63 protein-coding genes and 1 pseudogene (1 of these 64 only partly in view) are annotated in these 53571 nt (G+C 61.6%); 23 read left to right on the top strand and 41 right to left on the bottom strand.

Features of this window, described 5'->3' with window-relative positions:
* The 19 genes from MESS4_RS14415 to MESS4_RS14315 all read right to left on the bottom strand — a co-directional run.
* Positions 1-1895: the 5' portion of an AAA family ATPase gene (locus tag MESS4_RS14415; RefSeq protein ID WP_157385582.1), read on the bottom strand. Its footprint begins 154 nt before the window's first position; only the first 1895 of its 2049 coding nucleotides appear in the window; the start codon lies at positions 1893-1895; its stop codon lies beyond the left edge, outside the window.
* Positions 1888-2079, bottom strand: a complete 192-nt coding sequence (locus MESS4_RS33500) for a hypothetical protein (RefSeq protein ID WP_157385581.1) — start codon at positions 2077-2079, stop codon at positions 1888-1890. The genes MESS4_RS14415 and MESS4_RS33500 overlap by 8 nt, the downstream gene beginning before the upstream one ends.
* Before the next feature lie 37 nt (positions 2080-2116).
* Complete coding sequence (locus MESS4_RS14410) at positions 2117-3064, bottom strand: metallophosphoesterase (protein WP_006331942.1); 948 nt, start codon at positions 3062-3064, stop codon at positions 2117-2119.
* A gap of 550 nt (positions 3065-3614) precedes the next feature.
* On the bottom strand, positions 3615-3995 hold the full coding sequence (locus tag MESS4_RS14400) for a hypothetical protein (RefSeq protein WP_006331940.1): 381 nt from the start codon (positions 3993-3995) through the stop codon (positions 3615-3617).
* A complete protein-coding gene (locus MESS4_RS14395) occupies positions 3992-4552 on the bottom strand; it encodes a 3'-5' exoribonuclease (RefSeq protein ID WP_157385579.1) in 561 nt (186 codons plus the stop codon). Before MESS4_RS14395 ends, MESS4_RS14400 begins: the two co-directional genes overlap by 4 nt.
* Positions 4552-5061, bottom strand: a complete 510-nt coding sequence (locus MESS4_RS32235) for an NUMOD4 domain-containing protein (RefSeq protein ID WP_006331938.1) — start codon at positions 5059-5061, stop codon at positions 4552-4554. The genes MESS4_RS14395 and MESS4_RS32235 overlap by 1 nt, the downstream gene beginning before the upstream one ends.
* Positions 5058-5498: a Holliday junction resolvase RecU gene (locus tag MESS4_RS14385; protein WP_036241286.1), complete on the bottom strand. Its 441-nt coding sequence runs from the start codon at positions 5496-5498 to the stop codon at positions 5058-5060. The genes MESS4_RS32235 and MESS4_RS14385 overlap by 4 nt, the downstream gene beginning before the upstream one ends.
* Before the next feature lie 53 nt (positions 5499-5551).
* Positions 5552-6529: an FAD-dependent thymidylate synthase gene (locus tag MESS4_RS14380; RefSeq protein WP_006331936.1), complete on the bottom strand. Its 978-nt coding sequence runs from the start codon at positions 6527-6529 to the stop codon at positions 5552-5554.
* On the bottom strand, positions 6529-7245 hold the full coding sequence (locus MESS4_RS14375; protein WP_006331935.1) for a metallophosphoesterase: 717 nt from the start codon (positions 7243-7245) through the stop codon (positions 6529-6531). The genes MESS4_RS14380 and MESS4_RS14375 overlap by 1 nt, the downstream gene beginning before the upstream one ends.
* Positions 7245-7652, bottom strand: coding sequence for a hypothetical protein (locus MESS4_RS14370; protein WP_006331930.1), 408 nt, complete (start codon positions 7650-7652; stop codon positions 7245-7247). The genes MESS4_RS14375 and MESS4_RS14370 overlap by 1 nt, the downstream gene beginning before the upstream one ends.
* Entirely contained in the window at positions 7649-7900 is a 252-nt protein-coding gene (locus MESS4_RS14365) for a hypothetical protein (protein WP_006331929.1), read from the bottom strand. Before MESS4_RS14365 ends, MESS4_RS14370 begins: the two co-directional genes overlap by 4 nt.
* On the bottom strand, positions 7900-8991 hold the full coding sequence (locus tag MESS4_RS14360; RefSeq protein WP_006331928.1) for a hypothetical protein: 1092 nt from the start codon (positions 8989-8991) through the stop codon (positions 7900-7902). Before MESS4_RS14360 ends, MESS4_RS14365 begins: the two co-directional genes overlap by 1 nt.
* Positions 8988-9170, bottom strand: coding sequence for a hypothetical protein (locus MESS4_RS14355; RefSeq protein ID WP_006331927.1), 183 nt, complete (start codon positions 9168-9170; stop codon positions 8988-8990). The genes MESS4_RS14360 and MESS4_RS14355 overlap by 4 nt, the downstream gene beginning before the upstream one ends.
* A complete protein-coding gene (locus MESS4_RS14350) occupies positions 9167-9409 on the bottom strand; it encodes a hypothetical protein (protein ID WP_006331926.1) in 243 nt (80 codons plus the stop codon). Before MESS4_RS14350 ends, MESS4_RS14355 begins: the two co-directional genes overlap by 4 nt.
* Before the next feature lie 404 nt (positions 9410-9813).
* A complete protein-coding gene (locus MESS4_RS14335) occupies positions 9814-12477 on the bottom strand; it encodes a DNA polymerase (protein ID WP_006331924.1) in 2664 nt (887 codons plus the stop codon).
* A complete protein-coding gene (locus MESS4_RS14330) occupies positions 12474-12683 on the bottom strand; it encodes a hypothetical protein (RefSeq protein ID WP_006331923.1) in 210 nt (69 codons plus the stop codon). Before MESS4_RS14330 ends, MESS4_RS14335 begins: the two co-directional genes overlap by 4 nt.
* Positions 12680-13423, bottom strand: a complete 744-nt coding sequence (locus MESS4_RS14325; protein ID WP_006331922.1) for a 5'-3' exonuclease — start codon at positions 13421-13423, stop codon at positions 12680-12682. The genes MESS4_RS14330 and MESS4_RS14325 overlap by 4 nt, the downstream gene beginning before the upstream one ends.
* Before the next feature lie 53 nt (positions 13424-13476).
* Positions 13477-14154, bottom strand: coding sequence for a hypothetical protein (locus tag MESS4_RS14320; RefSeq protein WP_006331921.1), 678 nt, complete (start codon positions 14152-14154; stop codon positions 13477-13479).
* Positions 14155-14236: 82 nt separating this feature from the next.
* The gene (locus tag MESS4_RS14315; protein ID WP_006331920.1) at positions 14237-15595 is read right to left on the bottom strand and encodes an SNF2-related protein; all 1359 of its coding nucleotides are present in this window, start codon (positions 15593-15595) and stop codon (positions 14237-14239) included.
* Between the two features lie 96 nt (positions 15596-15691).
* On the opposite strand from MESS4_RS14315, the gene MESS4_RS14310 reads away from it, so the two are divergent.
* On the top strand, positions 15692-15952 hold the full coding sequence (locus tag MESS4_RS14310; RefSeq protein ID WP_006331919.1) for a hypothetical protein: 261 nt from the start codon (positions 15692-15694) through the stop codon (positions 15950-15952).
* 149 nt (positions 15953-16101) lie between these two features.
* Here MESS4_RS14310 and MESS4_RS14305 read toward each other — a convergent pair whose 3' ends face one another.
* From MESS4_RS14305 to MESS4_RS14280, 6 genes are all read right to left on the bottom strand, one after another.
* Positions 16102-16725 (bottom strand): hypothetical protein, encoded by a 624-nt coding sequence (locus MESS4_RS14305; RefSeq protein ID WP_006331917.1) that lies wholly within the window; start codon positions 16723-16725, stop codon positions 16102-16104.
* Positions 16722-17057 (bottom strand): hypothetical protein, encoded by a 336-nt coding sequence (locus tag MESS4_RS14300; RefSeq protein ID WP_006331912.1) that lies wholly within the window; start codon positions 17055-17057, stop codon positions 16722-16724. Before MESS4_RS14300 ends, MESS4_RS14305 begins: the two co-directional genes overlap by 4 nt.
* Before the next feature lie 164 nt (positions 17058-17221).
* Positions 17222-17659: a helix-turn-helix transcriptional regulator gene (locus MESS4_RS14295; RefSeq protein WP_006331910.1), complete on the bottom strand. Its 438-nt coding sequence runs from the start codon at positions 17657-17659 to the stop codon at positions 17222-17224.
* 410 nt (positions 17660-18069) lie between these two features.
* Positions 18070-18774 (bottom strand): DnaA regulatory inactivator HdaA, encoded by a 705-nt coding sequence (gene hdaA / locus MESS4_RS14290; protein ID WP_006331908.1) that lies wholly within the window; start codon positions 18772-18774, stop codon positions 18070-18072.
* A 5-nt stretch (positions 18775-18779) separates the two neighbouring features.
* Complete coding sequence (locus MESS4_RS14285; protein ID WP_006331906.1) at positions 18780-19967, bottom strand: AI-2E family transporter; 1188 nt, start codon at positions 19965-19967, stop codon at positions 18780-18782.
* On the bottom strand, positions 19939-20496 hold the full coding sequence (locus MESS4_RS14280) for a CDP-alcohol phosphatidyltransferase family protein (protein ID WP_006331905.1): 558 nt from the start codon (positions 20494-20496) through the stop codon (positions 19939-19941). Before MESS4_RS14280 ends, MESS4_RS14285 begins: the two co-directional genes overlap by 29 nt.
* Positions 20497-20677: 181 nt before the next feature.
* Here MESS4_RS14280 and purM point away from each other — a divergent pair, with 181 nt between their 5' ends.
* The 5 genes from purM (at position 20678) to MESS4_RS14255 (ending at position 23672) form a co-directional block, all read left to right on the top strand.
* Positions 20678-21757, top strand: coding sequence for a phosphoribosylformylglycinamidine cyclo-ligase (gene purM / locus MESS4_RS14275; RefSeq protein WP_006331904.1), 1080 nt, complete (start codon positions 20678-20680; stop codon positions 21755-21757).
* A complete protein-coding gene (gene purN / locus MESS4_RS14270) occupies positions 21754-22464 on the top strand; it encodes a phosphoribosylglycinamide formyltransferase (RefSeq protein ID WP_006331903.1) in 711 nt (236 codons plus the stop codon). The genes purM and purN overlap by 4 nt, the downstream gene beginning before the upstream one ends.
* An 80-nt stretch (positions 22465-22544) precedes the next feature.
* On the top strand, positions 22545-22778 hold the full coding sequence (locus MESS4_RS14265) for a type II toxin-antitoxin system HicA family toxin (RefSeq protein ID WP_244441137.1): 234 nt from the start codon (positions 22545-22547) through the stop codon (positions 22776-22778).
* Complete coding sequence (locus MESS4_RS14260) at positions 22775-23116, top strand: type II toxin-antitoxin system HicB family antitoxin (protein ID WP_006331886.1); 342 nt, start codon at positions 22775-22777, stop codon at positions 23114-23116. Before MESS4_RS14265 ends, MESS4_RS14260 begins: the two co-directional genes overlap by 4 nt.
* 46 nt (positions 23117-23162) lie before the next feature.
* The gene (locus MESS4_RS14255; RefSeq protein WP_006331885.1) at positions 23163-23672 is read left to right on the top strand and encodes a histidine phosphatase family protein; all 510 of its coding nucleotides are present in this window, start codon (positions 23163-23165) and stop codon (positions 23670-23672) included.
* An 85-nt stretch (positions 23673-23757) separates the two neighbouring features.
* On the opposite strand, the gene MESS4_RS14250 is transcribed toward MESS4_RS14255, so the two are convergent.
* The 5 genes from MESS4_RS14250 to MESS4_RS33960 all read right to left on the bottom strand — a co-directional run bounded on the left by MESS4_RS14250 (position 23758) and on the right by MESS4_RS33960 (position 29525).
* Entirely contained in the window at positions 23758-23976 is a 219-nt protein-coding gene (locus tag MESS4_RS14250) for a DUF680 domain-containing protein (RefSeq protein ID WP_006331883.1), read from the bottom strand.
* Positions 23977-24035: 59 nt separating this feature from the next.
* On the bottom strand, positions 24036-24272 hold the full coding sequence (locus MESS4_RS14245; protein WP_006331882.1) for a DUF680 domain-containing protein: 237 nt from the start codon (positions 24270-24272) through the stop codon (positions 24036-24038).
* 567 nt (positions 24273-24839) lie between these two features.
* A complete protein-coding gene (locus MESS4_RS14240) occupies positions 24840-26945 on the bottom strand; it encodes a molybdopterin oxidoreductase family protein (protein WP_006331878.1) in 2106 nt (701 codons plus the stop codon).
* Positions 26946-27185: 240 nt separating this feature from the next.
* Positions 27186-29063: an ABC-F family ATP-binding cassette domain-containing protein gene (locus tag MESS4_RS14235; protein ID WP_036241333.1), complete on the bottom strand. Its 1878-nt coding sequence runs from the start codon at positions 29061-29063 to the stop codon at positions 27186-27188.
* Positions 29064-29348: 285 nt separating this feature from the next.
* Positions 29349-29525: a hypothetical protein gene (locus tag MESS4_RS33960; RefSeq protein ID WP_006331868.1), complete on the bottom strand. Its 177-nt coding sequence runs from the start codon at positions 29523-29525 to the stop codon at positions 29349-29351.
* 140 nt (positions 29526-29665) lie between these two features.
* Between MESS4_RS33960 and MESS4_RS33955 the strand changes: the two genes are divergently transcribed.
* Entirely contained in the window at positions 29666-29836 is a 171-nt protein-coding gene (locus tag MESS4_RS33955; RefSeq protein ID WP_006331867.1) for a hypothetical protein, read from the top strand.
* A gap of 113 nt (positions 29837-29949) precedes the next feature.
* The gene (locus MESS4_RS14230) at positions 29950-32031 is read left to right on the top strand and encodes an ATP-dependent helicase (protein WP_006331865.1); all 2082 of its coding nucleotides are present in this window, start codon (positions 29950-29952) and stop codon (positions 32029-32031) included.
* Positions 32032-32243: 212 nt separating this feature from the next.
* Here MESS4_RS14230 and MESS4_RS14225 read toward each other — a convergent pair whose 3' ends face one another.
* Positions 32244-33149 (bottom strand): LysR family transcriptional regulator, encoded by a 906-nt coding sequence (locus MESS4_RS14225; RefSeq protein ID WP_006331864.1) that lies wholly within the window; start codon positions 33147-33149, stop codon positions 32244-32246.
* Positions 33150-33511: 362 nt separating this feature from the next.
* Between MESS4_RS14225 and paoA the strand changes: the two genes are divergently transcribed.
* The 10 genes and pseudogenes from paoA (at position 33512) to MESS4_RS14185 (ending at position 41707) form a co-directional block, all read left to right on the top strand.
* A complete protein-coding gene (paoA, locus tag MESS4_RS14220; protein ID WP_006331857.1) occupies positions 33512-34165 on the top strand; it encodes an aldehyde dehydrogenase iron-sulfur subunit PaoA in 654 nt (217 codons plus the stop codon).
* A complete protein-coding gene (locus tag MESS4_RS14215) occupies positions 34162-35112 on the top strand; it encodes a xanthine dehydrogenase family protein subunit M (RefSeq protein WP_006331855.1) in 951 nt (316 codons plus the stop codon). Before paoA ends, MESS4_RS14215 begins: the two co-directional genes overlap by 4 nt.
* Positions 35113-35116: 4 nt before the next feature.
* Positions 35117-37318 (top strand): aldehyde oxidoreductase molybdenum-binding subunit PaoC, encoded by a 2202-nt coding sequence (paoC, locus tag MESS4_RS14210; protein WP_006331854.1) that lies wholly within the window; start codon positions 35117-35119, stop codon positions 37316-37318.
* Between the two features lie 143 nt (positions 37319-37461).
* Positions 37462-38649: a carboxymuconolactone decarboxylase family protein gene (locus MESS4_RS14205; protein WP_006331847.1), complete on the top strand. Its 1188-nt coding sequence runs from the start codon at positions 37462-37464 to the stop codon at positions 38647-38649.
* A 300-nt stretch (positions 38650-38949) separates the two neighbouring features.
* A complete protein-coding gene (locus MESS4_RS34980; RefSeq protein WP_006331844.1) occupies positions 38950-39084 on the top strand; it encodes a hypothetical protein in 135 nt (44 codons plus the stop codon).
* An 84-nt stretch (positions 39085-39168) separates the two neighbouring features.
* The gene (locus MESS4_RS14200; protein WP_006331843.1) at positions 39169-40164 is read left to right on the top strand and encodes an aldo/keto reductase; all 996 of its coding nucleotides are present in this window, start codon (positions 39169-39171) and stop codon (positions 40162-40164) included.
* Positions 40165-40201: 37 nt separating this feature from the next.
* A pseudogene (locus MESS4_RS34535) lies at positions 40202-40315 on the top strand (NAD(P)-dependent alcohol dehydrogenase); the annotation flags it as partial.
* Positions 40309-40560 (top strand): NAD(P)H-binding protein, encoded by a 252-nt coding sequence (locus MESS4_RS14195; RefSeq protein WP_006331841.1) that lies wholly within the window; start codon positions 40309-40311, stop codon positions 40558-40560. The pseudogene MESS4_RS34535 and the gene MESS4_RS14195, both read left to right, overlap by 7 nt.
* Before the next feature lie 95 nt (positions 40561-40655).
* On the top strand, positions 40656-41177 hold the full coding sequence (locus MESS4_RS14190; protein ID WP_198292755.1) for a flavodoxin: 522 nt from the start codon (positions 40656-40658) through the stop codon (positions 41175-41177).
* 227 nt (positions 41178-41404) lie between these two features.
* Positions 41405-41707 carry a DUF982 domain-containing protein gene (locus MESS4_RS14185; protein ID WP_006331835.1) on the top strand — a complete coding sequence of 101 codons (303 nt, stop codon included), beginning with the start codon at positions 41405-41407 and terminating at the stop codon, positions 41705-41707.
* A 19-nt stretch (positions 41708-41726) separates the two neighbouring features.
* Here the strand turns inward: MESS4_RS14185 and MESS4_RS14180 are convergent, their stop codons facing one another.
* The 4 genes from MESS4_RS14180 to MESS4_RS14170 all read right to left on the bottom strand — a co-directional run bounded on the left by MESS4_RS14180 (position 41727) and on the right by MESS4_RS14170 (position 44443).
* Complete coding sequence (locus tag MESS4_RS14180; RefSeq protein ID WP_006331831.1) at positions 41727-42545, bottom strand: sterol desaturase family protein; 819 nt, start codon at positions 42543-42545, stop codon at positions 41727-41729.
* Positions 42546-42706: 161 nt separating this feature from the next.
* A complete protein-coding gene (locus tag MESS4_RS14175) occupies positions 42707-43495 on the bottom strand; it encodes a GGDEF domain-containing protein (RefSeq protein ID WP_006331828.1) in 789 nt (262 codons plus the stop codon).
* Positions 43496-43620: 125 nt separating this feature from the next.
* Complete coding sequence (locus tag MESS4_RS33950; protein WP_006331827.1) at positions 43621-43791, bottom strand: hypothetical protein; 171 nt, start codon at positions 43789-43791, stop codon at positions 43621-43623.
* A 139-nt stretch (positions 43792-43930) separates the two neighbouring features.
* Positions 43931-44443, bottom strand: a complete 513-nt coding sequence (locus tag MESS4_RS14170) for a DinB family protein (RefSeq protein ID WP_006331826.1) — start codon at positions 44441-44443, stop codon at positions 43931-43933.
* Positions 44444-44500: 57 nt separating this feature from the next.
* Between MESS4_RS14170 and MESS4_RS14165 the strand changes: the two genes are divergently transcribed.
* The 4 genes from MESS4_RS14165 (at position 44501) to MESS4_RS14150 (ending at position 47169) form a co-directional block, all read left to right on the top strand.
* Positions 44501-45196, top strand: a complete 696-nt coding sequence (locus MESS4_RS14165; RefSeq protein ID WP_006331825.1) for a glutathione S-transferase family protein — start codon at positions 44501-44503, stop codon at positions 45194-45196.
* Between the two features lie 83 nt (positions 45197-45279).
* Entirely contained in the window at positions 45280-45915 is a 636-nt protein-coding gene (gene bluB, locus MESS4_RS14160) for a 5,6-dimethylbenzimidazole synthase (protein WP_006331823.1), read from the top strand.
* Positions 45916-46004: 89 nt separating this feature from the next.
* Complete coding sequence (gene ndk / locus MESS4_RS14155) at positions 46005-46427, top strand: nucleoside-diphosphate kinase (protein ID WP_006331822.1); 423 nt, start codon at positions 46005-46007, stop codon at positions 46425-46427.
* 136 nt (positions 46428-46563) lie between these two features.
* Positions 46564-47169, top strand: a complete 606-nt coding sequence (locus tag MESS4_RS14150) for a methyltransferase domain-containing protein (RefSeq protein ID WP_006331821.1) — start codon at positions 46564-46566, stop codon at positions 47167-47169.
* 95 nt (positions 47170-47264) lie between these two features.
* On the opposite strand, the gene MESS4_RS14145 is transcribed toward MESS4_RS14150, so the two are convergent.
* The 6 genes from MESS4_RS14145 to MESS4_RS14120 form a co-directional block, all read right to left on the bottom strand.
* The gene (locus tag MESS4_RS14145; protein ID WP_006331817.1) at positions 47265-48026 is read right to left on the bottom strand and encodes a YbaY family lipoprotein; all 762 of its coding nucleotides are present in this window, start codon (positions 48024-48026) and stop codon (positions 47265-47267) included.
* Between the two features lie 79 nt (positions 48027-48105).
* Positions 48106-48588: a molybdenum cofactor biosynthesis protein MoaE gene (locus MESS4_RS14140; RefSeq protein WP_006331815.1), complete on the bottom strand. Its 483-nt coding sequence runs from the start codon at positions 48586-48588 to the stop codon at positions 48106-48108.
* Position 48589: 1 nt separating this feature from the next.
* Positions 48590-48847 (bottom strand): molybdopterin converting factor subunit 1, encoded by a 258-nt coding sequence (moaD, locus tag MESS4_RS14135; protein WP_006331812.1) that lies wholly within the window; start codon positions 48845-48847, stop codon positions 48590-48592.
* A gap of 1 nt (position 48848) precedes the next feature.
* Positions 48849-49445 (bottom strand): CDP-diacylglycerol--glycerol-3-phosphate 3-phosphatidyltransferase, encoded by a 597-nt coding sequence (gene pgsA, locus MESS4_RS14130; protein WP_006331804.1) that lies wholly within the window; start codon positions 49443-49445, stop codon positions 48849-48851.
* A 156-nt stretch (positions 49446-49601) separates the two neighbouring features.
* Complete coding sequence (gene uvrC / locus MESS4_RS14125) at positions 49602-51665, bottom strand: excinuclease ABC subunit UvrC (RefSeq protein ID WP_006331801.1); 2064 nt, start codon at positions 51663-51665, stop codon at positions 49602-49604.
* Entirely contained in the window at positions 51662-52438 is a 777-nt protein-coding gene (locus MESS4_RS14120) for an SDR family oxidoreductase (RefSeq protein ID WP_006331800.1), read from the bottom strand. The genes uvrC and MESS4_RS14120 overlap by 4 nt, the downstream gene beginning before the upstream one ends.
* Before the next feature lie 409 nt (positions 52439-52847).
* Between MESS4_RS14120 and MESS4_RS14115 the strand changes: the two genes are divergently transcribed.
* A complete protein-coding gene (locus MESS4_RS14115) occupies positions 52848-53498 on the top strand; it encodes an outer membrane protein (protein WP_006331799.1) in 651 nt (216 codons plus the stop codon).
* Positions 53499-53571 lie beyond the last annotated feature (73 nt).

Here is a 53571-nt window from a genome sequence, read left to right as displayed (position 1 = left end):
TCGATCTCATCAGCCATGAAGAGGCTGAAGACATTGTTGGTCAGGACCTGACCTAGACCCAGACGCAAGGCCAAGTTGGCGACAGCTTTTCCCGACCCCGAGAGGGTAGAGATCGACTGATCGTCAACCAAGATGTTGAAGTCGTCGTCGACCTCAATCTTCTGACGCTGCCCGCCAGTCATCTGCTTGATCAGATGGCTCGCCACCCGGTTCAGAGACGGGACCAGGTGCTGCTTGACCATGGTGCGGAGAGTGGTCAAAGCTTCCTTCGCCTTCTTCCACTCGCCGGATTGCTCCGAGAAGTAAGCTATGGTTTCAGTCGCCTGCCGGTAGCGCTCGGCAAGCTCGTCATAGTTTCCTTTTTGGATCTCGTAGGCGCAGGAAACCTCATAGGCCGCGTATAATGAGGGGAGTTGAGCGACCGACGCTTCCAGCATGACCGACCGGACGAGCTTGTCGGCTCGTTCAGCCTTCCAAACCTCGAAGTTAATCATGTCGTTCTCGAACTGAACCATCAGGGCTTGGTGAGCACCCTGGTTGTTGAGCATGACCTGGTAGTTGGGCATGTCCGCAAGGCGCTTGGCGTAGCTGGCGAGGGTAGCTGAGAGCGTTTCCCGTTGGGCAGCAGCAGCGTTGGCCCTGCGATGCTCATCGACCTGTGACCCCGTCAGGAGCGGCCGGCTGGCCTCGGGGACCACCTCTGGGCTGATGCCTGACTCGAAGTGATCGATGTTGTGCAACTCCACACGGACCTGAGCTGAGGTCAGCGCCGGCTCCAAATCGGAGTTTGGAAGCTGACTGAGCCGTTCGATCTCGGCCTGCATCTTCTCCACCGCATCGGCCTCGACCGGCCAGCGGTGCTCACACTCAGGACACTCATGGTGACCGTGATCGAGCAGCTCTCCAAGTTTGCCCCGTGCATTCTCCAGGAGCTGGTGGTTGACGTACTCAACAATGGCACTGTCAGCCTCAGCCAGCTGCTCGCGGGTATAGGCCGGCGTTGGATACTGAGCCCTGAAGCGGACCAGCTCCTGCCATTTGTCGTAGTCCGAAATTTGTATACAAACTTTGGACAGCTGCTCTTCGCTGTAGGGCGACGGCGCCGGCAGGTTGTCGAGCTGAATGGCCAAGGCGAGGTGCTGGGCCTTGGTCTCGTTCTGGCCGTCCAGCATCGAGCGGATGACATCGAGCGGCATGTCGATCTTCGACACCGGCTTCACTGGCGGAACTCGCTCGACGGACAGCCAGCCTTGCAGCTGGTCGAATTCCGTCTTCAGGTTCCGGATTGAGTCCAGGTCGGCCAGGATTTCCTTGGCTGGCCGGTAGTTCTCGGGCAGGACGGGCTCGGGTGGCTCGTACAAAGAAGATTTGAGGTCGTCTGCCCTGCGACCTAGCGCCAGCGCCTCGTCCCCGGCTGACTTTGCAAGGTCCTCGATGACGCCTAGCCCAATGACACTATCGACCATGCGCTTGCGCTCGGTCGGTTTCATGCTTCCCAGCTTCTCCAGGTCTCCCTGGTTGGCCACGTTAGCGATGTCGAACACGTCCATGCCGAAGGTCAACAGCTCGACGATCTTGGCGTTGACCAGCTTGGTGCCGACAGCGATCTGCTCCTTGCCCCGGAAGACCTTGGCCTGGGTGATCGTCCGCCACACTCGGTAGTCGACATCACGGATCGTGAACGTCAGCTCACCGGTGAGCTTCTTGTAATCCGGGACCGTGCCCCGCAAGGCAGCGGTGCCGAAGAACAACCAGCGGATCATCTCGATGATAAACGATTTTCCGCTTTCGTTTGGTCCAGTGATGGCGCCGAAGCCCGCCTTAAACTCGACGGTCTCGGCCAGTGTCCTGCCCGTACTCGGGAAGGTCACGGAGTAGGTGAGGTTTTTAAGCATTTTTGCATAGCCCTTCAGCTCGTGCTTTTGAGACACAGGTCCAGATGATCAGGCCGTAGTTGCGCAACACGAAGACGCGGGTCTCGTCGAATTCTCCAAGACCCTTCTCTGCTGCTTCCTTCAGCACGGTGACGAGTGAGCGCTCATAGTTGGTGAGCCTCGTACAGGTGAGCCACTCAGCCATTGCGTCGACGTACTCTTCAGCAGTTCTCGTGAGGGGTCTAAGAGCCATCGGCCAGCCTCTTTAGGTTGAACTGTTGCAGGAGTGTTTCAGTGATTTCTGGGTTGACCTCCGCGAAGGCGGTACGGAAGAGACTGATCATGTCGAAGTCGCCGAGCACGACCGCCGGCATCTCCTCATCTACGCCGTCGAGCTTCTTGACGGTCAGTTGGAGACAGTCGATTTCCTCATCGAGGATTTCATCGGGTTGCAAGATGATGCGGACGCAACGGTCGTGGAGGGTGTCGTCAATCTCGTCCTTGGTCAGGGTGATGTAGAGATCGGTGTTAGACTCCTCTCCGTGCGCAAATGGTTGCATCGAACCGACAACCATCACGTCAATACCGTCGCGGTCGAACTGATCAGCACGATGGATATGTCCGGTATAGGCGTGGGTGAAGCCAGCCTCGGCAAGCTGCTTCGTGGGGATCAGGTTCTCGTCGTTGCCGCCGAAGCTCGTGACATCCCAATGCCCCACACAAATTTTGCCAGTCGTTCCCGCTACCAGATCGGCGGCGTGGACGACGGGTTGCCAAGCGAAATAAGCCACATCACCAAGAACGAATTTCTCGGTCACGACTTTAATGTTGGACTGTGACCCCACGATGTGGGTGAAGAGATCGAACGCTGATACCCTCTCCAAATCGCGGAGCACATCGTGATTGCCCCGGAGGATGATGAAGGTGGTTGCAGGTTTCTCGGTCGCAGCCTTAAGGTATGTGATGGCGGCTCGAACAATGCAGTCATACGGAACATAGGCTTTGTCGAAAAGGTCGCCGACGTGGACATGCACGTCAGCCTTGGTCTCGGCCAGGCTCTTCTCGAACTGAGCCCAGACCATCTTCTCTCGGTCACCACGACGGTGTAACGGGACACCATGTAGGAAGGATCGTCCAAGGTGCGTGTCTCCGAGGAGTTCGATAGTTTTCTTGTTGTGTTTGATGATCATGCTGCTCGCCCGTGGTTTGGATTGTACCCAAGTTCCCCCGCTTTGGATTTTTGGGTCTCTGAGGCCTCTATAGCGGTTGCGAAAAGACCTAAATTTATTCGCCTGCCTTCTGTTTGAATGTAGGCTTGAAACTTACTAGAACGTTTATGGAAGGAGACCCCAATAAACCCTGATGTGTTGTCTATTCGAAGGGAGAGGTTCTTCGCGTTATCCGATTGAGTCCCCTCATTTAGGTTCTCCCATCTGTTGTTTGATCGATTTCCATCATCGTGATCAACAACCCTTGGCCACTTGCCGGTGACCCACAACCAAACCACCTGGTGTTTCCTATAGGTCTTGTTAAGAATCGCACCGGACTGATAATTCTCATCATCAATCCGGTTGAAGGCCTCTTTCCCAGCGTACCGAGTATTCCAGGTCTTCCATATTCGGTCGCTGGAAAACCACCCCCTGCCCCTGGTCCTCCACGTCAAAACACCGGTTGCTGGATCGTAGTCCAACAACCGGTGCAAGATGGACTGAGCCTCGACTGGATCAGTCGGTAGACCTATCATATTTCCTGACCCGGAACCTGGAGGGCTTGAACAAAGAGCTGGATCGGCAGCACCAGGAAGTGGCAGTTCTCCAGGTCGCCATTGGTGCTCAGGCGTTGGAGCGGATAGACCGCGACCTTCTGGTGTTCCTTGTTGAACAACAGGACCACACGTTCGACGCCCACGAGCTTTTCCAGCTTAAGCCCAACCGACAACTTGTCGGCGAGCTGTTGGGCTTCGGCCTTTTCAAGGACGAGCTTCTTCTGAAAGAGTCCCTTCTCCATGTACTCCCGCTGCTGCAATTCGAACGGCAGAAGTGGAGTGCATTTTGGTGCCTCTGCCCGAGCTTGGCACCCTGTCAGAAAAACAATTGCTAGTGCTGCGAGGAACTTGTTCATGACTTGAAATGCTCCGTTGCCTTGAACACGGCATCGATCTGATTGATCGTGTCGTAGATCGCGTTGTGGGCGTCACCGACGAAGTCGGTCTTGAACGTCGGGAGACTGCTGTCGCCGGCCATGCCCCGGATGTAGGAGTTCATGTCGGTGGCGAACCGAAAATGAAAAGGATTCATGATCTCGAAGTCGGTGAAGTACGAGGCGACGAACGAGAAGTCGAAGCTGGTTGGCTTCGCCCAGAAGCGGAGCGGTTGGATCGGCGAGTAGCCAGCCCAGTCGGCGAAGGCCTGCATAACTGTGCGAGGGTCTTCCATGCGGGGGTAGATGTCCTGAAGGATCGAGCGCTTCTGCTCGCCCCACCATTGTCGGGTGCTCTCGTCCCAGTAGCGGCCCGGTGGGATCAACAGGCAGCGATCGAACATCGACGTGGTGTCGACGGTCTTCTCTGCGAGGTTGAACTTCACGGCGGCGATCTGGAGGATAGGGGCATGGTCTGGACGCGTGCCCCCAGTTTCGATGTCGCACATGACATCACAAAATGTTCCCGTGTTTTTCATCAAATGTGTTTCCATATTCTGCGGGAACATATGTCAGTCACATGCCCCTCTTTAAGATTGAGAGAGGTAGCCAACTGACGGAGCGGCGCACCTTGACTCCTTAGAAGTCGGATGTTTCGAACCTGGTCCTCGGTTAAGACGTTGCGGCTGTTCTTTGTTCCGCGACGGTCGTAGTTTCCAGCTGCGTAGGACTGGAGGAGATTATCCTTGTGGGTGGTCCACAGAAGATTTTCGAAGTGATTGTTGGTGCGGACGTGATCGAGGTGAGCAACTTCAGGCAGATCATCTGGGTTTGGAACAAAGGTTTCAGCGACAAGACGGCTCACATAGAATGTACAATAGTGACGGCCATCGATGCGAGCAGTTGCCAAGTTCACATAGAGGTAGCCGTCGTCTGTAACACCAGGCTTCAACCATCCGCCTTTTGTGCCTTGTCGAGGATAGCTCCAAACCCGACCATCGTTGGTGATGGCATACCGGCCCTCATAACCAATGATGTCGACCATCATGACGCGAGGCCCGCCAAGGCCCACTTGAACTCCTTCAGGTCAGCCCACGGGATCGAAGACTTCCCATGGTCCTTGACTATCTGAATGAGCGTGTATGGGACTTTGAACCACCGGTCGCGGGTGAGGTCGTGGAGGTACACAAAGTAGGAACCACCAGCGCCCAGGATCATCTTCGCCGCAGCGGACTGCTTCGAGCGAAGGAGACTGAAAGGAAATGAGGTTTCGTTCTGGGTGGACTTTACCTCCGCGAAGGAGGTCTTGCCATCCACGACAAGGATGTAGTCGGAGGGTTGAGGACGGACATGACCCATGCGGCCAGTCCGTCCCCTCACCTCAGCTGCATCAACAAGCCGACAGTAGTATGCCCGCTTGCCTAGAGTGTCGTGAATTTCCTCGAACGTTTGTTCAGAGGCTTTGCCGGTGTTCTTTTTCGCCATGCTCGATATGTGTGAGCGGCACCGGCAGGGTTCGAGTGTTGTTGGAGCCTAGTCTATTGGATGTTCTCATTTGGAAGGGTCTTGCGATACTGGACCCAACCAATGAAGTTGCCGTGGAGATTAGGCTGTTCGAATTCGGGCTCAGACCCACGCAAGAAAGTCTTATCTGGAGTTGCCTGATGTTCTGCCGGCGATGCGTGGAGTGGTTCGGAACCGACCAAGCGATCATACAGAGCCAGGTCGCTGGCGATGTCGGGCTTCTTGCCGTCGTGGGTCAGGTACGAGACGCGGGCACAACGTGCGACCGAGAGCTTGATCGCCAACGGCTTCAGGTCTAGATCATGAGCCAGGCCGTAGTCCCAGATGTCCTTGTCGTCATCGCGGACGTAGGGGACGTGCCACTGGCCCTCGTACAGTTTCACCGGCTTCGAGTACTCCATGGCGTCAAACATCTTGTCGGCCAGCTCGTGGATCTCCGGCTGAGCACCATTGTGGCGCCGCAGGCCGAAGAAGTTCGCCCACTCGGTGGCGGTGACCACCACGTTGATGTGGCTGAAAGGTTCAAGCAGCCGGTTCACGATCTGCTTGTGGTAGCCGGCGGCGTCGAATGCACGGGCCATGGTGACCATCTGATTCCGTGTGATTAGCCATGCTTCTTGCGGTGATACCTCATGTACCCTGTGGAAGCCTAGAGCCAAGCCCACGTCAACAGGAGCGGTGTGCTCCTCGTCAGCTTGCATCCCCGGCTGGTTCTTTCCCCAGTGTATCGGCTTGGCCGTGTCATCCAGCACGTCTTGGATGAGCTTGTTCACCGGGATCGCCCTCGATGAGGAGGCATTGCGAGAAAGATTCTCGTCGTACATCAACCCATCGGCGATGGTCTGGATGACGATCTCCTCGGGCGTCGTGGACAGAACCCGGTGCGTCAGCTCCTCGGCGTGGATGAACCGTGGGTAGCGGAGCTGCATGGTCGTGATGCGTTTGCCGGCGTCGGAGATCGAGTCGGCGACGATTGTTGCTCTGATGGTCATCAAAGTTCCACAATGAGAGAGGGGTTGAAATCAGGGTTCTCGGCTCCGTAGCCACGAGGATTGCAGAGCACCCTCGTCTTGCCAACTTGGTAGTCGAACGACGAGTGAACGTGGCCGTGGACCCAGAGGTCAGGCTCATGCTGTAGGATCAGGTCTTCCAGATCGCTGACGTATGCAGCGTTCAGGATATCGTCCCGGTACTTCGCATGGATGGACTTCCGGTGTGGGGCGTGATGCGTCATCACCACCGTCGGGCCGTTGTGCGGCAGCTTGAGCGCGGCCTCGATGAACCACCGCGAGTTCTGGTGGAGCAGACGGGCTTCGATTGGACGAAACCGCGCCCAAGGCTCCTTCCTCCAGGTGATTTTCCGATGGTCGTTCATCGAACGGCCAGCGATCTCCATGGCATGCGGTTTGAAGTCCATTCCGTACAGTTCGTAATCCGTCCAGAGCGTGGCTCCAATGATTCGAACGCCGTTGTGGAAACTAACCTTGTCGTCGAGAAAGCCGGGGTATTGCGAGAGCTTCTGTTTCCGATCCTCCATCGGATGGCCGTAGAACTCATGATTGCCGGCTACGAAGAAAGCTTCCGTCTCGCGGATGAAGCGATCGTTTTGAATGTCCCCGGCCAACAGAACGGCATCGACCTCCGGTATCGGAAGGTCAATGCCCTTGTGGTCACAGTGAAGGTCCGAGAGGACCCAGAACTTGGCCATCACCAGGCCCTCGGCTTCGTCTTGCTCTTGGCCCTGATCTTGTCGATCCGACCATAGGCTTCGTCGACCGAAGCATGACCTTCGCGGATGATGTTGGTGCCCAGGCTGTTGGCCACGCCAACGAGCGTGAACACGGTGCCACCCAGCTCCTGCTTCACGTCACCAACCGGACGGCCGAAGACGTACCAGAGCAGCTTGAAAGCCTGCCAGCGGGTCACACCCATGGCCTGAGCAAGCTCCATGGCTTCCTCCAGGAAGCGATAGACGCGGACCTTGGGACGGACAACCGGGTCCTCTGGGAAGGCGTCAACCAGGAACTGTGTGACGCGACGTTGAAGATGATCGGCCGCCATCTGTTCGGGAGGTGGGGCCTGAAAGACAAGAGGGACCGTGATGTGCTGGTTCATGTGATGTGATCCTTGATTAGGTTGACCATGCCTTCGTGGCAGGGAAGAAGGCCTCCCTTTCGTTCGGCCTTCTCGAATGCTTTCCAGTATTGTTCGTTGAGGGCGTCGGCACAGGCCTTGGCTTTGACCTGGGACTTGAACTGGATCTCCACAGGCGGACCTTCACTGAATGACATGTGCGTGATGGTCCGCCCTTTGCGGAGACAGAGACGCCATTTGCCATCTTCCTGGCGGGCGCCGAAGGCCATCAGTCGACCCGGTCGAAATCGATGGCTACGGGGAACCGCGGAATTCCAGCCGGGGTCAGGTTGAAGAACTTGATCTTCGTCGTCTTGACACTGTCACGACGGGCGAGCAGCTCCTTGGTGAACGCCTTCGTTCCCTTGATGCCAGCCTTGGGCCGCTCACCGCTCTCCGTGCGCTTGTCGCCAGGCAGAATGAACTCGACCCACTTCGCATAGCCAGCCCAGTCACCCAGGCCCTCGCCTATCTGCGAGACTGGGTACTCCGCGTCCTGGAATTCCTTCCGCTTCAGAAGGTTCTTCGAACGCTTGTTCTCGTACGGGCCATTTAGGCGAACCATCTGGCCTTCGTAGCCGGCCTCCATCCAGTTCAGGTACAGACCATCGAGGTGGGCCTGATCGACCGCAACGCGGGTCTGAACAATCTTGATCGGACTGTTTGTCATTTCCTCAAAGACAAGTGCAGCAAGGTGGTTTTGTCGAGCCGAAAAAGTCCCATGCACAGAAGGGAAATCGTACACATGGTACTGGATTAGCTCTGCGGACTTCGCCAACTGCCCGGCGGTAGGGTTCTGTTTCTTCACCATCGAGACGATCTGGTTGAAGTCGTCTTTGAAATCGTGGTTGTACAGCTCACCGTCTAGGATCAGACCAGGGTCGTTGGTAAACGCAGGAGCCAAGGCTTCCTCGATGTGAGGCACACCCAGAAACCGCTTGCCTTGCCGAGAGAACAACCCCTTGGCAGTGGCGATGCAGCGGACGCCGTCAAGCTTCGGCTGAGCGAAGCAAGGGAAGCTTACCGTTTCATATGCCTGCGCCAGCATCGGCTTGAACATCAGCGGTGTGTCGATGTCGTCGACGCTGCGGTGGTAATCCCTCTCCAGCTTCTTGGTCTGGTCAGCAATGGCCTCGAACAGAGCCTGGGCCTCAGCGGTCTCCTGGCTCTTTGGAGTGCAGACCGTGTAGGCAGTGGTGGTCTTAGCGCCTTCCAGCAGGCCGGATGTGGTGCGATACTTGTCGCCATCCACCTCGAAGAACCAGGTGCGGATGTTGCCGACGCTGTCGCGCTTGAAAATTGGGTCAGAGATAATGTTCATGCTTGTAGGCCTTTCATGGCTCTTTTCAGGTAGGCCAGCTCGGCGGCGTCGAACTTCTTCGATGCCTTGAAGATGGCAAGTTGCCGGCGCCTCTGGGCGCGGGTTGAGGATGGAGGTGGGGGTGGAGAGACCATGTTGTTGGTCAGGTACTCTCGCTCAGTTCCGGGGACGTTGTTCATTGCATGTCACTCCAAGCTCGTAGTTCCGTTTCAGCATCACGCAACTTTTGGGTCGCCATCGTTTGCCACTCGGGGTGGTATTCCCAGTTGACCTCCTGGCCCTCCCAGTCTTGGGCGAACTTTGCCGCCAAGGCGTGGTGCATGGTGTCATCCAGATAGATGTCACCGACCGCAGGGTCGGTCTCGGCAGCACAGAGTGCGACCGTTGTTCCGTTGATGGTTCGAATACGGATGCTCATTGTCTTGCAAACTCTCCTGCTAATTTGAGTGATCCCAACCGGTAAGCCTCACTCGCCTCGATGGGCGTTTCGTAGTAGCCAAGGTTCGTCTTTCGTCCCTTGACCTGGATTTGGGCGATGAACTTCTGTGTGCCCTTGTCGAGGTGGACGCCTTTGAAACCAGACTTGTTGTCCTTTCGCGGGCCAACGTTCAGCTTGTTCTGGCTTTGGGTGGCCTCACGGAGGTTGAGGATACGACTGGTGAGCGAGGTACAGGTGGCCTCTGATACGAATGTGCCAATAGCCTTGACTGTGCTGGCTTCCCGCTATCTTTCCAACCCAACCAGGACGGCTTGAAACTAGCCAGGTGAATAATCCCGTGAGCGGATCGTAGTGGAGCCGCTCCAGAAGTTCTGCATGTGTGATCATGCAGCCAGCCTGCGTTGGTCGAAGAGGTATTCGACAGCCCCTCGGACATCATCGTCAGACGCTCTTCCACCAGGAGTTCCGATGCCGATCTCAGGCATTTCGTACAACTCTAACTGTCCGAGCGATGCGTTCTTGGGGTTCCAGGGCTCGAAGGTCAGACCAATCGATGGACTTGCGTCCAGCATGCAATGTCGGAACATGTCGGGGTGGTCGATCATGATCCCGCGAGCGCCGTTGATGAACTCGGGAACTATGCTCTTGTGGACTGAGTAGAGAAGCTCGTCGTGGATGGGCATGAGGAAGCGAGCTTCCCTATCGGCCCAGCCCTGATCCGCCTTCCAGTTGTCGATCCGGATGATCGAGCGCTTGGCGATGGTGGCGCAGGAGCCCTGAATGTAGGCGTTGACCGCTTGGTTGTGGGCTCGCTTCTGGATCTTGCGAGCGATCCAGCTGATGATGGAATTGAACTTCGTCAGCTGGTCGTCGTCCCTGTCGACCGGGTATTGGAACTTGCTGCAGAAATAGTCGTTCCAAAGGTGGGTCGCTTCGAACCGGACGCGGCGGTGGCCATCAGGTAGGGTGATGAACCCGTTCTGCTGCACCTCTGCGATCAGGTCTGTCCGCCAACGCTCGGCAACATGGAACCGCTCGCGGTAGCGTTCGGTCGCCTTGCCAGTCTTCTCGGTCGACCAGCCCATCCGCTCACCGATGGTGCCGAGGAAGCCCGAGTACCAATAGTTGAAGTTGGCACCCTTGCCGACTTCGGTACGCCAGTATTTGTAGGCCTTGTCGATGGACAGGTCCTGGCCCTTCAGGTCGGTGAAGAGCCGGTTGGTGTTGGCCATGTCCTGGCCATAATGTTCGACGAATTCCTCTTCGCTCTTGAAGTCCTTCAGGCTCTTGAAAATATCCTCTGTGAGGCCTGGGACATCGACGGAGAGAATGTCCGCAGCTGCGCCAGCATGAAGATCTTGATGAGGGATTTGTCCGAAGGCTTTGATGAATTCGGGGTCAGCTGAGAAGTCTCCAATCTCGACAAGCTCAATACCGGACCAGTCAATGGAGACAAGGACGTGGTCCGCATAATCGGGTTCGAAGAAGCCGCGTACATAAGTCGACTCCCCTCGCTTCGCGAGCTGCATGACGTTCGGGACGGAGCCTGCCATGCGCCGGGTGGCGAGCATGGACGAAACCAGCGGGTACATCTTGCCCGTCTCAGGGTCCATCAGTTGGGTGTAAGGCGTCAGGTACAGCTTCATCCGCTGCTCGACCCCTGCGATCTCGTTGATGGCGTCGATGATCGCCACCGCGTCGGCGTTCTCTCTGAGCCTGTCTTTCAGTTTACCCCTGGCTTCGCCGTCCGACTGGATCTTCCCCTCAGACCGGATGGCCTTGGTGTTGATCAGGTCGTAGAGCAGCACCCTCATCGGCATGTAGTGCGAGAAGTTAGGGCCGGTGTTCCGGCCGTCTCCCCAGGCATTCGACACCGGCCCGCGAACCTGCTGGCACTGGGTGAAGTCGTCATCGCTGTCGGGCATTGCAGCCCAGGCGATGATCTGCTCACGGTACTTCGGCTGATACCACTTCTCGTCCCGCAGTACGGCGCTTGGTGTGTCCGAAAAAGGCAGCATTTTTCGGACAGTGACCTTCATCTTGCGAAGGATGTTGGCCATCTCCGAACGTTCGAGATCACGACGAGCAAAGACGTTGGTCGTGTTGACCACCATGCCGCCGATCCAGATGTTCGAGAACTTCTGGACCATCGGGTTCTCTTGCGAGAAGAAGGTCGGGATCGTCGCGGGGCAGTTCTTCGCCATGTACTCCATGAGGCGACGGAACAACCGGACAGCCCAGTAGGCGTCGTCGGAACCGTAGGCGCAAACCTCGGCGCCAGTCAGCTCACCCATGTGTACTTTGTCGCCAAGAACCTCCTGGAAGGTCGTCATCTGGTGTTGGAAGAAGGCCTTGACCAGCTTCTTCAAGCCGTAGCTGTAGGCGATGTCCTTGACGAAGCCGTTGTAGGAGAACGTCGAGGTCGAGGCTTTGCCTATGATCTTGTAGACCACGTCGGCAAGGGCCGGCGGCAGATCGTTACCCTTGGCCGGATCGTAGTAGCGGGACTCCTGCAACAGCGAGGGGATCAGCTTCCTGATCTCGCCCTGCCCGGCTCGAATGAAATCGTTGAGATGGTATTCGTCAGGGCCGAATGCTGACACCGCCAACTGCAAGGTGCAGATGTAATTCGGGATGTCGAGATCGTAGCAGGCCTTGAAGACCGTCAACTCGTAGGCAGCGTTGTGCGCTACCCAGAAACTCTCTGCCGGCAGGGCATCGAGCAGGATTTTGGCTTTTGACCAAGGGATGCGGTTCTCGATGTCGGCGTGGTTGAGGTTGACATAATAGGCTGTGTCATCGCCCTCGACCCAGATCGAGAAGCCGGTCATCACCGTTCGGCGGATGTCGAACACCATCTTGGTGTTCTCGGCCTTCTTGCCGGTCTTCGGATTGTACTTGCAGTAAGTGTTCAGCCCCTCGTGCCGGTTGGAGTCCTGTGTTTCGGTATCCAATCCAACGAACGTCGCAACCTTGATCTTGGAGATCAGGCCAAAGGCGTGCTGTTCGAAGTTGGTGGCGTCGAGGAGCTGGCTCTTTACGGTCATCCGAATATCCCTACCTTGCTGACCATCAGGTGCTGCTTCTCACTCTTGGGGAGAACTCGCAGCGCCTCCTCGGCGCCCTTCTGGGTCCACCAGCGCTGCGCGTCGGCAGTGGTATCGGACCACATGGCACGGCCCATGTAGCGGCTGAAGAAGTACTGCTTCTGCTGCGGGTGAACCCGCACGTATTCTAAGACGTAGCGCATCATAGGAACCATTGTTTGAGGTAGTTATCTGCGGCGTCGTAGTTGGGCTTGCCGACCGTCATGTGCTCGGAGATCAGAGAGAGTGGGACCGGGAGGAAGTTTATGATCTTGCTCCAGACGATCATGGCGTCAATATCTACCTTCACCCGACCGGGCAGGCCAATGTCTCGGACCACTCTCTTCGTGAGGATGTCGTCGACCCAAGCCTTGAGCAGGCCCTTGTCGGTCTCATCCCAGGTCTTCTCTCCGAAACCCTTAATGCCTGGGATGTTATCTGAGGTATCTCCAACGCAGACCTTGTAGTAGGTGACCAGCTTCGGATCGACCTTAGGGTTGCAGCCGCAGAACACGTTCTTCGGGAACTCTCCAGTCAACTGGAGGAAATCCATGTCGGTGCTGTAGATCGAAATCTGGTCGCCGGCCTTAGCGTAGTGCCTCGTCAGTGCGGCGATGACATCATCAGCCTCGAAGCCTGGGAGCTTGACCTGGATGGCGGCGCTATGCTTGAGCGTCTCTTCCACCATATCGAAGCCAGCGAAGATGTCTTTCTTCATTGGTGGTCGACCGCGCTTGTACTCTGGGTAAATCTCACGGCGTTTGGAATTCCCACCGAGGCCGTCCCACACAAAGAGGACCGTGTCGCGAGCCTGATCTACGGTGTTGAGGATAGTCCTAGGGGCCAAGCCCGTGATGTCCGTTTCTAACACCCGGCGTACGTAGTTATTCGCATCATAGATTTTCATGAAAGCCTCCTACAAAAGGAAGGGGGAGGCACAAGGCCTCCCCTTAGTCCGGACTAGACAACCACAGCCACGTCGCTGAACAGAAGCGTTCCCCAAGTTCCCTTGGTGTTCTTCTCGACGTTGTAGCCGATCTTTAGAGCGACCTTGGCGTTGCGAATGTCGATGCCCTTCCCGGAGATGTCTCGGATAAATTTCTGAAACGATTTCCAACCGGTCATGGAGATCGAATGGCCCAGCGTCTTGCCGTCCTCGATCAGCAGATCGCCCTTCTTGTTCTTGTAGTCACCGACCACAGTGAAGGGGATATCAGCCGAGCGGAACTCGCCGGCCTTCGGATCGATACGCTGGGCTTTCGCCAAGGTGTCGAACCACGAGCCACCACCGCGAGCGTTGGAGACACGGTCGTAAGTCTTCTCGTAAGTCGCCGGATTGCCGTAGCGCACCGAGTAGCAATACGCGATTTCGGAGAGGTCGAGGATGGCATCCACGCTTTCGAACAGCGTGGTGTCGGCGCCGATCTGAAGGCCGTACTCATTGACCTTCAGCCAGGCGTCCACGTTGATGGAACCGCCGAGCATGTCGTCGACCCCAAGGGCGGGGCCGCGTTGTGCCGGGAGACCCGGCGACTGGTAGTTGGCAACCTGGTCACCGCCGAGGTTTGCGTTTGCTTCCGAGGGAGCGGCAGCAGCAGCGGCCTTGGCGGCATTGATTGCGTCTTCGATACTTGACATTTGATAGTTTCCTTTGAACAGTTGAACGACACTAAGGTGGTGTCGTCGCTGGTAGTTTCGAGGGCCTTTGACGCTTAGTCTATTAGTAGTCCTTCATTGAGTAATCCTTCTGGTATCCGGACAGTTGCAGGATGGGTTTGGTTGGATCGACCTTGTGAGCATCGACGCTCTTGCGATAGACAATGCCAAGGACATGTTGGTCGACGCTGTCCTCATATTCGAGGACCGAGACCCGGAGTGGTGTGTTCCGTTTACCCCTGATCCCTCGTTGAACACCTTGGGTGAAGGCAGTGTCCCTGAAGTCCATGGCCATGAAGATCATGTGATCCAGTTCCTGCTTGCCGCAGAACTGCCAGTTGAAGCCGACAGCGGCGCACAGTGGAGAGCAGATGATGTCGTCAAGCTCTCCGTTCTGGAACGCGAGATCGGCCTCGTCGCCTTCCTTCATCGAAGTGCTGCCATTGATGACCGCGTATCGGCGACCGGCTTTGTCCAGCATGGTGGCGAGCCGGCGATGTTGAGGCACCATCGAGGAGAAGACGATCATCGGCTTGCCGGTGTTGACGTGGTCCTCCAAATGGATCTGGAACAAATCCTCCTTGCCGGGGGCCTCGCCCTGCATGATGTCGATGAACTTGCCGGGACTGGTAAGATCGGGGAACTCGTTCGGATGTTCCATGAGCTGCCGGGCTCGAAGGAAGGCGACACCTGGCTGGGTGCCGTCGAGATAGAACTTCTCCAGTTCGAGCACGGCCTCGTCGTGGAACTTGTCGTACATCTCCCGCTGTCGGGGGTTCATCGCCACCACCTCGGGGATGATGACAGGGTCCTGATCACCGAAGATCGATCGGAACGTCCTGCGAATGGCATGCCGGCCGAAGATTTCCGACAGCTTCTTGTGACCCTGCCAGCCAATTATCTTGCCGTCGTAGTCCTTAATGGCATGCTGGTATTCGAAGGCCTCAGCCGATGGGTAGTAGCGAGGTTCGATAATGTGGATCGCCGGGTAGGCTGAGGTCAGCTTGCCGTCGATGATCGTGCCGGTCATCGGCAGGAAGTATTTGAAGTGGAACTGCATGGCATCGAACAGAGCCAAGGTCGCTGCTGTGTTGGCGTTCTTGAAGCCCATGTGAAACTCGTCGACCTGGAGGGCCTTGACGAATGAGGGCATCTGCTTCCACGACAGCGTGAACCTCCGGAAACCCATCAGGAAGACCTTGGCACCGGACGCCATCTGCTTCGCAACCTGTTTGGTGGTGCCGTCGACGATGACGACATCCTCATCCTTGAAGCCGGTGAAGCGGAGGATTTCTCGCTTGTTCTTCTTCAGCAGACGCTTGGGCATGGTCCAGCAACTGCCAACCTGAAGCTCGCTCCAGAGATACCACTGGTACACGACGACCGACGGGGTCTTGCCGGCGCCAGGGTCGGACAAGTTCATGCACCTGTCCTGTCGCATGTAATAGGAAAGGTCCGCGACTTGATCATCACGCAGAGTCGGTGTATCGAGGGCGTCCAACATGAGGGAGCCTTTCCTATGAAACTGAGTGAGATCGATGCCAAGATCGCCGAGCTTCAAGCACAGCGAGAGAAGGCCCTCGCCGAACAGCGAGAGGCAGAGATGGCAAAGAACTTCGATGAGGCGCGCGACATAATCGCGAACCTGGCATCGACATTGCAGAAGCTATTTGATCTGGGCTACTGCCCGCCGAGGTTGAAGGACGCGCTGACGGATGGCCAAGGCAAGTTCAACCCCGGCATGTACATCAAGAGGCCTAAGAGCCCACGAGAGTCTTGAACGGGTTGGCACTGACCACGCTGTCGCCCAGTTCACGGACCACGGTCTGCCGATCTTCCTCATCCATGAGCAGGATAAAGCCGGGACCGTGGTATTCGTTCTTCGGGCCTCACCATAAGCCAAGACCTTTTTGAGTACCTCGTCGGTGTTCATCGTTTCATCATCCTCTTGCGGAGCACGCCGGCTCCGATCTGTTCGAGTGGGAGGTGAGCCACATGTTCAATCTGGACCAGCGAGTGGACTCGCTCGGCCTCCTGTCGAAGCACGGTCCATTGCGGACCCATGAAGATCAGGCGTCGGGGAGAAAACATCGCGGCCTCCAGGAGCTTGGACAGGGCCATTTGCAGTTCTTGCCGGTAGCCGAAGACTACCAGCGGTTGGAGGTTCGTGAGGTTCAGCAGGGTCGAGAAGACTTCCGACCGATACATCCACAGCGCCGCCATCGCGGCCGACGCTCTGGGGTGCGACAGCCGCAGCAGCTCGTGGACCAGTGTCTTGTTGGCGACCGTGTCCTCGACGAACAGGGCCTTCTCACCCAGCACCTTCGGGATTGGCAAGAAAGCGTTGACGAGCGGATCGTCGGGCAAGGCCCCGTCGAGGACCTGATCCAGGAAGATGTCGTGGGGACAGGTGAAGGCATGCCGCCGTGGTGGCGTGACCTTGATCTCGAAGTCCATCTGCACACCCAGGATGTGATCCACACGATCCTGCTGGACTAGGAGGGCGATGTCGCCCTCGATCCAGTGCAGACCGTAGTGGGCGACCTGGATCATGCTACCAGCTTGATCTCGACGCGGGACTTCGCGGCGCGGGACATGATGTCCTCGGTAACGAGGAGCTTCTTGCTGAACACCTCAGCGAGTGTCGCCGGCGACAGCAGCGGTACGACGGCGCTGTCGACTGTCAGCTTGGTGCCGGTCTTCATCGAGACCGAAGGCTGCGAGACTGCGACCGTGCCAATGCCACCGATTGTGTAGCTGGTCGCGCCGAAACCCCGGAGGGCTTCCTTCAGTTCCTCCTTGCGGGCTTCCAGCGGACTGAGCTTGGCCTCGATGGCGAGCAACTCGCCGACGATGTTATCCTGGACTTTTAGATTTTGCTGCATGACGAAGTGACTCCGTTGCGTAGAAGTGGGCGATCTTGCCCCGCGTGAATGGGTCCGGGTGCGAAATTGAGTTCGAAAACACAAACCCCGCCAACATGGCGGGGCGCTTCTCCGGGTCGGATTGGTGGTAGGTCGTGACGATCCGAAAGTAGTCCTTGTACCTGTCAATCATGTCTCACCGTTGGTCCTCCCCTTGGTGTGCTCATCCGGAACGGTGTCGTCAGTTCGACGAAGGTCGCTCCCAGAAGTTCGGATATCCGGTTGAGCTGGGTTAGCGTGAAGTCGTAGCAGCCAAGCTCCATGTACTTGAGCACATGGCGGCTGACGCCGATGATGGCTGCGGCCTCAGTGTAGTTGCGGTTCTCCCGGAAGATCGTCAGGCGGGTGCCGAGCGCCCTATGCTGCGGAGACAGCTCCTTCATGTCGATAGCGCGTCGAGCACCCTTCGTCACAGGAATTCGTCGCAGCACATTATGGAGCCGGGCCAGCTTGATGATGGTGTCTCGCGATCGACCATATTTCTTGGCCAGTTGGGCGTAGGAAAGATCGGTGGTCTCAAGGTCTTGTATGGCTTTGCCATGCCACTCTAAGTTGTCTGCCATTTTTATGAGCTTCTCTGTCTCTGTGCCCTGGAGTGTGTCGTCGAAGACAGCCAAACACAGGAGCTATTGCCGCTAAACGCAGCGTCGAAACTGAGAAAATCGTATTGAAAACAACAGCTTAGTCCAGATCGGTAGTCTGATTTGGGACCAGAGGGTCGGGAGTTCGAATCTCTCCACTCCGACCATCCAATCTCGAATGCCCCGGAATCGGACCTGTCTGAAGGCAAGCTCGCCGGGCGAAAACCCCAAGCCATCCCCCGGCGAGCCTACAACCTGATTTGATACGCATCAGGACCGGGATTAGCCGGCAAGCTGGTATTTGCAAGATGGATGCCAGCTATTTTTCCCAAAATGGGACAGCGGCTGCTGCCCCTTTCCCTCTCCTCAGGGAAGAAGGAGTTTTCCGCCACCTAAATATCGAGCTCACCCTGCCCCTCGTCCATGGCGCTGACGGTCTCGCCGGCAAGCGCTCTTGTGATCGGCGTCTTGCGTTCGAGCGCCGAGCGATCCAAGCGCTCCACCACGCGCATGGCGGTCGCCAGCGAGCGCTCGATGCGCCGCACCAGATATTGCACGACATGCGGCTCGACCTCGATCTGGCGGTCGGCGAACAGCTTGGTGATGACGCCGGCGAGAAGCAGGTCGTCGGGTTCGTCGATCTCGACCGTCGCCGCCGTCTTCAGCCGCGAGGCAAGATCGGGCAGCCGGACACCCCAGGCGGATGGGAAGCGCCGCGCGGTCAACAGCAGGGTCGAATGGGCGCCGCGCACCGCATTGATCAGGTGGAACAGCCCCTCCTCATCGACGGGGCGGGCATCGACATCGTCGATCAAGGCCGGGCGGGCGCCGAGATCGGCGATGCAACCGCCGATGCGGCCGGCATCGACCGTCACCGCGCCGGCACGGGCCTGCCAGATGGAGGCCAGATGCGTCTTGCCCGAACCGGCAGGTCCGGCCAGCACCACCACTGGCGAGGGCCAGTCCGGCCAGCGGTCGACCAGCGCCACCGCCTGGCTGTTGGTGCCGGAGACGACGAGATCATCGCGCGAATAGCCGGTGCCGTGGCCGAGATCGAGCGGCAACTGGCGTGGCGGATCGATCTTGTTGTCGGTCATCGCTCTCAGCCGCGCGGCGCCCCTCTGCGGCGGCTGGGCGGCAGCGGCGGAACAGGCTCGGTGCCGTGCCCCTTGTAGAGCGGCGATTCGAGATAGCGGGCAATCGCAAAGCGCACCAGAACGGCGACCGCCGCGGAAGCCGGCACCGCGATCAGCAGGCCGACGAAGCCGAACAACGCGCCAAAGGCAAACAGCGCGAACATCAGCCACACCGGATGCAGGCCAACGCTTTTGCCGACAAGCCGCGGCTGCAGGATGTTGCCCTCGATGAACTGGCCGACGAAGAACACGCCGGCCACCGCCGCCACCATGGTCCAGTCGGGCCAGAACTGGACGAAGGCGACGCCGACGGCCAGCACCAGCCCGGTCAGCGAGCCGACATAGGGGATGAAGGAGATCAGCCCGGCGAACAGGCCGATGAGGATGGCGAAGTTCAGTCCGGTCAGTGTCAGGCCGGTGGCGTACATGGCGCCCAGCACCAGGCAGAGCGTGCCCTGGCCGCGCACGAAACCGGCGGTGGCGGTGTTGATATCGTTGGCGATCGTCCTGACAGTCTTGACATAGTCACGCGGCACCCAACTGTCGACGATCGCCACCATGCGGTCCCAGTCGAGCAGCATGTAGAAAGCCACAACAGGCGTCACCACGAACAGGCTGACCACCGATACCAGCGCCACGCCGGAACTCCAGATCGAGGTGAACACCGTCGTAAGCAGCCCGAAACCCGAGGTGAGCAATGAGTTCAGCCCGTCGCGCAGGCCATTGGCGTCGACGCCGAATTTCTGTTCCAGCCATTGCGGATCGAAGCTGGTGATCAGCGACTGCAGCCGGGTCAGATATTCCGGCAACTTGCTGGCGAAATCGGCCATCTGCGAGGCCAGCACCGGAACCAGGATGACGAAGGCCAGCACCAGAACGACAATGAAGGCAATGAGGATGACCACCGTCGCCATGAGGCGCGACAGGCCGAGCCGCTGCAGCCGGTCGGCGACGGGATCCAGGAAATAGGCCAGCACCATGCCGGCGACGAAGGGCAACAGGATGTCGCTGAAGACATAAAGGAACAGCGCCAGCAGGACGGCGGTCGCCAGCCAGAAGAAGATCTGCCGGCGGAATGCGGCAGACGCTGCATAATCGGCGGCCGCCTCCTTGGCGGCTTCATCGTCAGGTGCCCGGTGTGGAGCCTTCGCCATAGCCGCTCATATGCCTCAGCCAAGCCACGAGATAGGCCGCGGCCGAAGCCACGGTCAAGACCCCGGACAGGATTATGAGCGCCGGCCTCAGCGGGTCGAGGTTAATGCCGAAGGCGAGCTCGCCCAGCACCACGGCCGCCAGCACGATCTGGATGGCGGTGTTGGCCTTCGACACGAACAGCGGCTTCATCTCGACCGGATGGCTCATGACGCTGGACAACAGCACGGCGAAAACGATCAGCGCATCGCGCGACACCATCATCACCACCAGCCACAGCGGCAGCTCGCCGATGAAGCCCATGACGACGAACACCGAGACCAGAAGCAATTTGTCGGCCATCGGGTCGAGATAGGCGCCAAGCTGCGAATGCTGGTTGAAATGGCGGGCGATGAAGCCGTCGACGCCGTCGGAAATGCCGGCGACGAGAAAGCCGGCAAAGGCCCAGTCCCAGCGCATGTTGAGCATCGCCAGCACCACGGCCGGCACCAGCACGAAGCGCATGATCGTGATCATGTTGGGGATGGTCAAGGCGATGTCCCGTCGCTTTTACTGGTTGATACATGATGGAGATCAGGGGGCGGCGCAAGGGAGAAGCCCCGCTTTTATCCGGGGGCAAAACTGCCGCATTCGTGCGTCATCCTTGCGGGCCGCTGCCGTTCATGCGAATAGCCCGCGTACGAGCAGGAAACGTGATGAACAGGCGCACCCGATGAGCAAGCGCGAGAAAGCCAAGCGCAAGAACGGGCTCACCTATGCCGAGGCGGGCGTCGACATCGATGCCGGCAATCTGATGGTCGAGAAGATCAAGCCGCTGGTCAGGGCAACGCGCCGGCCGGGCGCCGATGGCGAGATCGGCGGCTTCGGCGGCCTGTTCGACCTCAAGGCGGCCGGCTTCACCGATCCGGTGCTGGTCGCCGCCAATGACGGCGTCGGCACCAAGCTGAAGATCGCCATCGATGCCGGCAAGCACGATACGATCGGCATCGACCTTGTCGCCATGTGCGTCAACGACATCGTCGTGCAGGGCGCCGAGCCGCTGTTCTTCCTCGACTATTTCGCCACCGGCAAGCTCGATCCCGACCAGGGTGCGGCGATCGTCGGTGGCATTGCCGATGGCTGCCGGCAGGCCGGCTGCGCGCTGGTCGGCGGCGAGACGGCGGAAATGCCGGGCATGTATCACGGCAAGGATTACGATCTTGCCGGCTTTGCCGTGGGGGCTGCCGAACGCGGCCAGCTGCTGCCCACGGACGACATCGTCGAGGGCGATGTGCTTTTGGGCCTCGCCTCGTCGGGCCTGCATTCGAACGGCTTTTCGCTGGTCCGCCGTATCGTTGCCGGCAGCGGCCTTTCATGGAGCGATCCAGCGCCCTTCAATGACGAGGCGACATTGGCCGAGGCGCTGCTCGAGCCGACCCGCATCTATGTCAAGTCGATCCTCAAGGCGATCCGCAACACGCATGGCATCAAGGCGCTGGCCCACATCACCGGCGGCGGCTTTCCCGAGAACATCCCGCGCGTCCTGCCGAAGGATTTTTCGGCCGAACTCGACCTCGATGCCATCGAGGTACCGCCGGTATTCTCGTGGCTGGCGAAGACCGGCGGCGTGGCGCCCGAAGAGATGATGCGCACTTTCAATTGCGGCATCGGCATGATCCTCGTCGTCGCCTCCGGCCAGGCGGCGCAGGTCGCAGCCGTCTTGCAGGAGGCCGGCGAGACGGTAACGCCGATCGGCCGCATCGTACCGCGCCGCGACGCCGGCGTGATCTATCGAGGCTCGATCGACCTATGAACGCGCGCAAACGCACCGTGGTGCTGATATCGGGACGCGGCTCCAACATGACGGCGCTGATCGCCGCGGCAACGGACCCTGCCTATCCGGCCGAGATCGTCGGCGTCATTTCCGACCGGGCCAATGCCGCCGGCCTCGGCATCGCGGCGGCGCGCGGCATTCCCACCAAGGTGATTTCGCGATCCGACCATGTCGGCAAGGAAGCGCATGACGGCGCGATCGATGCCGCGCTTGCCTCCTTTGGCGCCGAGATCGTCGCGCTGGCCGGCTACATGCGCATCCTCGGAGCGCGCTTCGTCGAGAAGTGGCAGGGGCGGATGGTCAACATCCACCCTGCCCTGCTGCCGGCCTTCAAGGGCCTCGACACGCATGCGCGTGCGTTACGCGCCGGCATGCGCATCCATGGCTGCACGGTGCATTTCGTGACGTTGGACATGGATGACGGCCCGATCATTGCCCAGGCGGCGGTGCCGGTGATGGTCGGCGACAATGAGGATACGCTGGCCGCGCGCGTGCTCAAGGCCGAGCACCGGCTCTATCCGCTGGCGCTCGGCCTGGTTGCCGAAGGCAAGGCACGCATGGAAGGCGGCCGCACGGTGCTTGCGCATTTCGCCGACGATGCCGACAACGGCACGTCGGTGGTGATGGCGCCCGACCCGCTGCGCGAGGAGACCGATCTCGAACATCTGGCGCGTATTACGCCCTGAGCATTTTTGCAATCATAATTTGATTGCAAACTTTGGCGCGCTCGCTTACCTATGCTTGCATGAACAGCAAGCATGGACGCGTGCTTAAGGCGATATTCACCGATCCGGTTTCGGGCAGTATCGAATGGATCGCCATTGAAGCCTTGCTAGTCGCAGTCGGTTGCCACGTGATCGAAGGAAGCGGTTCACGCGTGCGTTTTGCGTTCAAGGGCGAGGTCGAGACGTTCCACCGGCCGCACCCCTCAAACGAAGCAAAGCGATATCAAGTGCGGGATGCTCGCCAATTCCTATTGAGGATCGGAGTGAAGCCATGAATGCAATGACCTACAAGGGCTATTCGGCCCGTGTCGACTATGACGACGATGACGAGATTTTCTTCGGCCGGATTGCCGGTATTCGAGACGGCGTATCCTTCCATTCAGAAACTGTCGCGGGGCTGAAAGCTGCCTTCCATGAAGCCGTGGACGACTATATCGAAACTTGCGCGAAAATCGGCAAGTCGCCGCAAAAACCTTATTCCGGCAATCTCATGCTGCGCGTTGACCCCTCGGTTCATTCAAAAGTGGCAATGGCCGCGGAAGTCGCAGGCAAGAGCCTGAACCAGTGGGGAGAAGAAGTCTTGCGCGAGGCCGCCGAAAAGCAGATTGCATGAAAACCAGCTGTCCTACCATCCATCACCGGCCACTCCAGGGCGTATCGTGAAACAGTTGCTGCTCCTCCGCCACGCCAAGTCGAGCTGGGATGATCCCAAGCTCGCCGATTTCGACCGGCCGCTCGCCCCGCGCGGGCTGAAGACAGCGCCGCTGATCGGGCGTGAGCTGGCCCGGCGCGGCTGGCTGCCGGAGCTGGCGCTGGTCTCGCCAGCGCTACGCACTCGCGACACCTGGCGGCTGGTTTCGGCGGAACTGCCGAAGCATCTGCCGGCGGAATTCGCCGAGACGCTCTACGAGGCGACTGCGGCCACCGTCCTGGCGCGTGTGCGGCAGGCCAAGGCCACGAGCCTGCTAGTGGTCGGCCACAACCCCGGCCTGCAGCATTTCGCGTTGCGGCTGGCGGGTGCTGGATCGGATGCGGACGTGTTCAGAGAGATCGAAGCGAAATTCCCGACCGCGGCGCTCGCCCGTTTCACCATCGACGGCGACTGGGCAAATCTAGACTTCGGCGACGCCCGGCTGACGCATTGCATCCGGCCCAAGGAGTTGCACTGACGGGGGGAGCTACCGATCGCGGCGGCACAAAAACAGAGCGGCGGGACAAGCCCGCCGCTTTGAGGTCTTGAGGACCGATGACCGTTCAGCGGTTGCCGAACAGGTTGCGGTCGCTGCCTTGGGTCACAGGCTTCTGGACAGCCGCGTCCGACTTCTTGATCGAAGCGGTGAACGAGTTGTCGATGTTAGCGGCAACAGGGGCAGACGGCTGGTTGGCGTTGGCCGAGCCGTAGTGGTCGCTGCCGGCGAAAGCGCTGCCCGTGGCAACGAGGATGGCGGCGGCGGTAAGAGCGATCTTGGTCATTTCAAATACTCCTGGTTTTGGTGATTGATGGTTCGAAGTGCTGGCGATCGGATCCGCGCTTAGCGGCCCCAGATGCCCTGGCCGGATTCCGGCTGGACGGCATCGGACGTCGCCTTGGCGCCATTGTGCTCGACCGGCTTGCGGATCGAAGCCGTATACGAGTTGTCAACATTGGCAGGCGCGGTAACTGCGGCGGCCGGCTGATTGACGTTATCCGAACCATAGTGGTCGCTGCCGGCGAAAGCGCTGCCGGTGGCAACGAGGATAGCGGCGGCGGTAAGAGCGATCTTGGTCATTTCAATTACTCCAGTATTCTTATGTTCTGTCCGTCTAGTGGCGTGCCTTGGGAGGAATTCGCGTCGCTCGGACTACCCCGAGATGGGTCGGCAGTGCTGTCGTTTCCAGTCACGACGTTGTGCCTGAAAAACCTCTGATACAGCAGTTGAAAACCGGAGGGCGACTACCTCCGCCACAATCTTTCCAAGCGATATCATATGGTTAGGAGAATGCGTCCCGCGCGAGTGCCCAGATTTGCCGAGCCAGCGTTCACACCGTACTGCACAATGCGTCAACAGAAATCGAACCGAACGGTTCGGTTTATATGCCATCCCGCGAAAAGTTCCACGAGGCACCCCCTCTTTCCTGCCGGCCATCTCCCCGGCAAGGGGGAGATCGGCAGTTCCGGTGCTCCGCTCATCCCTGCAACGTTGACGATTGGCGAAAGCCGAGATGATGGCAAATCTCCCCCCTTGCGGGGGAGATGCCCGGCAGGGCAGAGGGAGGGTGGGAAGGATCGCCGACCTTCGATGCCGTCGATCTGCTCGCGATCCTGATCGGTGGCTGGGACAGGGCTGGCGATCCCGTTAAAGCGCGCGCAGCCACACCTTGTTGTCGTGGAAGGCAGCACCACCATAGGGCGCCGGCGCGTCGGCGCCGGTCAGCACGTTGATGCCCTCGCCGCGCTCATGGGCGTTGTTCGGCCAGATGCCTTCGGCCACCACCACGCCGCGCTTGATGCCGTCGAACAGTTTTGCGTGCAGCACCACTTCGCCGCGCTGATTGCCGACCTCGACACGGCCGCCGTCGGCAAGCCCGAGCGCTGCCGCGTCGTCCGGGTGCAGCAGGAGTTCCGGCCGCCTTTCCTTGGCTTTGGACACCGGCGTTTCGGCAAAGGTCGAGTTGAGGAAATTGCGGGCCGGCGATGTCGTCAGCCGGAACGGGTGCGTCTCGTCCGCGACCTCGATCAGGTCGACATGATCTGGAAATTCCGGCAGCTGCTCCACAGGCCCGAACAGGCCCATGCTTTTCGGCGGCCGGTTGGGCGCCGCCTGCCCGGTCCAATTGGCGCGGAAGTGGAACTTCTTGTCGGCATGGCCGAAGCCAGTGATGAAATGCGCGGTCTCGAAATCCGGCTGCAGGTCAACCCATTTTTCGTCCTTGAGGCTCGAAAAACTACCCAGCCCGCGCTTGCCCAGGATGATGTCGATGTGCTGCTGCTCGGTCAGGCCGAAGCCCGGCTTGTCGGCGACGCCGAGGCGCTTGCCGAGTTCCTCGATGACGAAATGGTTGGTGCGCGGCCCTTGCGGCGGGTCGATCAGCTTCGGCCCCAGCGTGATGTGCTGGTTGCCGCCGCCCTTGTAGATGTCGTCATGCTCCAGGAACATCGTCGCCGGCAGCACGACATCGGCAAGCTTCGCCGTATCGGTCATGAACTGCTCGTGCACACAGGTGAAGAGGTCGTCGCGCAGGAAGCCCTGCTTCACCAGCCGCTGCTGCGGCGCGACATTGGCCGGGTTGGTGTTCTGGATCAGCAGCGCCGTCACCGGTGGGCCGCCATAGAGCGCATCAGCGGCTCCGGTCAGTACCGGACCGATGCGCGAATGATCGAGATGGCGAATCGCCGAGTCGCGCATCTTGGTGCCTTCCAGCAGCTCCTGGTTAAGCTTGAAGATCCCGGAATTGGAATGGAAGGCGCCGCCGCCCTCATACTGCCAGCAGCCGGTGACCGCCGCGATAGAGGCCGCGGCATGCATGTTGACCGAGCCGTTGCGCTGGCGCGAAAAGCCATAGCCGAGGCGGAAATAGGTTTTTTTCGTCGTGCCGACGAGACGAGCGAAGGCTTCGATCTCGGCGACTGAAAGCCCGGTGATTTCGGCCGCCCATTCCGGCGTTTTTGTCCGCAGATGCGCTTCCAGCCCCTTCGGATCGTCCGTGTACCTTTCCAGATAGACGCGGTCGGCAAGACCCTCGCGGAACAGCACATGCATCACCGCGCAGGCCAGCGCGCCGTCGGTGCCGGGCTTCAGCACCAGGCCGAGATCGGCCTGCTTCATCGTCGCGTTCTCGTAGACGTCGATGACGACGATCTTGGCTGCGCGTTCCTTGCGCGCCTTGATCGCATGGGTCATGACATTGACCTGGGTGACAACGGCATTGGTGCCCCAGATCACCACGCAGTCGGATTTGCCCATCTCGCGCGGGTCGGGGCCGCGCAGCGCGCCTGCCCCCATCATCCAGCCGGTCCAGGCCAGATTGGTGCAGATCGAACCGAAGAATCCGGAATATCTCTTCGCATGGCGCAACCGTTCGATGCCGTCGCGCTGCACCAATCCCATCGTGCCGGCATAGTAGTACGGCCAGACCGTCTCCGAGCCGTATCTTTCCTCCGCCCGGATGAACTTCTCGGCAACGAGGTCGAGTGCCGCCTCCCAGCTCGCATCCTTCCAGGCGCCGTCGCCCTTGGCGCCGGCGCGGACAACCGGCTTCAGCAAGCGGTCGGGGTGATGGATGCGGTCGGCATAGCGGGCAACCTTGGCGCAGATGACGCCGGCCGTGTACGTATTGGCCTTGGCGCCATGAACGCGGCCGATGCGCTTGGCGTCGAGCAGTTCGACCTCGAGCGCGCAGGTCGACGGGCAATCGTGCGGACAGGCGGAATGGCCGATCCTGAGCTTGGCGTGTTGATTCATGGCACCTATCTAGCGGCTTTCGGAGGGCGCGTGTAGGGCCAGATGATTAGCCAATCTCCCCCCTCGTGGGGGAGATGTCCGGCAGGACAGAGGGGGGCGCGAAGGATCGCCTACTTTTGGTATAGTCCCGCTCTTCACAAGGGGCCGGCGGTCGGTGGCTGTAAACGAGTGACAGGCTGGCGGGACAGCGCCCCCTCTGCCCTGCCGGGCATCTCCCCCACAAGGGGGGAGATTACGCACTCACTCCGCCGTGCCTTCCTCATACTCCGCCGACATGGTCAGCCATTTCTCCTCGTGGCCAGCCAGCTGTTGCGCGAGCTGCGAGCGCTCCTTGGCCAGCCGCGTCGCGGTCGAGGGATCCTTTTCGTAGACCGCCGGATTGGCGAGTTCGTCCTCGATCAGATCGATGCGCTTGCGGATGCGGTCCATCAGTGCCTCGGTGGCGCGGATTTCCTTGGCCAGCGGCTCGAACGCGGCACGGCGCGCCGCCGCATCGCGGCGGCGGTCGGCCTTCGAGGCCTTTTCCGCCTCGCGCTTGCCGCGGCGGTCTCCGGACACGCCGGTCACCAGCGTCTTGTAGTCCTCGAGGTCACCATCATAGGGATTGACCGCGCCGTCCTTGACCAGCCACAGCCGGTCGGCCGTCGCCTCGAGCAGATGGCGGTCGTGCGAGATCAGGATCACCGCGCCGGGAAACTCGTTCAGCGCATGGATCAGCGATTCACGGCTGTCGATGTCGAGATGGTTGGTCGGTTCGTCGAGGATGAACAGGTTCGGCCCCTCGAAGGCCGACAGGCCCATCAGCAGCCTCGCCTTTTCGCCGCCCGACAGGTCCTTGGCGGCGGTGTTCATCTTTTCGGTGGTCAGCCCGAATTGGGCGACGCGGCCGCGCACCTTCGATTCCGGCGCCTCCGGCATCAGCCGGCGGACATGCTCATAGGCGTTTTCCTCCGGCCGAAGATCATCGAGTTGGTGCTGGGCGAAGATCGCCACTTTCAAGCCTGGCGCCACCGTCATGGTGCCCGTCTCCTGCTTCAGGCGGCCCGATAAAAGCTTGGCGAAGGTCGACTTGCCGTTGCCGTTGGCGCCAAGCAGCGCGATGCGGTCGTCGGCATCGATGCGCAGCGTCATCTTCTTCAGGATCGGCTGACCCTCGGTATAGCCGACATTGACGTTGTTCAGCGCGATGATCGGCGAGGCCACCGTCTTCACCGGCTCCGGAAACGAGAACGGCCGCACCGTGTCGTTCACGATGGCGGCGATCGGCTTCATCTTCTCCAGCGCCTTGATGCGCGACTGTGCCTGCCTTGCCTTGGAAGCCTTGGCGCGGAAGCGCTCGACAAAGGACTCCATGTGCTTGCGCGCGGCTTCCTGCTTGACGCGGCCCTTCTCCTGCAACTCACGCTGCTCGGTGTACTGCCGCTCGAACTGGTCGTAGCCGCCGCGCCAGAAGGTCAGCTTCTTCTGGTCGAGATGGACGATCGAGTTGACGGCGCGGTTGAGCAGGTCGCGATCGTGCGAGATCAGCAGCACGGTGTGCGGGTATTTCGAGACGTAGTTCTCCAGCCACAGCGTGCCTTCGAGATCGAGATAGTTGGTCGGCTCGTCGAGCAGCAGCAAATCCGGCTCGGAAAACAGCACCGCGGCGAGCGCCACGCGCATGCGCCAACCGCCGGAGAAGGACGAGGCCGGGCGCCGCTGCGCGGCATCATCGAAGCCGAGGCCGGCAAGAATGGTGGCCGCGCGGGATTCGGCGGAATGGGCGTCGATATCGGCCAGCCGCATGTGGATGTCGGCGATGCGGTGCGGATCGGTCGCCGTCTTTTCCTCTTCGAGCAGTGCCGAGCGTTCGAGGTCGGCCTTGAGCACGATCTCGATCAGCGGCTCCTCGGTGCCCGGCGCTTCCTGCGCGACTTGGCCGATGCGGGTGTTCTTCGGCAGGCTGATCGAACCGGTCTCTGAGGGGAAATCGCCGGTGATGGCCTTGAACAGCGTCGTCTTGCCGGTGCCGTTGCGGCCGACAAGCCCCGCCTTGGTGCCGGCCGGCAAGGTCAGCGAGGCATGGTCCAGGAGCAGGCGTCCGGCCATGCGCAGTGTAAGGTCATTGATGATCAGCATGGCCGCGCTTTCGCACAGGACGTCGGCGCTTCGCAAGGCCTTGAGCGCCGGTTCGGTCGCATAGTGCGAGAAAACGGCTGCCGCGGATGGCTCGATGCGATCGGCTTCTCGCCTCTGAACTGTCAGCCTGTTAGCGGTGGACGGCGGCGGCTCTTCCGTGATCACGCCATGACGCAGGGGCAAGACTCAGCTATCTCTAGCCGTGCGGCGGATCTGAATACCCGCCTGGCCGGCGCCATCCATTCCCCTCCCAAGCGGCGCCGGCCATCGTTCTCACGGGTTCCGTCACTGAACGGGTGGCGTACCGGGTTGATCAACACCGGTTGTCGGCTTCGGCACTGGATTCTTGTCGACCACGGGGTTTTGATCGATACCGGGGGCCTTGGTCGGTTGAATGTTGTTGTCGCAAGCCGCCACAGCCAGCATGGCCGCCAAGGCCAGCGGGATTGAGAACCTCTTCATCGCAACCTCCTCTCGCCCATCCTCTTCCCCGGGGCAAACGAGACGGTGCCGATTTGGTTGCGTGACTGGCGTCGTTTGGAGAAACAAGGGAACAAAACGCCGCCTCTCCAGTTGGTTCAAATCAATGGAGGAGTGCGATCATGATCCGCCTGCTCATAGCCGGAGCTATCGCCTACGCGGCCTACCGCGTCACCAAAAAGGTGATTGACGATGTGCCCGACGATTTCGACCCATTCCTGCCGCCGCCACAGGATGATGGCGAGGCGCTGAGGCGCCAGTCGGCAACGATGGGGGCAGAGCCCCAGCGCTAGGAGCCATGCCGGCGTAGCCCATAGAATTTCCCGTTCCGCCCTAGCTCCTTGGGTGAATGCTAGTCCTGCGCTGAAACCGTTGCGAACAAAGCAGAAACGATGCTTGATGGGCAATGAACCTCGCTGCCCGTGATTCGACCTTCATGCCTGCCTATCTCGCCAAGCTCAACGCCGAGCAGCGGCTGGCGGTCGAACATGGCGACGGCATGGTGGCCGGGCCGCTGCTGGTGATTGCGGGCGCCGGTTCCGGCAAGACCAGCACGCTGGCGCATCGCGTTGCGCATCTGATCGTCAGGGGCGCCGATCCGCGCCGCATCCTCCTGATGACGTTTTCGCGCCGCGCCGCGGCGGAAATGGCCAAGCGCGTCGAGCGCATCGCCGGCGAGGTGCTGGGCCGCGATGCCTCGGTCATCACCGACGCGCTCACCTGGGCAGGCACCTTCCACGGCATCGGCGCCAGGCTGCTGCGCGATTACGCTTTGGAGATCGGCCTCGACCCGGCCTTCACCATCCATGACCGCGAGGATTCCGCCGACCTGATGAACCTTGTCAGGCACGAGCTCGGCTTCTCCAGGACCGAAGCCCGTTTCCCGACCAAGGGTACGTGCCTGGCGATCTATTCGCGCGCCGTCAACGCACAGGCGCCGCTTGGCGAGGTTCTGGGCTCGGTATTCCCCTGGTGCGCCGGCTGGGCGGAGCAGCTCAGGACGTTGTTCGCCCGCTATGTCGAGGCCAAGCAGGCGCAGAACGTGCTCGATTACGACGATCTGCTGCTCTACTGGGCGCAGATGGCCAGCGAGCCGGAGATATCGGCGCATCTCGGCGGGCGTTTCGATCATGTTCTGGTCGACGAATACCAGGATACCAACCGGCTGCAGGCCTCGATCCTGACGGCGCTGAAGCCCGACGGGTCGGGTCTCACGGTGGTCGGCGACGATGCGCAGTCGATCTATTCGTTTCGCGCGGCCGAAGTCCGCAACATCCTGGATTTCCCCAAGCAGTTCGCGCAGCCGGCCGAGATCGTCATGCTGGAGCGCAACTACCGCTCCACCGAGACCATAGTGGCCGCCGCCAATGCGGTCATCGGCGAGGCGTCTGAGCGTTTTACGAAAAACCTGTGGTCGGAGCGCAAATCGGCGGAAAGGCCGAAGCTGGTCAATGTCCGCGACGAGACCGAGCAGGCGAATTACGTCTGCCAGGCGATCCTGGCCGAGCGCGAGGCCGGCACGGCGCTGAAGGCGCAGGCCGTGCTGTTTCGCGCCTCGCACCATAGCGGGCCGCTGGAGATCGAGCTGACGCGGCGCAACATCCCGTTCGTCAAGTTCGGCGGGCTGAAGTTCCTCGACGCCGCCCATGTCAAGGATATGCTGGCCGTATTGCGCTTCGCCGAAAACCCGCGCGATCGCGTCGCCGGTTTTCGGGTGCTGCAGCTTCTGCCCGGCATCGGGCCTTCGGCAGCCAATGCAATCGTCGAGACGATGGCGACGTCGCTCGACGAAGCGATGGGCCTTGCCCGCTATCGGCCACCGCAAAGGGCCGCCGACGACTGGCCGGGTTTCGTCGCGCTGTTCTCGCAACTTCGGGCCGGGTCGGGAAAATGGCCGGCCGACCTCGAACAGGTCAGGCTCTGGTACGAGCCGCATCTGGAACGCATCCACGAGGATGCGACGACGCGCCGGGCGGACCTGTTGCAGCTCGAGCAGATCGCCGCGGGCTACGCCTCGCGCGAGCGCTTCCTCACAGAGCTGACGCTCGATCCGCCGGACGCGACCAGCGACGAGGCCGGCCCGCCGCACCGCGACGAGGATTATCTGATCCTGTCGACCATCCATTCGGCCAAGGGCCAGGAGTGGAAGAACGTCTTCGTGCTCAACACTGTCGACGGCTGCATCCCGATCGATCTCGGCGTCGGCTCGAAGGAGGAAATCGACGAGGAGCGCCGGCTGCTCTATGTGGCGATCACACGGGCCAAGGACAGCCTGCACCTGGTCATGCCGCAGCGGTTTTTCGTCCATGGCCAGGCGGCGCGCGGCGACCGCCATGTCTATGCCTCGCGCAGCCGCTTCATCCCGGCCTCGATCCTCGGCGCCTTCGAGCAGACGGCGTGGGCAAGCGTCCAGGCAAAGGACGATCCGCGCCGCCAGCCGCAGGTTCGGGTCGATCTCGGCGCCCGCATGCGCGGCATGTGGAAGTAACGGTGAATGGTGAATGGTGAATGGTGAATGGTGAATAGTGAGTAGTGAGTAGTGAGTAGTGAGTAGTGAGTAGTGAGTAGTGAGTAGTGAGTAGTGAGTAGTGAGTAGTGAGTAGTGAGTAGTGAGTAGTGAGTAGTGAGTAGTGAGGTCAGACAACTATTCACTATTCACTATTCACTATTCACTATTCACTATTCACTATTCACTATTCACTATTCACTATTATTCCCCCGGTAACGCAGCGCCTCGACCAGCACGGCAAAGGCCGGCGACTGCTGCCTGCGGCTCGGGTAATAGAGATGGCAGCCTGAAAAGGGCGGGCACCAGTCGGCGAGCACACGAACAAGCCGCCCTTCCGCAATGTGAGCCCGCGCCTGATCCTCGGGCAGGTAAGCCAGACCGAACCCGGCCAGCGCGGCGTTCAGCCTGAGCGCTGAGGTGTTGAAGACAAACTGCCCCTCCACCCGCACCTTGATCTCGCGCCCGTTCTTGTCGAACTCCCAGGCATAGAGCCCGCCATAGGTCGGCAGCCGCAGATTGATGCAGTCGTGCGCCGTCAGGTCCTGCGGCGTCTTTGGTGGCTTGCGCCTGGCGAAATAGGAAGGCGCGCCGACGACCGCCATGCGCATATCAGGCCCGATGCGCACGGCGATCATGTCCTTTGCCACCTGCTCGCCGAGACGGACGCCGGCGTCATAGCGCTCCGCGACGATATCGGTGAGGCCATAGTCGACGATGATCTCGACCTTGATGTCGGGATAGTCCGGCAACAGCTTCGCCAGAGCGGGCCAGAGGACCGTGTCGGCCGCATATTCGCCGGCCGTTATGCGGATGGTACCGGCAGGTTTGTCACGCAGTTCGCTCAGCGAGGCGAGCTCCGTCTCGATCTCTTCAAACCGTGGGCCAACCGTTTGAAGAAGGCGTTCACCTGCCTCGGTCGGCGAGACGCTGCGCGTGGTGCGGGTCAGCAGCCGAAGCCCGAGGCGCTCTTCCAGCCCCCGAACCGTGTGGCTGAGCGCGGACTGCGAAACGCCGAGTTTCGCGGCGGCCCTGGTGAAACTCCGCTCCTTCGCCACAGCCAGGAAGGCAAGGAGGTCGTTGACGTTTCCGCGCGGCATATATGATTCATCCTCATGGGTGCGTGCGCATTATACCATCCGATCCTTCCCCGCCGCAGTCTTTAAATCGCGGCCGCGAGCCGGCGCAGCACGCCGGATGAAGGTTTGCCTCACTCGTCCAAAGCGCATGCGGGCCCCGCCCTTTCATGAGCCAAATTCATAAGGCCTATCGCTGATCAACCACTAATCAAAAGCGGAGGAGAACCTACGTATCCAGTAGAGGCGCGGTGCAATGACCACGCACTGGCACGCGAGACCCGGCTTGACCGGCAGGATGTGGACCAGGAGCCAGCCTGCCGCAACGGCCTGCCCCAACGACGATATCGAGCAGCTCGACGATATCCAAACGCAGGGAACACAATATGCAAAGTCCCGACAAACCCGAAATAACCCGGCGCGACTTGTTAATTGTTGGAGCCGCATCGGTGGCCATGACAGCCGCGCCATCCGCGGTCAATGCACAGGCTGCCGCTGACAAATTGCCTTCGACCGCGGAAGCGCCTGCCATGTCGAAGGTGACCTTGACCGTGAATGGGGCGAACCGCGAACTCGAGCTCGACACACGGACCACGCTGCTCGACGCGCTGCGCGAGCATCTGCAACTTACCGGCACCAAGAAGGGCTGCGATCACGGCCAATGCGGCGCGTGCACGGTGATGGTCGACGGACAGCGGATCAATTCGTGCCTGACGCTGGCGGTGATGCACGAGGGCGACGAGATCACCACCATCGAGGGGCTGGGCACGCCCGGGAATCTGCATCCGATGCAGGCCGCCTTCGTCAAGCATGACGGCTATCAATGCGGCTATTGCACACCCGGACAAATCTGCTCGGCCGTGGCTGTGCTCAACGAGATCAAGGCGGGCATCCCGAGCCATGTGAGCGCTGACTTGACTGTTGCGCAGCAGACGACGGCTGCCGAACTGCGCGAGCGCATGAGCGGCAACATCTGCCGTTGCGGCGCCTATTCCAACATTCTCGATGCGATCACCGAAGTCGCTGGGGGGCAGACATGAGATCCTTCACCTACGAACGCGCCAGTTCGCCTGCTGAGGCTGCCGCTGCCGCAATGCGCACCGAAGGCGCCAGGTTCATCGCCGGCGGCACCAACCTGCTCGACCTGATGAAGCTCGAGATCGAGACGCCGACGCATCTGATCGACGTGAACGGCCTCGCGCTCGACAAGATCGAAACGACAACGGAGGGCGGGCTGCGCATCGGCGCCTTGGTGCGCAACACCGATCTCGCCGCGGACGAGCGCGTGCGACGCGACTATGGCCTGCTCTCTCGCGCACTGCTCGCCGGCGCTTCAGGCCAACTGCGCAACAAGGCAACGACGGCAGGCAACCTGCTGCAGCGCACGCGCTGCCCCTACTTCTACGATACCAACCAGCCTTGCAACAAACGCCAGCCCGGCAGCGGCTGCGCCGCGATCGGCGGCTTCACCCGTCCACTGGCGGTGATCGGCACCAGCGATGCCTGCATCGCAACGCACCCGAGCGACATGGCAGTGGCGATGCGGGCGCTCGACGCGACCGTGGAAACGGTGCGGTCCGACGGCACGGTGCGCGGCATTCCAATCGCCGAGTTCCACCGCCTTCCCGGCGATACGCCACATATCGAGACGACGCTCGTACCCGGCGAACTGATCACCGCGGTCACGCTGCCCAAGCCGGTCGGCGGCAAGCATATCTACCGCAAGGTCCGCGACCGGGCCTCCTATGCCTTCGCCCTGGTCTCGGTCGGCGCGATCGTGCAGCGCGATGGCACCGGGCGCGTGGCGCTCGGCGGCGTGGCGCACAGACCCTGGCGCGTCGAGGCGGCGGACGCGGAGATGCCGCGCGGCGCCAAGGCGGTTGCGGAGCGGCTGCTGGCCGGCGCCAGGCCAACAGATGAGAACGCATTCAAGCTCCCGCTGGTCGAGCGCACGCTCGGCGCGGTGCTGGCTGAAGCGAAAGGCTGAAGCGATGAGATTCGACACACCCGCCACAACCAACCCGATCGATCAGCTCAAGATCGTCGGCAAGCCCGTCGACCGGATCGACGGCCCGCTCAAGACCACGGGCACCGCGCCCTACGCCTATGAGCGTCACGACGTCGTGCCCAACCAAGCCTATGGCTATGTGGTCGGCTCGGCTATCGCAAAAGGGCGGATCGCCTCGATCGATCTCTCTACGGCCCAGCGTGCTCCAGGCTTTCTCGCCATTGTTACGGCGGACAATGCCGGCAGGCTCGGCCGGGGCAGGTTCAACACGGCCAGGCTGCTTGGCGGTCCCGATATCGAACATTACCACCAGGCGATCGCCCTCGTGGTCGCCGAGACGTTCGAGCAGGCGCGCGCCGCCGCGCAACTGGTCCGCGTCGACTATGTGCGCACGGATGGTATGTTCGATCTGGCGGCGGCGAAGGACTCGTGGACGCCCGCCGCTGGCCTCGGTGCCCCGGCTGATCCCGGCGTCGGCGACTTCGCCGGTGCATTCCCCACAGCGCCAATTCAGCTTGATGCAGCCTACACCACGCCCGATCATTCCCATGCAATGATGGAGCCGCATGCCTCCATAGCCGCTTGGGAGGGAGACAGTCTCACCGTCTGGACCTCGAATCAGATGATCAACTGGACCGTGGGTGACCTGGCCCAAACCCTCGGCATCGCCAGGGAGAAGGTTCGCCTGATATCACCCTTCATCGGCGGCGGCTTCGGCGGCAAACTGTTCCTGCGCGCCGATGCCCTGCTCGCCGCACTCGGCGCGCGCGCCGCCCGACGGCCGGTGAAGGTGGCGCTGCCGAGGCCCCTTATGGCCAACAACACCACGCACCGGCCTGCAACGATCCAGCGCATCCGCATCGGTGCGACGCGCGACGGCAAGATCACCGCGATCGGCCATGAGAGCTGGTCCGGCGACCTGCCCGGCGGCGGACCTGAGAACGCGGTCCAACAGACCCGCCTGCTCTATGCCGGTGCGAACCGGATGACGGCGACGCGGCTCGCAATCCTCGACCTGCCTGAAGGCAACGCCATGCGCGCACCGGGCGAGGCGCCGGGCTTGATGGCGCTGGAGATCGCCATGGACGAGATGGCCGAGAAGCTCGGGCTCGATCCGATCGAATTCCGCGTCCGCAACGACACTCAGGTGGATCCCGAGAATCCTGGCCGCCCCTTCTCGCAGCGTCAGTTGATCGAATGCCTGCGCACCGGCGCCGAGCGCTTCGGCTGGAACAAGCGCAATGCACAGCCCGGTCGGCTCCGCGACGGACGCTGGTTGACCGGCATGGGTGTCGCCGCCGGGTTACGCAACAACCTCTTGACGACGTCTGCCGCCCGCGTCCGTCTCGATCATCGTGGCGTCGTCACGGTCGAAACCGACATGACCGATATCGGCACCGGCAGCTATACGATCATCGCCCAGACTGCCGCCGAGATGATGGGCGTGCCGCTCGACAAGGTGGTGGTGCGGCTTGGCGACTCGAGTTTCCCGGTCTCGGCCGGTTCGGGTGGGCAATGGGGCGCCAACAACTCCACAGCCGGTGTTTATGCCGCGTGCGTCAAGCTACGCGAGGCGGTAGCGCAAAAGCTTGGATTCAACTCCGCCGACGCAGTGTTCGGGGACGGGCAAGTCCGCTCGGGCAACCGTACCGTGTCGCTGGCCGAGGCTGCAGGCGAGTCCGGCCTCGTCGCAGAGGACGCGATAGAATATGGCGACCTTGGCAAGCAATACCAGCAATCGACCTTCGTCGCGCATTTCGTCGAAGTCGGCGTCGACGTCGCGACGGGCGAGACCCATATCCGCCGCATGCTGGCTGTGTGCGCTGCCGGCCGTATCCTCAACCCCAAATCGGCGCGCAGCCAGGTCATCGGCGCCATGACCATGGGCGTCGGCGCGGCGCTGATGGAGCAGCTTGCGGTCGACAAGCGTCGCGGCTTCTTCGTCAACCATGATCTCGCCGGCTATGAGGTGCCGGTCCATGCCGACATCCCGCACCAGGAGGTGATCTTCCTCGACGAGACCGATCCGATCTCGTCGCCGATGAAAGCCAAGGGCGTCGGCGAGCTCGGCCTGTGCGGTGTCGGCGCGGCCGTCGCCAACGCCATCTACAACGCGACGGGCATACGCGTGCGCGACTATCCGATCACGCTCGACAAGCTCCTCGCAGGTTTGCCCGAGGCATGAGCGCCACTGTCGTTTCGCATGGCATGCCTTGACGCGACGCAATCCCTTGCTTGCACGCCAATGGCTGCGGCGGCGTTTTCGATGCGTGCTGCCGGCACCGACCTTCGAATGACAAATCTGGATCAGGAATGGAGAATTTCCTCATGAAGAAACTCGCGGCTTCTCTCGTGATCTCGTCTCTTGCCGCTTCGACCGGCGAGGCACAGGAGCGCCCCGCGGGCCGGGTCGCGCCGCCGGCGGTCTATGTCGTGGCGCCGGGCCTGGGAGATTATACGGACGACCTGCTGTTCGGTGACGTCTGGCTGCGCGACGAGCTCAAGCCTCGTGATCGCAGCATTGTCACCGTCTCGGCCCTGATTGCGTCGGGGCGCATAGCGCAAGTGGGCGGGCATGTCGGGCGTGCGCTCGACAATGGCGTGACGCCAAGCGAGATCGGCGAGATCATCACTCATCTTGCGTTCTACTCCGGTTGGCCGAACGCCATTTCCGCCGTCAATGCGACAAAGGAGGTCTTCGACCAGCGCGGCATCGAACCGGTTGCGGCCGATGCGGGGCAGCCACTGGAACTCGATGCAGCGGCCGAGGCGGCAAGGGCGGCGAGCGTAAATGCGTCGACCGGCCCTGTCGTTCCGGCGCTCGCGGAATATACCAACCGGGTGCTCTTCGGCGATCTCTGGCGGCGGCCGCAACTCTCCGCGCGCGATCGCAGCCTTGCGACCATCGCCGGGCTGATCGCGACGGGCAAGGCCGAGCAACTGCCTTTCCATCTAAGCCGCGGGATGGACAATGGCCTGACACGAACCGAGCTTGCCGAGGTCGCGACGCATCTGGCCTATTATGCCGGCTGGCCTAATTCGATGTCGGCAGTGCCGGTCCTGCGCGCGGTCTTCGAGGCTCGCGAAGCCGCCGCGGCCGGGCAATCCCAAGCCGGCGCGGTCTCCGTGCGGAAATACGACCCAAAGGCCGCGACCACCGGATCGCCCGAAAACTTCACCGGCTCCGTGCGGGTCGAGTCACGGTTTCAAGCCGAGGGGCCGGCGCGAGTCGGTGGGGGTACGGTGAGCTTCGAGCCGGGCGCGCGCACGGCCTGGCACACGCATCCGCTCGGCCAGACGCTGATCGTCACGGCAGGGGTCGGCCAGGTGCAGCATTGGGGTGGCCCTATCCAGGAAATCAGACCCGGCGACGTGGTGTGGATTCCGCCTGAAGTCAAGCATTGGCACGGCGCTACCGCCACCGCCGGCATGACGCATGTCGCGATCGCGGAAGCGCTTAACGGCAAGGCTGTGGACTGGATGGAACAGGTAACCCCCGAACAATACTCGGACTAATTCACGCGGAAGCCGCCGTTCCGCTCCTGCTCAATCTGTGACCCACGCAAGGTTATTCATGAAGACTATGTTGAGCCGCATTCCTTTGATCGCTTTTATCCTGGGCGCCGTTGGCCTGGTCGGCTGGCAGATGAGCGCCGAGCCCACACGAACGACGTTTCCCGAAAACCTTGACCAGCTCGTGCACTACACGACCGTCACACGCGGCAATGCTGCTTCGGGCCTTGTGTCGCCCATCAACTGGGCGGCTCTCTCGGGCTCGGCATATTGGTGGCCGTATTCGCTTCCGCGACTTCGGGCGTGGCGAACACCCCCGAGGCACTGGCGCATGGCGTGGCGACCGCGCTGACAGGCGGCACGCTGATGCTGGCGCTTGCACTGATTCTGATCCTGGCACTGGCCGCAGCACCCGTGAGGACGCGCAAGCCGGCCTGATCGTCGAGCGCCTGGCCTGGCATGTAGACAAGCGGCGCAAACGCGGCGCGACCCTCCGACAACAACACTTGAAAGGACAAAACAATGCAAAAGCGCAAACTTGGCAATAGCGGCCTGGAAGTCTCGGCCATCGGCCTCGGCTGCATGGGGCTGAGCTACGGCTACGGCCCGGCCACCGAAAAGCAGGCGGCCATCGCGCTGATCCGGTCCGCCGTCGAGCGCGGCGTCACCTTCTTCGATACGGCGGAAATCTATGGCCCCTTCACCAACGAGGACGTTGTCGGCGAGGCCCTGGCGCCGTTCCGGGACCAGGTGGCTATCGCCACCAAGTTCGGCTTCGACATCGATCCGAAAGACGGCTCGCAGAGAGGGGTCAACAGCCGGCCGGACCACATCAGGGACGTTGCCGAGGCCTCGCTCAAGCGGCTCAAGACCGACGTGATCGATCTCTTCTACCAGCACCGGGTCGATCCGGATGTGCCGATCGAGGACGTGGCCGGCGCGGTGAAGGAGCTGATCGCGGAAGGCAAGGTCAGGCATTTCGGCCTTTCCGAGGCAGGCAGCCAGACGATCCGCCGCGCGCACGCCGTGCAGCCGGTCGCAGCCCTGCAGAGCGAGTACTCGCTGTGGTGGCGGGAGCCCGAGGCGGAAATCCTGCCGACGCTCGAAGAGCTCGGCATCGGCTTCGTCCCCTTCAGCCCGTTGGGCAAGGGCTTCCTCACCGGCGCCATCGACGCCAATACGACGTTTGACAGCACGGACTACCGCGCCCGCGTCTTTCCACGCTTCAGCCCGGAGAACCGGAAGGCAAACCAAGGCCTGGTCGACCAGCTCGGCGCCATCGCGACCCGCAAGCAGGTGACGCCAGCCCAGATCGCCATTGCCTGGCTCTTGGCGCAGAAGCCGTGGATCGTGCCGATCCCCGGCACCACGAAGCTGCACCGCCTCGAAGAGAACCTCGGCGCGGCGGACGTGGAACTGACTTCGGGTGATCTCCGAGACATCGAAAGCGCGCTCTCCCAAATCACCGTTCAAGGCGACCGCTACCCCGCTCACCTGCAGGCCCGTGTCGGCCGCTGAGCGCTATTTTCAAACCTCGATCAGGGACTTCAAGACCATGAAAACCTTTGGCTATGCGGCAACCGATGCCGACACCCCCCTCCAGCCATTCTCGTTCGAGCGGCGCGCGCCACGCGCCAACGACGTCGTGATGGAAATCCTCTATTGCGGCACCGCGGCATTCTCGACCCCTATCGGGACTCGGCGGCACTGATCGAGCAGTCCGATCTCGACTTCACCATTCTGCGGCCGGGCTGGTTCACGCGCGACGAAGCGGTCGACTACCAGATCACGCAGAAAGGCGAGGCTTTCAGGGGCCATGATGTCTCGCTGAACAGCCTGTCCGACCTGATCGTCAAGCTGGCGAAATCGCCGGGACTGTATTCCCGCCGCAGCCTTGGGGTCAGCCGATCGTGAAGCGCGCTGCGAAGGCCGTGCCCGGCGGCCGACGGCAATTCCTTGGCTCTGCCTGGAAGGCGATTTCCGGGCTTGCGATAGGCGGCCTTTTTCCCATGACGACAAAAGTTCTCGCCCAGCCGGCATTCCCGCAATTTGCGGGGCGAAAGGTGCTGATCCTCTATTATTCGCGCACCGGCCACACAAGGACCGTCGCCAGCCAGATCCAGGGGCTGATCGGCGGCGACCTGGTGGAGATAAGGACAGTCGAGGCCTATCCGGACGACTATGACGCGGTGGTCGCGCAAAATGCCGAGGAGCAGCGCTCCGGCTACATGCCGCCATTGCGGACAAAAATCCCCAGTATCGGCGATTATGACGTCATCTTCATCGGATCGCCGCTGTGGAACGTCAGGCTGACGCCGCCGGTGCGCAGCTTCCTCTCCAGCCACGACCTGTCGGGCAAGACCGTCGCGCCCTTCGTCACCTACATCGTTAGCGGGCTCGGCCGATCGCGGCGGGATATCGGGGAACTATGCCCCGAAGCCACCGTGCTGGAGGGCCTCGCCGTGCTCGGCGAGGAAGCGGACGAAGCGCAGGCCAAGGTGCGGGCATGGCTCGAAGCCATGCGGGTCTAAATTAGGGGAGTAAGGCAGTAGGGCAGTAGGGCATAGTTGTTGGTTGGCGGCCTTGGCGACGCTCACCAGCGCGTATCCACCCACTCTCTTACTGCCCTACTCCCCATCCCCACTGGCCCGGCACGGGAAAATCCCCGCCGGCAGATGGAACCTCCGACCGCGATCCGCGTTTCTGGGCGTCGCAGACCGGCGCCCGCCGTCATCTCTGCCCAATTCGAGAGGCCAGAATGCAAGACAGGACGTTCTTCACACCCGTCGCCCTAACCGTTGGCGCGGGCCACAAGCGCATGATCGTTTCGCTGTTCGACATGCACGAATTCCTGACCGAATTCCCGCCGTCGCGGCGCCGGCTGAGCTATGGCGCGGCGGCGAAGGCCTGCGAAGCGGCACGTGCCGGCGAGATCTCGATCGAGGCGGCACGCGATGCGCTGATCACCTTTGCGGTGACGGCCGGCATCCTGTGGCCGCCCGCCCAGCCCGCCGTCTCGGTCAAGCCGGTCGCGCGCGGCTTTGGCGGCTACGCCGCCTGATATCAGGCAAATCCGATGATCACTTCGCCTTGCCGGCAGAGACCGGCAAGGGCTCGGCCGACGGCGCCAGCGGCTCGGCATTGCCGACGAACGGATAGGCAAGCTGCTGGTGATAGAGCGGCGGCACCGGATCGTCCGTTCCGTACTTCTCCGGCATCCGGTCGGGCATGAACAAGGTGCCGCCCAGCATGTCGAGCAAGGGCAACTGGCCGGCGAAGTTCTTGTCATAGGCTTCGCGCTGGTTGGCATGATGCCAGTGGTGGAACTGCGGTGAGGCCACCAGCCATTTCAGCGGACCGAATCTGATGCGCGTGTTCGAATGGATGAACAGCGACTGCCACTGGTAAAGCAGCGTGAAGATCAGGATCGCCGGGCTGGAGAAGCCGAGCGCGAAGACCGGCAGGAACGAGGCTGACTTGGTCAGGATCTGGTCGACCGGATGAACGCGGTGGGCAGCCAGCCAATCCATCTCCTCGATACTGTGATGGATGGAATGGAACCGCCAAAGGAACGGCACGGCGTGAAAGGCGCGATGCGCCAGGTAGAAACCGGTGTCGGCCAGGATCACCACCTCGATCGCCTGTAGCCAGATCGGCTGCGACTGCACCGCCTGCGTAAGCTCCGTGGGAATAAAACGGTGCAGCACCAGCATGGCAGCGCCGACCACCACGAGCAGGCCGATCTTGATCACGATCCCGTTCACCAGGAGATAGACAACGTCGTTCAGCCAGTGCCGCCGCGTCAGCGGTTGCTCTTCGTGGAGGGGCAAGAGCCTCTCCAACGGAATGAAAATGAGGGCGACGATGAGTATCGCCTTGAGATCGATCAGATCGGACACCGTTGCTCGCTTTGTCTGATGCCTGCCGATGCGTTCGATCGGCCTGCCCCAGATTAACGACCTAGGATGAATGGATAGTTGATGCGGTGCGGCGTGCGGACCAGCCGATCCCAACGGGCTTGTGGCCGGACTCGCCGCTACGCCAGAATGTCAGGAATACCTCAATGAACCGTCATCAGGTCGCTGCCAGGCAAACCGCTCGACCCTGCCGCTTCAAAGCTGACCTGGTCGCGGCCGTTCGATTTGGCCTTGTAGAGATGCTTGTCCGCCACCACGAACATTTTGGCATAAGTGGTCGGTCCGCTGAAGGCGACGCCGCCGATGCTCACCGAGAGCGGGCAAGGCTGCCCGTCCGGGGAAAACTCCGCTTCCCGGATTCGGCGCCGTATGCCCTCCGCGACCAGCCGGGATTGCGACGGGTCGGCTCCGGGAAGGAAGACCGCGAATTCCTCGCCGCCGATGCGGCCGACGATGTCGGCGCCGCGAAGCTGCCCCTGGATCGTCCTGGCGATCAGCTTCAGCGCCTGATCCCCACAGTCATGACCGAGGCGATCGTTGATGGTCTTGAAATGGTCGGCGTCGACGATCAGCAAGGCGCCGGCGTCGATGACGGAATGGGTACGGGCCTGTTCGAGATAAGCTTCGACAAGCATTGAAAACGCGCCGCGATTGAACACCGCCGTCAGGCTGTCGGTCGCCGCGACAATGGTCAGTTCCTTTTTGGCGATCGCCAGCTGGCGCATCTTGAACATCAGGAAGGAGAAAAACGAGCCGGCCAGCACCAGCGGCAGCAAGAGATCGGTCAATTGCGCGCGCCACAGCGCTTCGGGCGACAGATAGGGGAAATTGAAGGAGTCGACGAAGAAGGCGGCGGCGATGCAGACAGCCGTGCCGGCAACGGTGACCGCCACCACCCTGCCCCAGCTCGTGGGAGACAAATCGATCCGCATGCCGTTGCTCCGGCTTCACCCGGCCATTGTGGAGCGGGAGCGCAAACGAAGTCCTAAGACTTTGCCTTCAATTCGATCATGATTGGCCCGGACGACGCGTGCCCGTTGGGTGCCGGTGCCAGGCGCTAGATCAGGCGCTTCCTGACGCTCAGCCGGGTCACCGCGGTCACGAGAATGGCGCCGACCATGAAATAGAGTGTCGCAACCACGTCGCCCTGGTGGAAATAGTATCCGGAATTGAGAAGCGCCAAAACCACGGCAAGGAATGCCACGAGGCGCAAGGGTTCATTGGTCATGCGTGCCAACTTTCGCTGTTGCTGCAGAGCGGCCACCCTCAAGGCCGCGCGCTCAATAAGGCGTTTTGGCGCTTTTTGCAATGTCGCAGACCACTCCATCACTCGTCGGTTGGGCACCGGTTGCGTTCCGGCGCAGAATTTAGGCGAAGGCCCTGCCCTCCTCGCTGCGCTGGAACAACGTCAAGTCCAATCCCAGGCTTGGGCGGCCCAGAATGGTCAGGATCGCATGCGCCTGGCCGCGGTGATGGGTCTGGTGGTTGAAGACATGAGCCAGCGCCGGCGCCAGCCGCTGCGAGACAGTGCGCATGTCGGAGACGGTCATGTAGGTGAAGCGGCCGGCAAGCGCCTTCTCGCTCAAGGCCCCGACCCAGTCGATGATCCTCTTGTCTTCGGTCTCGCGTGCCATGTGCAGTACAGGCAAGGCTCGGTGCAGGATGGCGTCGAGACTGGTCGGCGCGTCGCCCTCGCCCGTGAACCGCTTCATCCAGATGCGGTCGGCGGTGAGCAGATGGTTGAGCGTTCGCATCATCGATCCGAAGAAGGCACCGACATCGCGATTGAACTCCTCATCGGTTAGGTCGTCGGCGGCATCGTAGATGCGGCCATTGGCCCATTGATTGTAGGCCGCAAACATCATGAAATGCTGCTTCATCTTTCTCTCGAAATCCCGTTTCGCCTGCCTAACTAGACCGCAAGGACGCCGCCGCCAATGACCATTCTGCTCTATGACCTCGTCGGGCGCGATACCGCCCGTCCGTTCAGCCCGCATTGCTGGAAGGCAGCGATGGCGCTTGCTCACAAGGGGCTCGACATCTCGACCGTGCCGACGCGCTTTCTCGAGGTCCCTGCCGTCGAAGGCGGCGTTTCGAAACTCGTTCCGGTGATCCGTGACGGCGAGAGGGTGGTCGCCGATTCCTTCGCCATCGCGCTCTATCTCGACGAAGCCTATCCCGAGCGGCCGACATTGTTTGCCGGCGATGGCGGCAAGGCGATGGCGCGCTTCATCGAACGCTGGTCGCAACTGACCATCCATCCCTATGTCACCACCGCGGCGATCATGGACCTGCACGCCATGCAAGATGAGCCGAATGCCGCCTATTTCCGAAGGAATCGCGAGCAACGCTTCGGCAAGAGACTGGAAGAGGTCGTGGCGGCACGCGACGCCGGGCTGGCCGCCTTCCGCGCCTCGCTGGAGCCGTTGCGCTCGATGCTCGCCTACCAGCCATTCATCGGCGGCCAATCGCCGCTATTTGCCGACTATATCGTCTTCGGCGCACTGCAATGGGCGCGCATCGCCTCGGCCTACCGGCTGCTCGACGACAGCGACGTCGTGGCGCTGTGGTTCGAGCGCTGCCTCGACCTGCATGACGGCCTCGGCCGCAAGGTGGCGGCAGCCGCAGCATAGGGCAGTAAGGCAGTAGGTATGCGCGCCGTAGTGACTTTTCCCTACTGCCCTACTCCCCTCTCCCTTACAAAGGCCGCGACGCGATGACGCCATGTCCGCAATTCCCCGACGATTTTCGCGCCACGCTCGTCAATCTCTTCCTGTGGCGCCGGGATGTCAGGCGGTTCAAACCGACACCGCTTCCGGAAGGCGCGCTGGAGCGGCTGCTCGGCCTCGCCAGCATTGCGCCCTCCGTCGGGCTGAGCCAGCCCTGGCGCTTTGTCGTGGTCGAGAGCCGGGAGCGCCGTGAGGCCGTCAAAGCCTGCTTTGAACGCTGCAATGCCGAGGCGTTGACATCGTTCCGCGGCGAGCGAGCTGCGCTTTATGCCCGCCTGAAGCTCGCCGGCCTGAATGAAGCGCCTTGCCAGTTCGCGGTTTTCGCCGACCACGCAACCGAGCAAGGGCACGGGCTCGGCCGCCTGACGATGCCCGCCACCATCGAGTACTCGGCCGTGATGGCGGTCCACACGCTGTGGCTGGCGGCGCGCGCCGAGGGTATCGGCATGGGCTGGGTCTCAATTCTCGACCCGACCGAGATGGCAACGATCCTCGACACGCCGCCGCAGTGGACATTGATCGGCTACTTCTGCGTCGGTTACCCCTCGCAGGAGCACAGCGTGCCCGAGCTGGAACGAGAGGGCTGGGAGGTCCGGCGACCTCCGACCATCATGGTGCGCTGATCCACTACCGTCCTCCCCTTGGCAATGGGCCGGGCGGCTTGTATAGAGCCCGCCACTCCAAGTTCCATTCTCATCACAAGGACCATCGCATGGCGCTCGAACGCACCTTTTCCATGATCAAGCCGGACGCGACACGGCGCAATCTTACCGGCGCCATCACCAAGATGCTGGAAGATGCCGGGCTGCGCGTCATCGCCTTGCGCCGGGTGTGGATGAGCCGCCGTGAGGCGGAAGGCTTCTATGCCGTCCACAAGGACCGTCCGTTCTTCGGCGAACTGGTGGAGTTCATGTCCTCCGCACCAACCATCGTGCAGGTCTTGGAAGGCGAGAACGCCATCGCCAAGAACCGCGAAGTGATGGGCGCAACCAACCCGGCGAATGCCGCCGAAGGCACCATCCGCAAGGTGCATGCGCTGTCGATCGGCGAGAATTCCGTGCACGGTTCCGACGCGCCGGAGACCGCCGCTCAGGAGATCAAATACTGGTTCTCCGACACCGAGATCGTCGGCTGAGCCGGCATCGCCAAATCCAATCGAGAAGGCCGGCGTTTCGCCGGCTTTTTTGTTGGAGTGCCGAACCATCCCGCACTCCCGCTGGGGTCTCGCCTGCGGTAGGGTTGGGTCAGGACACAGTGGAACCGACCTGACCATGACCAGCGCCATTCCCGGCTTCTTCCAGGGTACCGAGATGCCAAACGGCGGCTGGTGGAAAGCGCTGTGGCCTGAACCCGCGGGCGTGCTCGCTGCAAGCGGGCTGAAGCCGGGCATGGATGTGGTCGACCTCTGCTGTGGCGACGGCTGGTTCACCCTGCCGATCGCCAGGGTAGCCCGCCGCGTCATCGCCATCGATATCGACGCCGATCTGCTCGAGGTCGCCCGGCGCCGGCTGATCGACGCCGGCGTGACCAATTGCGAATTCATCGTGGGCGACGCCTACGAACTCGCCAGCCTGGTATCTCGACCGATCGACTTCGTCTTCATGGCCAACGCCTTCCACGGGGTGCCTGACCGGCCGCGGCTGGCGCGCGCCGTGGCCAGGACGCTTGGCCCGGACGGGCGCTTTGCCATCGTCAACTGGCACCGGCAGCCGCGCGAGACAACCACGGTGCTGGACGAGCCGCGCGGGCCGAGGACCGAATTGAGGCTGTCACCGGAACAGACCATCGCGGATGCCGAAGCGGGCGGCCTGCGATTTGCCGAACTGGTCGACGTGCCGCCCTATCATTATGGGGCGGTGTTCGAGACAGCGCCGTAGTGTGCAGAATATAAGCCGTTCCGCAGCGATCCTTCGCGCTCCCCTCCAGCATCAAAAGGTTCTGCGTCTCCCGACGCTCTCTCACCTTGTTGTTGTCAGCTCGCCGCGTTGAAGCGCAAAATATCGCGGCCGTCCTTGTCGGCGATGGTGAGCTTGCCGGCATCGACGTGGTAGGATGCCGCCCTGGCCAGCGCCTCGAACAGCGCTCTCTCTTCGGCCATGACGTCAGGCGCGCAGGCCTTGAAGGTCGAGCCGATGCCGCTGATGGCGATCGTCGAGCCATCGACCTTGGCGGTGGCGAAGTATACGTTGCAGGGGCCGCTGCCGCCGGCCTTGCCGTCCTCGCCGATCCTGAACGTCGCCTGCGGCTCTGAAATCACGCCGATGCCGTCGATATATTCGACAAGCCAGCTCTGACCGAACACCGCGGCCGGCTTGTCGCTCGGCGTCACCATCTTCAGCATGACGGTCTGCGGCGCGTCGCTGAGCGGGTCGACCTGATGGCGCGTGTCGGTGATGAACATCAGCCGGTCGTCGACGGTGATGCGCGCCTGGAGCGCATAGGTCATGTTGGGCCGGATCACCTGGGGATCGAAGCTGATCTCGAACTTGATCGGCACCTGGCCGGCCGGCGCCACCTTGCGTTCGCCGAGGATTGCGGCCGGTGCGTCGGCCAGCGACACATCGGCAAGCTGGACCGAGAGGACGGCGTTGGGCGGCAGCGCGATGCGCTCGCGGTACAGCACTTCGCCCTTCAAGACTTTCTCCGCGGCCACGGACAACTCCGGAACGGCCAGCATGCCGACCACCAGCGGCACGAAACCGAAGATGAAGAATTCGGCGATCCTGTCCAGCATGATCCTGCTCCCCCTTGCCATGCCTAGCCGGCCAGAAGCTCTCGCAGGATTGCGGTCAATGCATGGCCGCGGGCTGGACTTATTCGCCGGGTTTCGCCTTCCAGCGGCTGGCTGCCTTGTCGTCGCTCTCCTTGGCGTCGACCCAGCCGCCTTCCGAGCCATCGCCATGGTGTTCCTTCTTCCAGAAGGGGGCGCGCGATTTCAGGTAATCCATCAGGAAGTTCGCCGCCTCGAACGCCGCCTGCCGGTGCGCCGAAGCCGCCACCACCAGCACGATGTTCTCGCCAGGCCGGACCTTGCCATGGCGGTGGATGACGGTCAGACCCTGCAGCGGCCAGCGTTCGGCTGCTTCGCCCGCGATACGGGCGATCTCGGCCTCCGCCATGCCGGGATAATGTTCGAGTTCGAGTGCCGAAAGCCTGCCCGCCTCGTCGCGGCAAAGGCCTGAGAACGTCACCACGGCGCCGATATCGACGCGGCCCCGGGTCAAGCCGGCGATCTCGGCGGCGACGTCGAAATCCCCGGCCTGGATGCGCACGACAGGCACGACCGCGGCCGGCATTTCAACCCCCGGTCATCGGCGGGAACAGCGCGATCTCGCGCGCGCCCGATATCTTCTCGCGATGCTCGACATGTTCCTGGTTGATGGCGACTCGGATCACATCGGGATATTGCAGCGCATGCTCATATTCCTCGCCGCGCGATTTCAGCCAGCGCAAGAGATCGGCGACCGTCTCGATGCCATCAGGCAGTTCGACATCCTCCTGCGGCTTGCCGATCCGCTCGCGCACCCAGGCGAAATAGATGAGACGCGTCGGCATCCTACTCGTCCATGATGTGCTTGAGGCCGGCGCGGAAATAATCATAGCCGGTGTAGAGCGTGACCAGTGCGGCGATCCACAGCAGCACCAGCCCGGTCTGCGTGGTCAGCGGGAAGATCTTGTCGCCGGCCGGACCGGCGAGCAGGAAGGCGATGGCGACCATCTGGATGGTCGTCTTCCACTTGGCCAGCTGCGTCACCGGCACCGAGACCTTGAGCGCGGCCAGATATTCACGCAGGCCCGAGACCAGTATTTCGCGGCACAGTATGATGATCGCCGCCCACAGCGACCAGCCGGCGATGCCGGCGTGGCGGTCGGTGTCGGCGGCGAGCAGCAGCAGGCAGGTGGCGACCAGCAGTTTGTCGGCGATCGGATCGAGCATCTTGCCGATGTTCGAGGTCTGTTGCCAGGCGCGCGCCAGATAGCCGTCGAAATAGTCGGTGATGGACGCCAGCAGAAAAATGATCAGCGCCGACCAGCGGGCGAAATCGCTCGACTTCAGCTGCCCTTCGACAAAGAAGCACAGCACGACCATCGGCACCGCGACGATGCGGGCGTAGGTGAGCATGTTGGGCAGGTTGAACGCGCGCCGGGCCATATTGGGAACTCTTTCTTCCTGCGTACTCAAATCAGAAGCGGATGTGGGGGGTCAACAGGCCAGATTCGATTGGCCAGCCGAAAATAGTGGCAAAACGTCTTAAGTGCGATGCATGTCGTTGTCCCAAAACCGCCGGGCACTTTTGGGCGACATGCATCAGCTCTCATGAAAATGATTGTAGACCAGCTTCGCCACCTGCTCGGAAATACCGTCGACCACCACCAAATCCTCCACCGCCGCCCGGCTGACCGCCTTGGCGGTGCCGAAATGCATGAGCAGCGCGCGCTTGCGGCCGGGACCGATGCCGCTGATTTCGTCGAGCGGGCTCTTGACCATCTCCTTCTTGCGGCGGGCGCGATGCGAGCCGATGGCAAAGCGGTGGACCTCGTCGCGCAGCCGCTGGACGAAATAGAGGACGGGATCGCGCACGGGCAGTGAAAACGAATCCCTGCCCCTGACGAAGAAGCGCTCGCGGCCGGCGTCGCGGTCCTGGCCCTTGGCGATGCCGATAGCCACCACGCGATCCTCGATGCCGAGATCGGCGAGGATCTTGCGCACCGCCGTCATCTGACCCTGGCCGCCGTCGATCAGGATAACGTCGGGCCAGGCCGGAAAACCGCTGACGCCCTCGATGTCATCCTCCGCCTCGCCCGCGGTCTCGGCGCTTTGCGGCGCATCGCCATGTTCCTTCAGCAGCCTGGAGAAGCGCCGCTCCATCACCTCGCGCATCATGCCGAAATCGTCGCCGGGCGTGATCTCGGTCGAGCGGATATTGAATTTCCGGTACTGGTTCTTCACAAAACCTTCCGGTCCGGCAACGACCATGGCGCCGACGGCGTTGGTGCCCATGATGTGCGAATTGTCATAGACCTCGATGCGCACCGGCGGCTTGGCCAGGCCGAAGGTCTCGGCAAAGCCGGTAAGCAGCCGCGCCTGCGTCGAGGTCTCGGCCAGCCGGCGGCCGAGAGCCTCGCGCGCATTCTGCAGCGCATTGTCGGTCAGGTCCTTCTTCTCACCGCGCTGCGGCACCGAGATCGACACTTTGCGGCCAGCGCGGGTGGAAAGCGCCTCGGCCAGCAGTTCCTGCTCCTCGACGGCGTGCGAGAGCAATATGGCGCGCGGCGTCGGCTTGTCGTCATAGAACTGCGCCAGGAACGAGCCCAGCACTTCCGATGCCTCCAGCGCCGGATCGGCCTTGGGAAAATAGGCGCGGTTGCCCCAGTTCTGGCCGGTGCGGAAGAAGAACACCTGGATGCAGACCTGGCCGCCCTCCTGATGAATGGCGAAGACGTCGGCTTCTTCCACCGTTTGCGGGTTGATGCCCTGGTGGCTCTGCACATGCGAAAGTGCCGCCAGCCGGTCGCGATAGATGGCGGCGCGCTCGAAATCGAGATTTTCCGAGGCCTGCTGCATGGCGGCGGAGATTTCCGTCTTCACCTTCTGGCTGCGGCCGGAGAGGAAATCCTTGGCCTCGGCGACCAGCTCGGCATAGTCGGTGTGCGAAATCTCGCCGGTGCATGGCCCGGCGCAGCGCTTGATCTGGTAGAGCAGGCAGGGTCGGGTGCGGTTTTTATAGAACGAGTTGGTGCAGCTTCTCAGCAGAAAGGCGCGCTGCAGCGAATTGATGGTGCGCCCGACGGCACCCGCGGAAGCGAAGGGACCGAAATAGTCGCCCTTGCGTGAGCGCGCGCCGCGATGCTTGTAGATGCCGGGCGAGACATGGTCGCCGGTCAACAGGATGTAGGGGAACGACTTGTCGTCCCGCATCAACACATTGAATCGTGGCCGCAAGCGCTTGATAAGATTGGCTTCAAGCAGCAGCGCTTCGATCTCGGTGCGGGTGACGACGAATTCCATCGTCGCGGTTTCGCGCACCATGCGGCCGATGCGGCTGGTGTGGAAGCGGCCCTGCGCGTAGTTGGTCACCCGCTTCTTCAGGCTGCGCGCCTTGCCGACGTAGAGCACGTCGCCCGCGGCGTTCATCATGCGGTAGACGCCGGGCGCATTGGGCAGCCGCTTGACCAGCGTCTGGATGACCTCGGCGCCGACCATGCCGTCGGCATCGCCGGCATGCGGCGTCCAGTCGATGGCGGTGAAGGCGACGTCCGGGCCAGAAGGCGCGACGATCTCCTCCGCCGCCTCTTCCTCAAGGTCGACTTCCGGCGGCAGGTCGTCGGCGGCGCCGCTGCGCGGTCTATGCTTTTGGTCTACGGGACTCATTCCACCATGCCTGTCACATCGGGCGTCTGCCATGCAAGATGCTGGCCGCCATCGAGCGCGATCATCTGGCCGGTGACCGAGCGCGCCGCCCATAGATAGCGGATGGTGGCGCCGAATTCCGGCAATTCCGGGCCGCGTTTCAGGATCAGGCCGTCGAGCTGCGCGGCAAAATCATGATCGTCCTGGCGCATGTTCTTCAGCGTCGGGCCGGGACCGATAGCATTGACGCGGATGCGGGGTCCCAGCGCCTGCGCCAGCATCTGGGTTTGCGTCCACAGCGTCGACTTCGACAGCGCATAGGAGAAATAGCGCGGCGTCGGCCGCCAGACGCGCTGGTCGATCATGTTGACGATCAGCCCCTCCTGCCCTTTCGGCAAGGCGCGGGCGAAGGTCTGCGCCAGCAGCGCCGGCGCCTTGACGTGGATGGCGAAGTGCCGGTCCCAGGCATGCCAGTCGAAATCCTGAACCGTATCGTCGGCGAATAGCGAGGCGTTGTTGACCAGCAGCGTAACAGGCCCGAGCGCCGCCTCGGCGCGGCCGATCAGATCGCCGACCGCCTCCATGTCGGTCAGGTCGGCGGCAACCACCGCGGCGCGGCCATTCCGGCCAAAATGGCCGTCCTTGATCTTTCCCGCCAGCGCCTCCGCCTCGGCCCGTGAGCGGTTGCAGTGAATCGCCACGGCAAAACCATTTGCCGCCAGATCCTCGACAATCGCCTTGCCGATCCGCTTGCCTCCGCCCGTTACCAGCGCCGTTCCAGCGGCTTTATTCATTCTGTCAATCCTTAATCGGGGCTCCAATTTCAGCCCGCCGGCAAAATATGGCCGGCCAAGGGTTAAATGCCGTTCGTACCTTGGGCAGCATTGTGGCAAAGCGGCCGGACTGGCCTTAAGACTCTGGCCGGGACTCGGCCTGCCGGACCGCAATATAGGACGCTGGACTCCTTGCTCCAAGCGGCGTGCAGCGCAGCATGGCAAAACCTCCTGACACCACTGTTGCGCGGATGCAACGTCAAGGTTCGGCCTCATTCGTGCCGGGGAATGACCCAAGTTCAGGTTCGCTTCAGCCGCATTTTGACACGACATTTGGAACCGTAGAGCGCCAGATCCGTTTATCCCCCCGGACGGGTTGAGGGCGCTCATGAAAGCAAGCCTGTGCCTGTGGCTTAAGGAGTAAAGAACAATGCAAGCCAATCTCAAATTCGCGCGACCGCTGGCGGTGGCGCTCGGGCTCTTCGCCCTCAGTGGAACCGCCTACGCCGCGGACGTCGTTTCGGAAGAGCCGCCGGCGCCTGCGCCGATCGCGGAACTTCCCGTCGCTTCCTGGGCCGGCCCCTATGCCGGTCTGAGCGTCGGCTACGGCTTCAGCGGCAAGGCCGATGCCGAGGATGTGGGCGTCGACATCGACACCGACGGCTTCGTCGGCAGCGTCTTCGGCGGCTATCAGTGGCAGCAGGAGAACTTCGTCTACGGTGCTGAAGCCGATCTCGGCTATAGCGATGTCAAGGGCGACAATGCCGGCCTTGAGTCGAAGGGCGGCTTCGAAGGCTCGCTGCGCGCCCGCCTCGGCTACTCCGTCACCCCGGAGATCCTGCTCTACGGCACCGCAGGTGGTGCGCTCAGGAACCAGAAGATGGAAGCCGCTGGTTTCAGCGACAGCAACACCATGCTCGGCTGGACGGCCGGTCTCGGTACCGACATCAAGATCACCGACAATGTGTTCGGCCGTGTCGAATATCGCTACACCGATTTCGGCAAGAAGGACTTCGACGGCCTCGGCGAAGTCAAGTCGACCGACAACCGCGTCACCTTCGGCGTCGGTATGAGGTTCTAAGTCGTTCAAGCCACGACACGAAAAAGCCGGGCCTCGCGCCCGGCTTTTTTTTGTGCCCGTCGCTGTCCTCTCA

Origin of the sequence: Mesorhizobium sp. STM 4661 (genome assembly GCF_000359125.1) — a bacterium.
In the GTDB taxonomy this organism is placed as follows: domain Bacteria; phylum Pseudomonadota; class Alphaproteobacteria; order Rhizobiales; family Rhizobiaceae; genus Mesorhizobium.
Note: the sequence above shows the minus strand (reverse complement) of the source record. Positions and strands in the feature narration are given on the sequence as shown.

Excerpts from the sequence above, each read along its gene's own strand:
- MESS4_RS14395 (WP_157385579.1), bottom strand. The coding sequence starts at position 4,552 with ATGAAAAACACGGGAACATTTTGTGATGTCATGTGCGACATCGAAACT.
- MESS4_RS14380 (WP_006331936.1), bottom strand. The coding sequence starts at position 6,529 with ATGACCATCAGAGCAACAATCGTCGCCGACTCGATCTCCGACGCCGGC.
- MESS4_RS32235 (WP_006331938.1), bottom strand. The coding sequence starts at position 5,061 with ATGATGGTCGACATCATTGGTTATGAGGGCCGGTATGCCATCACCAAC.
- purN (WP_006331903.1), top strand. The coding sequence starts at position 21,754 with ATGAACGCGCGCAAACGCACCGTGGTGCTGATATCGGGACGCGGCTCC.
- MESS4_RS14325 (WP_006331922.1), bottom strand. The coding sequence starts at position 13,423 with ATGAAAATCTATGATGCGAATAACTACGTACGCCGGGTGTTAGAAACG.
- MESS4_RS14365 (WP_006331929.1), bottom strand. The coding sequence starts at position 7,900 with ATGGCCTTCGGCGCCCGCCAGGAAGATGGCAAATGGCGTCTCTGTCTC.
- MESS4_RS14115 (WP_006331799.1), top strand. The coding sequence starts at position 52,848 with ATGCAAGCCAATCTCAAATTCGCGCGACCGCTGGCGGTGGCGCTCGGG.
- MESS4_RS14375 (WP_006331935.1), bottom strand. The coding sequence starts at position 7,245 with ATGGCCAAGTTCTGGGTCCTCTCGGACCTTCACTGTGACCACAAGGGC.
- MESS4_RS14295 (WP_006331910.1), bottom strand. The coding sequence starts at position 17,659 with ATGGCAGACAACTTAGAGTGGCATGGCAAAGCCATACAAGACCTTGAG.
- pgsA (WP_006331804.1), bottom strand. The coding sequence starts at position 49,445 with ATGGCCCGGCGCGCGTTCAACCTGCCCAACATGCTCACCTACGCCCGC.
- MESS4_RS14410 (WP_006331942.1), bottom strand. The coding sequence starts at position 3,064 with ATGATCATCAAACACAACAAGAAAACTATCGAACTCCTCGGAGACACG.
- MESS4_RS33950 (WP_006331827.1), bottom strand. The coding sequence starts at position 43,791 with ATGACCAATGAACCCTTGCGCCTCGTGGCATTCCTTGCCGTGGTTTTG.
- MESS4_RS14200 (WP_006331843.1), top strand. The coding sequence starts at position 39,169 with ATGCAAAAGCGCAAACTTGGCAATAGCGGCCTGGAAGTCTCGGCCATC.
- MESS4_RS14205 (WP_006331847.1), top strand. The coding sequence starts at position 37,462 with ATGAAGAAACTCGCGGCTTCTCTCGTGATCTCGTCTCTTGCCGCTTCG.
- MESS4_RS14400 (WP_006331940.1), bottom strand. The coding sequence starts at position 3,995 with ATGAACAAGTTCCTCGCAGCACTAGCAATTGTTTTTCTGACAGGGTGC.
- MESS4_RS14385 (WP_036241286.1), bottom strand. The coding sequence starts at position 5,498 with ATGGCGAAAAAGAACACCGGCAAAGCCTCTGAACAAACGTTCGAGGAA.
- MESS4_RS14170 (WP_006331826.1), bottom strand. The coding sequence starts at position 44,443 with ATGAAGCAGCATTTCATGATGTTTGCGGCCTACAATCAATGGGCCAAT.
- MESS4_RS14235 (WP_036241333.1), bottom strand. The coding sequence starts at position 29,063 with ATGCTGATCATCAATGACCTTACACTGCGCATGGCCGGACGCCTGCTC.
- MESS4_RS14315 (WP_006331920.1), bottom strand. The coding sequence starts at position 15,595 with ATGAACTTGTCCGACCCTGGCGCCGGCAAGACCCCGTCGGTCGTCGTG.
- MESS4_RS14355 (WP_006331927.1), bottom strand. The coding sequence starts at position 9,170 with ATGAACAACGTCCCCGGAACTGAGCGAGAGTACCTGACCAACAACATG.
- MESS4_RS14140 (WP_006331815.1), bottom strand. The coding sequence starts at position 48,588 with ATGCCGGCCGCGGTCGTGCCTGTCGTGCGCATCCAGGCCGGGGATTTC.
- MESS4_RS14260 (WP_006331886.1), top strand. The coding sequence starts at position 22,775 with ATGAATGCAATGACCTACAAGGGCTATTCGGCCCGTGTCGACTATGAC.
- MESS4_RS33960 (WP_006331868.1), bottom strand. The coding sequence starts at position 29,525 with ATGAAGAGGTTCTCAATCCCGCTGGCCTTGGCGGCCATGCTGGCTGTG.
- MESS4_RS14225 (WP_006331864.1), bottom strand. The coding sequence starts at position 33,149 with ATGCCGCGCGGAAACGTCAACGACCTCCTTGCCTTCCTGGCTGTGGCG.
- MESS4_RS14370 (WP_006331930.1), bottom strand. The coding sequence starts at position 7,652 with ATGAACCAGCACATCACGGTCCCTCTTGTCTTTCAGGCCCCACCTCCC.
- paoA (WP_006331857.1), top strand. The coding sequence starts at position 33,512 with ATGCAAAGTCCCGACAAACCCGAAATAACCCGGCGCGACTTGTTAATT.
- MESS4_RS14285 (WP_006331906.1), bottom strand. The coding sequence starts at position 19,967 with ATGGCGAAGGCTCCACACCGGGCACCTGACGATGAAGCCGCCAAGGAG.
- MESS4_RS14335 (WP_006331924.1), bottom strand. The coding sequence starts at position 12,477 with ATGACCGTAAAGAGCCAGCTCCTCGACGCCACCAACTTCGAACAGCAC.
- MESS4_RS14150 (WP_006331821.1), top strand. The coding sequence starts at position 46,564 with ATGACCAGCGCCATTCCCGGCTTCTTCCAGGGTACCGAGATGCCAAAC.
- MESS4_RS14245 (WP_006331882.1), bottom strand. The coding sequence starts at position 24,272 with ATGACCAAGATCGCTCTTACCGCCGCCGCTATCCTCGTTGCCACCGGC.
- MESS4_RS14145 (WP_006331817.1), bottom strand. The coding sequence starts at position 48,026 with ATGCTGGACAGGATCGCCGAATTCTTCATCTTCGGTTTCGTGCCGCTG.
- MESS4_RS14360 (WP_006331928.1), bottom strand. The coding sequence starts at position 8,991 with ATGAACATTATCTCTGACCCAATTTTCAAGCGCGACAGCGTCGGCAAC.
- purM (WP_006331904.1), top strand. The coding sequence starts at position 20,678 with ATGAGCAAGCGCGAGAAAGCCAAGCGCAAGAACGGGCTCACCTATGCC.
- hdaA (WP_006331908.1), bottom strand. The coding sequence starts at position 18,774 with ATGACCGACAACAAGATCGATCCGCCACGCCAGTTGCCGCTCGATCTC.
- MESS4_RS14350 (WP_006331926.1), bottom strand. The coding sequence starts at position 9,409 with ATGAGCATCCGTATTCGAACCATCAACGGAACAACGGTCGCACTCTGT.
- MESS4_RS14215 (WP_006331855.1), top strand. The coding sequence starts at position 34,162 with ATGAGATCCTTCACCTACGAACGCGCCAGTTCGCCTGCTGAGGCTGCC.
- MESS4_RS14185 (WP_006331835.1), top strand. The coding sequence starts at position 41,405 with ATGCAAGACAGGACGTTCTTCACACCCGTCGCCCTAACCGTTGGCGCG.
- MESS4_RS14120 (WP_006331800.1), bottom strand. The coding sequence starts at position 52,438 with ATGAATAAAGCCGCTGGAACGGCGCTGGTAACGGGCGGAGGCAAGCGG.
- MESS4_RS14165 (WP_006331825.1), top strand. The coding sequence starts at position 44,501 with ATGACCATTCTGCTCTATGACCTCGTCGGGCGCGATACCGCCCGTCCG.
- MESS4_RS14230 (WP_006331865.1), top strand. The coding sequence starts at position 29,950 with ATGAACCTCGCTGCCCGTGATTCGACCTTCATGCCTGCCTATCTCGCC.
- paoC (WP_006331854.1), top strand. The coding sequence starts at position 35,117 with ATGAGATTCGACACACCCGCCACAACCAACCCGATCGATCAGCTCAAG.
- MESS4_RS14190 (WP_198292755.1), top strand. The coding sequence starts at position 40,656 with ATGACGACAAAAGTTCTCGCCCAGCCGGCATTCCCGCAATTTGCGGGG.
- uvrC (WP_006331801.1), bottom strand. The coding sequence starts at position 51,665 with ATGAGTCCCGTAGACCAAAAGCATAGACCGCGCAGCGGCGCCGCCGAC.
- MESS4_RS33955 (WP_006331867.1), top strand. The coding sequence starts at position 29,666 with ATGATCCGCCTGCTCATAGCCGGAGCTATCGCCTACGCGGCCTACCGC.
- MESS4_RS14330 (WP_006331923.1), bottom strand. The coding sequence starts at position 12,683 with ATGATGCGCTACGTCTTAGAATACGTGCGGGTTCACCCGCAGCAGAAG.
- MESS4_RS14175 (WP_006331828.1), bottom strand. The coding sequence starts at position 43,495 with ATGCGGATCGATTTGTCTCCCACGAGCTGGGGCAGGGTGGTGGCGGTC.
- MESS4_RS14250 (WP_006331883.1), bottom strand. The coding sequence starts at position 23,976 with ATGACCAAGATCGCTCTTACCGCCGCCGCCATCCTCGTTGCCACGGGC.
- MESS4_RS14300 (WP_006331912.1), bottom strand. The coding sequence starts at position 17,057 with ATGCAGCAAAATCTAAAAGTCCAGGATAACATCGTCGGCGAGTTGCTC.
- MESS4_RS14240 (WP_006331878.1), bottom strand. The coding sequence starts at position 26,945 with ATGAATCAACACGCCAAGCTCAGGATCGGCCATTCCGCCTGTCCGCAC.
- ndk (WP_006331822.1), top strand. The coding sequence starts at position 46,005 with ATGGCGCTCGAACGCACCTTTTCCATGATCAAGCCGGACGCGACACGG.
- MESS4_RS14305 (WP_006331917.1), bottom strand. The coding sequence starts at position 16,725 with ATGATCCAGGTCGCCCACTACGGTCTGCACTGGATCGAGGGCGACATC.
- MESS4_RS33500 (WP_157385581.1), bottom strand. The coding sequence starts at position 2,079 with ATGGCTGAGTGGCTCACCTGTACGAGGCTCACCAACTATGAGCGCTCA.
- moaD (WP_006331812.1), bottom strand. The coding sequence starts at position 48,847 with ATGCCGACGCGTCTCATCTATTTCGCCTGGGTGCGCGAGCGGATCGGC.
- bluB (WP_006331823.1), top strand. The coding sequence starts at position 45,280 with ATGACGCCATGTCCGCAATTCCCCGACGATTTTCGCGCCACGCTCGTC.
- MESS4_RS14320 (WP_006331921.1), bottom strand. The coding sequence starts at position 14,154 with ATGTCAAGTATCGAAGACGCAATCAATGCCGCCAAGGCCGCTGCTGCT.
- MESS4_RS14310 (WP_006331919.1), top strand. The coding sequence starts at position 15,692 with ATGAAACTGAGTGAGATCGATGCCAAGATCGCCGAGCTTCAAGCACAG.